General features: G+C 73.3%; 46 protein-coding genes. 21 read left to right on the top strand and 25 right to left on the bottom strand.

Going from position 1 to position 50,411, the window contains the following annotated elements:
* Both ACYVQV_RS16875 and ACYVQV_RS16870 read left to right on the top strand, forming a co-directional pair.
* The coding region (locus ACYVQV_RS16875; RefSeq protein ID WP_461024479.1) for a ricin-type beta-trefoil lectin domain protein at positions 1 to 202 on the top strand (202 nt) is incomplete at its 5' end.
* 155 nt (positions 203 to 357) lie between these two features.
* A complete protein-coding gene (locus ACYVQV_RS16870; protein WP_461024483.1) occupies positions 358 to 1,359 on the top strand; it encodes a sigma-70 family RNA polymerase sigma factor in 1,002 nt (333 codons plus the stop codon).
* A gap of 46 nt (positions 1,360 to 1,405) precedes the next feature.
* Here the strand turns inward: ACYVQV_RS16870 and ACYVQV_RS16865 are convergent, their stop codons facing one another.
* The gene (locus tag ACYVQV_RS16865; RefSeq protein ID WP_461024482.1) at positions 1,406 to 2,332 is read right to left on the bottom strand and encodes an NADP-dependent oxidoreductase; all 927 of its coding nucleotides are present in this window, start codon (positions 2,330 to 2,332) and stop codon (positions 1,406 to 1,408) included.
* 173 nt (positions 2,333 to 2,505) lie between these two features.
* Between ACYVQV_RS16865 and ACYVQV_RS16860 the strand changes: the two genes are divergently transcribed.
* Both ACYVQV_RS16860 and ACYVQV_RS16855 read left to right on the top strand, forming a co-directional pair.
* The gene (locus tag ACYVQV_RS16860) at positions 2,506 to 2,913 is read left to right on the top strand and encodes an ArsR/SmtB family transcription factor (protein WP_461024478.1); all 408 of its coding nucleotides are present in this window, start codon (positions 2,506 to 2,508) and stop codon (positions 2,911 to 2,913) included.
* Positions 2,910 to 3,560 (top strand): cation transporter, encoded by a 651-nt coding sequence (locus tag ACYVQV_RS16855; RefSeq protein ID WP_461024477.1) that lies wholly within the window; start codon positions 2,910 to 2,912, stop codon positions 3,558 to 3,560. Before ACYVQV_RS16860 ends, ACYVQV_RS16855 begins: the two co-directional genes overlap by 4 nt.
* Positions 3,561 to 3,682: 122 nt before the next feature.
* On the opposite strand, the gene ACYVQV_RS16850 is transcribed toward ACYVQV_RS16855, so the two are convergent.
* Positions 3,683 to 3,913, bottom strand: coding sequence for a hypothetical protein (locus ACYVQV_RS16850; RefSeq protein WP_461024476.1), 231 nt, complete (start codon positions 3,911 to 3,913; stop codon positions 3,683 to 3,685).
* Between the two features lie 80 nt (positions 3,914 to 3,993).
* On the opposite strand from ACYVQV_RS16850, the gene ACYVQV_RS16845 reads away from it, so the two are divergent.
* A complete protein-coding gene (locus ACYVQV_RS16845; RefSeq protein ID WP_461024475.1) occupies positions 3,994 to 4,551 on the top strand; it encodes a mycothiol transferase in 558 nt (185 codons plus the stop codon).
* 67 nt (positions 4,552 to 4,618) lie between these two features.
* Positions 4,619 to 5,374, top strand: a complete 756-nt coding sequence (locus tag ACYVQV_RS16840) for a hypothetical protein (protein ID WP_461024474.1) — start codon at positions 4,619 to 4,621, stop codon at positions 5,372 to 5,374.
* Between the two features lie 146 nt (positions 5,375 to 5,520).
* Here ACYVQV_RS16840 and ACYVQV_RS16835 read toward each other — a convergent pair whose 3' ends face one another.
* Positions 5,521 to 6,132 (bottom strand): FMN reductase, encoded by a 612-nt coding sequence (locus tag ACYVQV_RS16835; protein ID WP_461024473.1) that lies wholly within the window; start codon positions 6,130 to 6,132, stop codon positions 5,521 to 5,523.
* A complete protein-coding gene (locus tag ACYVQV_RS16830; RefSeq protein WP_461024472.1) occupies positions 6,129 to 7,274 on the bottom strand; it encodes an LLM class flavin-dependent oxidoreductase in 1,146 nt (381 codons plus the stop codon). Before ACYVQV_RS16830 ends, ACYVQV_RS16835 begins: the two co-directional genes overlap by 4 nt.
* Before the next feature lie 208 nt (positions 7,275 to 7,482).
* Between ACYVQV_RS16830 and ACYVQV_RS16825 the strand changes: the two genes are divergently transcribed.
* The 3 genes from ACYVQV_RS16825 to ACYVQV_RS16815 all read left to right on the top strand — a co-directional run bounded on the left by ACYVQV_RS16825 (position 7,483) and on the right by ACYVQV_RS16815 (position 9,584).
* Positions 7,483 to 7,851 carry a hypothetical protein gene (locus ACYVQV_RS16825; RefSeq protein ID WP_461024471.1) on the top strand — a complete coding sequence of 123 codons (369 nt, stop codon included), beginning with the start codon at positions 7,483 to 7,485 and terminating at the stop codon, positions 7,849 to 7,851.
* Between the two features lie 189 nt (positions 7,852 to 8,040).
* A complete protein-coding gene (locus ACYVQV_RS16820) occupies positions 8,041 to 8,895 on the top strand; it encodes a DUF817 domain-containing protein (RefSeq protein WP_461024481.1) in 855 nt (284 codons plus the stop codon).
* An 86-nt stretch (positions 8,896 to 8,981) separates the two neighbouring features.
* Positions 8,982 to 9,584 carry a hypothetical protein gene (locus ACYVQV_RS16815; protein WP_461024470.1) on the top strand — a complete coding sequence of 201 codons (603 nt, stop codon included), beginning with the start codon at positions 8,982 to 8,984 and terminating at the stop codon, positions 9,582 to 9,584.
* Positions 9,585 to 9,665: 81 nt separating this feature from the next.
* On the opposite strand, the gene ACYVQV_RS16810 is transcribed toward ACYVQV_RS16815, so the two are convergent.
* The gene (locus tag ACYVQV_RS16810) at positions 9,666 to 10,166 is read right to left on the bottom strand and encodes a DUF427 domain-containing protein (RefSeq protein WP_461024469.1); all 501 of its coding nucleotides are present in this window, start codon (positions 10,164 to 10,166) and stop codon (positions 9,666 to 9,668) included.
* Positions 10,167 to 10,231: 65 nt separating this feature from the next.
* Entirely contained in the window at positions 10,232 to 10,864 is a 633-nt protein-coding gene (locus tag ACYVQV_RS16805) for a hypothetical protein (RefSeq protein ID WP_461024468.1), read from the bottom strand.
* Positions 10,865 to 11,057: 193 nt separating this feature from the next.
* Here ACYVQV_RS16805 and ACYVQV_RS16800 point away from each other — a divergent pair, with 193 nt between their 5' ends.
* Positions 11,058 to 13,916: an EAL domain-containing protein gene (locus ACYVQV_RS16800; RefSeq protein ID WP_461024467.1), complete on the top strand. Its 2,859-nt coding sequence runs from the start codon at positions 11,058 to 11,060 to the stop codon at positions 13,914 to 13,916.
* Between the two features lie 102 nt (positions 13,917 to 14,018).
* Here ACYVQV_RS16800 and ACYVQV_RS16795 read toward each other — a convergent pair whose 3' ends face one another.
* The 3 genes from ACYVQV_RS16795 to ACYVQV_RS16785 form a co-directional block, all read right to left on the bottom strand.
* On the bottom strand, positions 14,019 to 15,887 hold the full coding sequence (locus ACYVQV_RS16795) for a hypothetical protein (RefSeq protein ID WP_461024466.1): 1,869 nt from the start codon (positions 15,885 to 15,887) through the stop codon (positions 14,019 to 14,021).
* A gap of 76 nt (positions 15,888 to 15,963) precedes the next feature.
* Complete coding sequence (locus tag ACYVQV_RS16790; protein ID WP_461024465.1) at positions 15,964 to 16,452, bottom strand: SRPBCC family protein; 489 nt, start codon at positions 16,450 to 16,452, stop codon at positions 15,964 to 15,966.
* Positions 16,449 to 16,811, bottom strand: a complete 363-nt coding sequence (locus ACYVQV_RS16785) for an ArsR/SmtB family transcription factor (protein WP_461024464.1) — start codon at positions 16,809 to 16,811, stop codon at positions 16,449 to 16,451. Before ACYVQV_RS16785 ends, ACYVQV_RS16790 begins: the two co-directional genes overlap by 4 nt.
* Positions 16,812 to 16,906: 95 nt before the next feature.
* Here ACYVQV_RS16785 and ACYVQV_RS16780 point away from each other — a divergent pair, with 95 nt between their 5' ends.
* The 6 genes from ACYVQV_RS16780 (at position 16,907) to ACYVQV_RS16755 (ending at position 21,958) form a co-directional block, all read left to right on the top strand.
* Complete coding sequence (locus ACYVQV_RS16780; protein ID WP_461024463.1) at positions 16,907 to 17,662, top strand: Type 1 glutamine amidotransferase-like domain-containing protein; 756 nt, start codon at positions 16,907 to 16,909, stop codon at positions 17,660 to 17,662.
* Between the two features lie 103 nt (positions 17,663 to 17,765).
* Positions 17,766 to 18,650, top strand: coding sequence for a metallophosphoesterase (locus ACYVQV_RS16775; protein ID WP_461024462.1), 885 nt, complete (start codon positions 17,766 to 17,768; stop codon positions 18,648 to 18,650).
* 58 nt (positions 18,651 to 18,708) lie between these two features.
* The gene (locus tag ACYVQV_RS16770; protein WP_461024461.1) at positions 18,709 to 19,383 is read left to right on the top strand and encodes an alpha-ketoglutarate-dependent dioxygenase AlkB family protein; all 675 of its coding nucleotides are present in this window, start codon (positions 18,709 to 18,711) and stop codon (positions 19,381 to 19,383) included.
* A 52-nt stretch (positions 19,384 to 19,435) separates the two neighbouring features.
* Complete coding sequence (locus ACYVQV_RS16765) at positions 19,436 to 19,609, top strand: hypothetical protein (RefSeq protein WP_461024460.1); 174 nt, start codon at positions 19,436 to 19,438, stop codon at positions 19,607 to 19,609.
* Between the two features lie 249 nt (positions 19,610 to 19,858).
* On the top strand, positions 19,859 to 20,296 hold the full coding sequence (locus tag ACYVQV_RS16760) for a DUF2231 domain-containing protein (RefSeq protein ID WP_461024459.1): 438 nt from the start codon (positions 19,859 to 19,861) through the stop codon (positions 20,294 to 20,296).
* A gap of 261 nt (positions 20,297 to 20,557) precedes the next feature.
* Positions 20,558 to 21,958, top strand: a complete 1,401-nt coding sequence (locus ACYVQV_RS16755; RefSeq protein ID WP_461024458.1) for an MFS transporter — start codon at positions 20,558 to 20,560, stop codon at positions 21,956 to 21,958.
* Positions 21,959 to 22,006: 48 nt separating this feature from the next.
* On the opposite strand, the gene ACYVQV_RS16750 is transcribed toward ACYVQV_RS16755, so the two are convergent.
* From ACYVQV_RS16750 to ACYVQV_RS16740, 3 genes are all read right to left on the bottom strand, one after another.
* Positions 22,007 to 23,326, bottom strand: coding sequence for an NAD(P)/FAD-dependent oxidoreductase (locus ACYVQV_RS16750; RefSeq protein ID WP_461024457.1), 1,320 nt, complete (start codon positions 23,324 to 23,326; stop codon positions 22,007 to 22,009).
* Positions 23,323 to 24,471: an NAD(P)-binding domain-containing protein gene (locus ACYVQV_RS16745; protein ID WP_461024456.1), complete on the bottom strand. Its 1,149-nt coding sequence runs from the start codon at positions 24,469 to 24,471 to the stop codon at positions 23,323 to 23,325. The genes ACYVQV_RS16750 and ACYVQV_RS16745 overlap by 4 nt, the downstream gene beginning before the upstream one ends.
* A 140-nt stretch (positions 24,472 to 24,611) precedes the next feature.
* Positions 24,612 to 27,068: a M14 family zinc carboxypeptidase gene (locus ACYVQV_RS16740; RefSeq protein WP_461024455.1), complete on the bottom strand. Its 2,457-nt coding sequence runs from the start codon at positions 27,066 to 27,068 to the stop codon at positions 24,612 to 24,614.
* 212 nt (positions 27,069 to 27,280) lie between these two features.
* Between ACYVQV_RS16740 and ACYVQV_RS16735 the strand changes: the two genes are divergently transcribed.
* Positions 27,281 to 28,438, top strand: a complete 1,158-nt coding sequence (locus ACYVQV_RS16735; protein ID WP_461024454.1) for a YncE family protein — start codon at positions 27,281 to 27,283, stop codon at positions 28,436 to 28,438.
* A gap of 33 nt (positions 28,439 to 28,471) precedes the next feature.
* Here the strand turns inward: ACYVQV_RS16735 and ACYVQV_RS16730 are convergent, their stop codons facing one another.
* The 4 genes from ACYVQV_RS16730 to ACYVQV_RS16715 form a co-directional block, all read right to left on the bottom strand.
* Complete coding sequence (locus tag ACYVQV_RS16730; protein ID WP_461024453.1) at positions 28,472 to 29,218, bottom strand: SRPBCC family protein; 747 nt, start codon at positions 29,216 to 29,218, stop codon at positions 28,472 to 28,474.
* Positions 29,202 to 29,849, bottom strand: a complete 648-nt coding sequence (locus tag ACYVQV_RS16725; RefSeq protein WP_461024452.1) for a helix-turn-helix domain-containing protein — start codon at positions 29,847 to 29,849, stop codon at positions 29,202 to 29,204. Before ACYVQV_RS16725 ends, ACYVQV_RS16730 begins: the two co-directional genes overlap by 17 nt.
* Positions 29,850 to 29,919: 70 nt before the next feature.
* Positions 29,920 to 31,143 carry an ATP-binding protein gene (locus tag ACYVQV_RS16720; protein ID WP_461024451.1) on the bottom strand — a complete coding sequence of 408 codons (1,224 nt, stop codon included), beginning with the start codon at positions 31,141 to 31,143 and terminating at the stop codon, positions 29,920 to 29,922.
* Positions 31,144 to 31,340: 197 nt separating this feature from the next.
* Positions 31,341 to 33,236 (bottom strand): sigma-70 family RNA polymerase sigma factor, encoded by a 1,896-nt coding sequence (locus ACYVQV_RS16715; protein WP_461024450.1) that lies wholly within the window; start codon positions 33,234 to 33,236, stop codon positions 31,341 to 31,343.
* Between the two features lie 287 nt (positions 33,237 to 33,523).
* Here ACYVQV_RS16715 and ACYVQV_RS16710 point away from each other — a divergent pair, with 287 nt between their 5' ends.
* Entirely contained in the window at positions 33,524 to 34,276 is a 753-nt protein-coding gene (locus tag ACYVQV_RS16710; RefSeq protein WP_461024449.1) for a hypothetical protein, read from the top strand.
* 72 nt (positions 34,277 to 34,348) lie between these two features.
* The gene (locus ACYVQV_RS16705) at positions 34,349 to 34,537 is read left to right on the top strand and encodes a hypothetical protein (RefSeq protein ID WP_461024448.1); all 189 of its coding nucleotides are present in this window, start codon (positions 34,349 to 34,351) and stop codon (positions 34,535 to 34,537) included.
* Positions 34,538 to 34,570: 33 nt separating this feature from the next.
* On the opposite strand, the gene ACYVQV_RS16700 is transcribed toward ACYVQV_RS16705, so the two are convergent.
* Positions 34,571 to 35,800: a cytochrome P450 gene (locus ACYVQV_RS16700; RefSeq protein ID WP_461024447.1), complete on the bottom strand. Its 1,230-nt coding sequence runs from the start codon at positions 35,798 to 35,800 to the stop codon at positions 34,571 to 34,573.
* A gap of 117 nt (positions 35,801 to 35,917) precedes the next feature.
* Here ACYVQV_RS16700 and ACYVQV_RS16695 point away from each other — a divergent pair, with 117 nt between their 5' ends.
* Positions 35,918 to 36,580, top strand: coding sequence for an SDR family oxidoreductase (locus ACYVQV_RS16695; protein WP_461024446.1), 663 nt, complete (start codon positions 35,918 to 35,920; stop codon positions 36,578 to 36,580).
* On the opposite strand, the gene ACYVQV_RS16690 is transcribed toward ACYVQV_RS16695, so the two are convergent.
* The 3 genes from ACYVQV_RS16690 to ACYVQV_RS16680 all read right to left on the bottom strand — a co-directional run bounded on the left by ACYVQV_RS16690 (position 36,570) and on the right by ACYVQV_RS16680 (position 39,494).
* Positions 36,570 to 37,829 (bottom strand): NupC/NupG family nucleoside CNT transporter, encoded by a 1,260-nt coding sequence (locus tag ACYVQV_RS16690; RefSeq protein WP_461024445.1) that lies wholly within the window; start codon positions 37,827 to 37,829, stop codon positions 36,570 to 36,572. The two genes, ACYVQV_RS16695 and ACYVQV_RS16690, sit on opposite strands and share 11 nt — an antisense overlap.
* 133 nt (positions 37,830 to 37,962) lie before the next feature.
* Positions 37,963 to 38,937, bottom strand: coding sequence for an acyltransferase domain-containing protein (locus ACYVQV_RS16685; RefSeq protein ID WP_461024444.1), 975 nt, complete (start codon positions 38,935 to 38,937; stop codon positions 37,963 to 37,965).
* A gap of 128 nt (positions 38,938 to 39,065) precedes the next feature.
* Entirely contained in the window at positions 39,066 to 39,494 is a 429-nt protein-coding gene (locus ACYVQV_RS16680; protein ID WP_461024443.1) for an OsmC family protein, read from the bottom strand.
* Positions 39,495 to 39,784: 290 nt separating this feature from the next.
* Between ACYVQV_RS16680 and ACYVQV_RS16675 the strand changes: the two genes are divergently transcribed.
* Positions 39,785 to 40,300: an SMI1/KNR4 family protein gene (locus ACYVQV_RS16675; RefSeq protein WP_461024442.1), complete on the top strand. Its 516-nt coding sequence runs from the start codon at positions 39,785 to 39,787 to the stop codon at positions 40,298 to 40,300.
* 444 nt (positions 40,301 to 40,744) lie between these two features.
* Here the strand turns inward: ACYVQV_RS16675 and ACYVQV_RS16670 are convergent, their stop codons facing one another.
* From ACYVQV_RS16670 to ACYVQV_RS16650, 5 genes are all read right to left on the bottom strand, one after another.
* Positions 40,745 to 42,049: a vanadium-dependent haloperoxidase gene (locus ACYVQV_RS16670; RefSeq protein ID WP_461024441.1), complete on the bottom strand. Its 1,305-nt coding sequence runs from the start codon at positions 42,047 to 42,049 to the stop codon at positions 40,745 to 40,747.
* Positions 42,046 to 42,573, bottom strand: a complete 528-nt coding sequence (locus tag ACYVQV_RS16665) for a hypothetical protein (RefSeq protein ID WP_461024440.1) — start codon at positions 42,571 to 42,573, stop codon at positions 42,046 to 42,048. Before ACYVQV_RS16665 ends, ACYVQV_RS16670 begins: the two co-directional genes overlap by 4 nt.
* 23 nt (positions 42,574 to 42,596) lie before the next feature.
* Positions 42,597 to 42,947, bottom strand: coding sequence for a helix-turn-helix transcriptional regulator (locus ACYVQV_RS16660; protein ID WP_461024439.1), 351 nt, complete (start codon positions 42,945 to 42,947; stop codon positions 42,597 to 42,599).
* A gap of 331 nt (positions 42,948 to 43,278) precedes the next feature.
* Positions 43,279 to 43,509, bottom strand: a complete 231-nt coding sequence (locus tag ACYVQV_RS16655; protein ID WP_461024438.1) for a hypothetical protein — start codon at positions 43,507 to 43,509, stop codon at positions 43,279 to 43,281.
* A 17-nt stretch (positions 43,510 to 43,526) separates the two neighbouring features.
* Positions 43,527 to 50,288 carry a PA14 domain-containing protein gene (locus ACYVQV_RS16650; protein ID WP_461024480.1) on the bottom strand — a complete coding sequence of 2,254 codons (6,762 nt, stop codon included), beginning with the start codon at positions 50,286 to 50,288 and terminating at the stop codon, positions 43,527 to 43,529.
* Between the last annotated feature and the right edge of the window lie 123 nt (positions 50,289 to 50,411).

The raw sequence follows: 50,411 nt of genomic DNA, 5'->3' as shown, positions 1-50,411 counted from the left end.
GAACGGGTCGAGCGTGCAGATCTGGGACTGCAACCCGGGGCAGTCGAACCAGACGTGGGTGCGGGTGGGGGACTCCTACCGCAACCCGGCGTCGGGGCGGTGCCTGGACAACCCAGGTGGGCGGGACGTGACCGGGCAGCGGATCCAGATCTGGGACTGCCACGGCCAGTCCCCGCAGCGCTGGTCCCTACCCGGGGCCTGAGCTCGGCGTCCTGACCCCGACCGACCGGCCGGCGCGGCGCCCCACCACCCGGGCGCCGCGCCGGGCGGACGCCGCCTCGCGACGAGTCTCGACAACCCCCTTGCGCCACGCCCGGGCACGGGGTCAGGGTGATCGTCGTGGCTGCCCCAACGGATGTGGCGACGCCGGCCGGGGGCCGGGTCGCGGACGCGCCGCTCGAGGCCTACGAGCGCCTCGAGCCGTTCCGGTCGGAGCTGACCGGCTACTGCTACCGCATGCTCGGCTCGGTGTTCGACGCCGAGGACGCCGTGCAGGACACGATGGTCCGGGCCTGGAAGGGCCTCGACCGGTTCGAGGGGCGGGCGCAGCTGCGGTCGTGGCTGTACCGGATCGCCACGAACGTGTGCCTCGACGTGCTCAACGGCCGCAAGCGTCGCGCCATGCCGATGGACATGTCGCCCGAGGCGTCGCCACCGGTCATGGCCTCCCTCGGTGAGCCCAAGCCCCCCGGCACGTGGGTCGAGCCCGCCCCGGACGGGGCGGTGCTGCCCGAGGTCAGCGACCCCGCGGACGTCGCGGTGGCCCGCGAGTCGGTGCGGCTCGCCTTCGTCACGGCCCTGCAGAACCTGCCGCCGCGCCAGCGCGCCGTCCTGATCCTGCGGGACGTGCTGCGCTGGAAGGCCGACGAGGTCGCCACGCTGCTCGACGCGTCCACCGCGTCGGTCAACAGCGCACTCCAGCGGGCCCGCGCCACCCTCGCCACGCGCGACCTCGGTGAGGCGACGGCGACGACCCTGTCGGACGAGGCGCGCGACCTCGCCGACCGGTACGTCACCGCGTTCGAGGCGTACGACATCGACGCGCTGGTCTCGCTGCTGCACGAGGACGCCACCCAGTGCATGCCGCCGTTCGCCCTGTGGCTCCAGGGGCCGCAGGACATCGCCGCCTGGCACCTCGGCCCCGGCGCGGAGTGCCGCGGGTCGCGGATGGTGCCGACGTCCGCGAACGGGATGCCCGCCTTCGGGCAGTACCGGCCCAGCGGTCCCGGCGGCCGGCACGAGCCGTGGGCGCTGCAGGTGCTCGACGTGCGCGGCGGACGGATCCACCGGCTGCACGCCTTCCTCGACACGCGCCTGTTCGGGGTGTTCGGCCTGCCGGAGCACCCGGACGACGTCTGACGGCCGACGCCTCACGCCGAGCGACGGGACGTCGTCCGCCGTCGGGTCAGCCCTCGGAGACGCGCACGGCGAGCTTGCCGGCGACGTGGCCCTCCTGGCTCAGCCGGAAGGCGTCGGCCAGCTCCTCGAGCGCGAACGTGCGCTCCACGGGCACCCGAAGGTGCTCGGCGTGCACCATCTGCGACAGCCGGGTGAGGTCCTCGGCGCTGGGCCGCACCCACATCCACTGCCCACCGGCCTCGAGCACGCCCGGGTCGGCGATCGAGGCGTGCCGGCCGCCCTTCGCGAGCACCGACGTGGTGACGTCCACGACCCCGCCCACGAAGTCCGCGACGACGCTCACGCCGCCGGGCGCCAGCTCGCGCACCCGCCCGGCCAGGTCGTCGCCGTACTCGACGGGTTCCGCCCCGAGCGCGCGCAGGCGGTCGTGGTGGCGCGGGGACGCCGTCCCGATCACCCGCGCACCCAGCTGGCGGGCGATCTGCACGCCGAGGGACCCCACACCGCCGGACGCGCCGTGCACGAGCACCGTGTCCCCGCGGTCGGTGTCGAGCCGGGTGAGCAGCTGGTAGGCGGTCAGTCCGGCGAGCGGCAGCCCCGCCGCCTCGTCCCAGGTCGCGGTGTAGGGCTTGGGGGCGAGCGCGCGGACCGGCACCGTGACGAACTCGGCGAACGTGCCGCCGTGGACGTAGTCCTTGCGCGCGTAGGCGATCACCTCGTCACCGGGTGACCACTCGGGGGTGTCGATCCCGACCTGCTCGACGACGCCTGCCACGTCCCAGCCGGGGACGACGGGGAACCGCACGTCCATCAGGGCGTCCAGCCCACCGGCCATGAGCTTCCAGTCGACCGGGTTGACCGAAGCCGACCGGACCCGGACCAGCACCTCGCCCGGTCCGACCTTGGGTACGGGCTGCTCGGTGAGCTCGAGGACCTCGGGACCGCCGTAGCGGTCGTACGTCATGGCGCGCATCGTCGTCGGGGTCTCGGGTGACTGGGATGAGGCGGCCACGGTGCCCTCCGTCCGGTCGTCGACGTGACGGCGTCAGCGCCGTCCCCTGCGGTCCGAGCCTCGCGCGGGAGGCGGTCGCCCGCCATCCGAGGACAGCGGTTGAACCCAGCGCCTGAACGTGCTTTCATCGCCATATGACGATGAATTTGGAGCCAGGGCCTGCGGCGCAGGGCGACCTGACCGCCGCGGCGTGCCTGCTCAACGGCTTCAGCGACCGCTCGCGGTTGGTGATCGTGCAGCACCTGCTGCTGGGGGAGCACCGCGTCGTCGACCTCACCCGGCACCTCGGGCTGGCGCAGTCGACGGTCAGCAAGCACCTGTCCTGCCTGCTCGACTGCGGCCTGGTCACGGTCCGGGCGCAGGGGCGCTCGTCGTTCTACGCGCTCGCCCACCCCGAGGCGACGCTCGAGCTGCTCGCCGCCACGGAGCGGCTGCTCGTCCTCACCGGGGACGCCGTCACGTTGTGCCCGACGTACGGCGCCGGCGCGTCCGTCGCCGCCGGGCCGGCGATCCGGCCCTCGTCGGACGAGGTCGCGTCGTGACGGCGGCGCACGTGCACACCGCGGACCTGCCCGCGGCGGAGAAGGCCCGGCTGGGACGCCGCGCCCGCCTGCTCGCCGCGGCGTCCGTCGCGTACAACGGTCTGGAGGCGGTCATCGCCATCGCCGCAGGTGCGGTGGCGGGTTCGGTCGCGCTCGTCGGCTTCGGCCTGGACTCGGTGGTGGAGGTCTCCAGCGGCCTCATCGTCCTGTGGCAGTTCCGCCACCACCTGCCTGAGACCCGGGAGCGCCAGGCCCAGCGTCTGATGGCGTTCGCGTTCGGCGCCCTCGCCGCCTACGTGACGGTCGAGTCGGTGCGCGCGCTCCTCACCGGTGCCGAACCCGACGCCTCACCGGTCGGCATCGGCCTCGCCGTCGCCTCGTTGATGATCATGCCGTTCCTGTCGTGGGCGCAGCGGCGGACCGGCCGGCAGCTCGGGTCCCGCGCGGTGGTCGCCGACGGCACCCAGACCCTGCTGTGCACGTACATGTCCGCGGTGCTGCTCGCCGGGCTCGTCCTCAACGCCACGCTCGGCTGGGGCTGGGCGGACGCCCTCGTCGGGCTCGTCATCGCGGCGGTCGCCGCCCGCGAGGCGGTCGAGGCGTGGCGCGGGGACACCTGCGGCTGCGCGTCCGCCCCGGTGCGCTGACGCGTTGACCCGGTGGCGCGCTGGCGCCTCGTGACCCGCGCACCCTCCGCGACCTACTGATCGTCAGACCGATCTGGGGGTGATCACCCCCATCCCGGTCTGACGATCAGTGGGTGCGGGGGTCAGTCGGTGGGGTCGGCACCGCGGTGGCGGCGGGCCAGGAGGTAGCCCGCGCCGAGGATCATCAGCAGACCCAGGCCCCGCAGCGACAGGGCGACCGCGACCTGCCAGCCCTCGCTGTCGGTGACCAGGTCGGGGGCGGGTGCGACCGCCGACAGCAGCAGGACCCCCGCGACGACCAGCAGGGCGATCCCCAGGAGCTCCAGCACCGACCAGCGTCCCCCGACCCGCATGGGGCGGAACCTACCGAGCCCGCCGAGGTCGACGCGCGAACCGGACGCCGATCGTCCGGAACCCGTCCTAGCGTGCCGTCATGGACGACACGACCACCTCCCTGGACACGACCGTCACCGAGCCCCCGCTGGACGCCGGCGAGGTCGACACGATCCTGTTCTCCCTCGACCGGTCGCGCGCCCAGTTCGCCTGGAAGGTCCGGGGTCTGGACGCCGACGCGCTGCGCCGGGCCTTCCCGCCGTCCACCATGACCCTCGGCGGGCTGGTCAAGCACCTGGCCCAGGTCGAGGACGAGTTCGCCGACCTGCGGCTGCGAGGGCGACGCCCGCCGGAGCGGTGGCGGGCCGTGCTCGACGACCCGGACTGGGCGTTCACCAGCGCGGCCGACGACGACCCCGCGGAGCTGTACGCCGGATGGCAGCAGGCCGCCGAGCGCTGCCGGGCCGTGTGGCGGGAGCTGCTGGCCGACGGCGGCGGTGACCGGCTGTCCGACTGGGAGCCCGAGCCCGGGATGCGCCCCAGCCTGCGCCGCCTGGCCGCGGACCTGAAGGAGGAGTACGCCCGGCACACCGGCCACGCGGACCTCTTCCGCGAGGCCGTCGACGGCCTGGTCGGCGAGGACCCGCCGCAGGACTGAGCCGAGCCGCTCCCTCTGCTACAACTGCCGGGCCGCGGGCGACCGGCCCGCCGACCCGGGGGGCCACGTGCGTCACCGTCCTGCTGTCCTGCGAGCCGCCGTCGTGCTGCTGGCGTCCACCGTGCTCACCGCCTGCGGGGGTGACGGGTCGACGTCCGCGGACGCCACCGAGCCGCCGGCCACGCAGGCGCAGGACGACGCGCAGGACGGCGGCGAGGACGACGGCGAGGCCGCCGACGGGTGCGGCTGGCGGCTGGTGAACCCGGAGGACCCGGTACCCGGCGACCTGTTCGCCCGGTGCACCGTGCAGGCGACCGCGACCGCAGGGTTCGCGCAGTACCACGTCGACAACGAGGACGACTCGGCGAGCGGACCGCTGCGCATGGGCGAGCAGCTCGACATGCACCTGACGAGCGACACCGGCATCGAGATCGTCGCGCTCGGCGACCGCGGGTGGCTGAACCCCGGGACGGGCTGGGTGGCCGCCGAGGGCAGTGGCGACCAGGCCATGATGGCGCAGGTGGTCGTCAGCCTCTACCGGGCGCTGACCGCCCCGGCCTTCCAGCAGGACTTCCTGGCGTCGTCGCCGGAGTGGGTGCGAGCCGACCACCTCGGCGCGCCCGCGGGCGCGGAGGGCGCGGTGGCCTACCGGGGGACGCCGAGCCTCGGTGACGTCGCACTCGACCCGTACGTGGTCTGGGTGCGGGACGACCACCTGCCGGTCCGGGTCGAGGCCACCGGTTCGTGGGGTGGGTACTCCGGCTCGACGGTCCAGACCTTCAGTGACTGGGGCGAGCCGGTCACCATCGAGCCGCCCGCCTGACCACCCGCCCCACCCGCCCCCCGTAGGGGGCTGCTCCGGTACCGCACTGATCGTCAGACCGGACTGGGGGTGATAGCCACCCAAACGGTCTGACGATCAGTGCCTTCGGGGGGTGGTGTGCCGGGGCTGCCCGGGGGGGGGTGGGGTCAGCGGCCGGCGAGCAGCTGGTCGAACGTCGTCGTGAGCTCGAAGGCGTCCCGGGGACCCTCCTTCGGCAGCCGGGCGACGACCGCCTCGGCCAGCTCGCCAGCGGCCCGGTCGACGCGCTCGGCCAGCCCGGCGGACCCGGTGCCGCCGAAGTCCTCCGTGGCGGCGAACACACCGGTGGGGACGACGGCCGCCCGCAGGTAGGCGAGCAGCGGCCGCAGGGCGTGGTCGACGACGAGCGAGTGCCGCGCCGTCCCGCCGGTGGCGGCGGCCAGCACCGGCGTGCCGCGCAGCGCTTCGCGGTCCAGGACGTCGAAGAACGACTTGAACAACCCGCTGTACGACGCGCTGAACACGGGGGTGACGACGACGACCCCGTCGGCGCCGGCGACGTCGTCCAGCGCGGCCTGCAGCGACTCGGACGCGAACCCGGTGAGCATCGCGTCGGCGAGGGCGTGGGCGTGGTCGCGCAGCTCGACGAGCCGGACGTCGACGGTCTCGCCGCGCCCCTCGAGGTCCCGCGCGACGGCGGCGGACAGCCGGTCGGCGAGCAGCCGGGTGGACGAGGGCGTTCCGAGTCCGGCGTGGACGACGGTGATGGTGCGGTTCATCGGGAGAGCACCTCCGCGGTGCGGCCGGTGACGTCGTCCACCGCGGTCGCGGTGGACGGGGCGGCCTGCCCGCCGCGGGCGGCGACGAGCGAGGCGTGGGTGGGGGCGTCCGGCACGTGCGCGGGGCGCCCGGACTCGAGCTCGGCGCGCAGCACCGGGACGACCTCGGTGCCGAGGATCTCGATCTGCTCCAGCACGGTCTCCAGCGGCAGGCCGGCGTGGTCGATGAGGAACAGCTGGCGCTGGTAGTGGCCGACGTGGTCCTTCATCGACGCGTACCGGTCGATGACCTGCTGCGGGCTGCCGACGGTCAGCGGCGTCTGCGCGGTGAACTCCTCCAGCGACGGGCCGTGCCCGTAGACGGGTGCGACGTCGAAGTAGGGGCGGAACTCGCGCACGGCGTCCTGCGACCGCGGGCGGATGAACGCCTGCCCGCCGAGGCCGACGACCGCCTGGTCGGCGCTGCCGTGGCCGTAGTGCTCGAACCGCTGCCGGTACAGCTGCACCATCCGCCGGGTGTGGTGGACCGGCCAGAAGATGTTGTTGTGGAAGAAGCCGTCGCCGTAGTAGGCGGCCTGCTCCGCGATCTCCGGGCTGCGGATCGACCCGTGCCACACGAAGGGCGGGACGCCGTCCAGCGGGCGGGGCGTGGACGTGAACGACTGCAGCGGCGTGCGGTGCTTGCCCTGCCAGGAGACGACGTCCTCGCGCCACAGCCGGTGCAGCAGCGCGTAGTTCTCCACGGCGAGCTCGATGCCGTCGCGGATGTCCTTGCCGAACCACGGGTAGACCGGGCCGGTGTTGCCGCGGCCCATCATCAGGTCGACCCGGCCGTCGGCGAGGTGCTGCAGCATCGCGTAGTCCTCGGCGATCTTCACCGGGTCGTTCGTGGTGATGAGCGTCGTCGCGGTGGACAGCACGATCCGGTCGGTGCGGGCGGCGATCCAGCCGAGCATCGTCGTGGGGGAGGACGGCACGAACGGCGGGTTGTGGTGCTCGCCCGTGGCGAAGACGTCGAGCCCGACCTCCTCGGCCTTGAGCGCGATGGCGAGCATCGCCTTGATCCGCTCGTTCTCGGAGGGCACGCGACCGGTGGTCGGGTCCGGCGTGACGTCGCCGACGGTGAAGACCCCGAACTGCATGACGGCTCCCTCGGTGCTGTGACGCCCGGCGGCTCCGGGGCATCTGCTTTCGCTTTCAACAATCCTAGGGTGCGGGTATTCCGCCGCACCCGTGCTCGTGACGATCTGAGCGCGTTCGCCCCAGAGACCCGGAACGTGACGCTAGGGTCCGTGCCCAGTGCCTGACCGGACCGGTCACGCACACGTCGTCAACCAGGGGGACACACCGATGAGGACGCTCCGCGCCACCGCAACCGTCGCCGTCGTCGCCGCGACGGTGCTCGCCACCGCCCCGACAGCGGCGGCGAAGAGCTTCACCGACCGGGTGCGGGGGGCGGTGATCTCCTACGACGACGGCGAGGACCGGTTCTGCGCCAAGCTCGTCTCGGACGCCGGCTACGACACGTTGAGCGTCCGGCTCTACCCCGTGGTCGCCGGCCGGGGGCCGGAGCACTACATCTCGCTGGTCCGCGGGGAGCGCAAGTGCCGGTCCCTCGCGACGGCGTACGAGGACTCCGCGTACCGGTACTCCGGGGTGCTCGGGAACATCCCCGTCGACCGCGGCGGCTACCGGCTCGGCGGCGAGTTCTACAGCTGAGGGCCCCGGCGCCACCCGCCCGGCCGCGTCGTCGCGCGCGGCCCGTGGAGGGTGTGGAGAGCGCGTGCACGCCTCGTGCGAGGTGGTCGTGGGGCCCCGTCTCGGGGGTGATTGACCCCTAGCGTCTGCCGGGTGCACCAGGTCAGGAGCGGCGCCAGCCCCCGCGACACCACCACCGGGCTGAGCCGGCTGCGCGCCGTCACCGGCCGCGTCGCCGGCCAGCTGTGGCGGTTCGGCGTCGTCGAGGCGACGAGCTGCCTGTTCGCCGCCCTGTTCTTCGTGGGCCTCGCGGCGTCCCGCGTCGTCCCGCTGCCGGTCCCGGCGTCCGACGCGCTGCTGGTGTGGTGCGTGGGCGTGACCCTCGTGCTGTGGTGGACCGGGTGGGAGAGCACCCGGGAGGTCGGCGTGATCGTCGCCTTCCACCTCGTCGGGCTCGCGCTCGAGCTGTACAAGGTGCGCGTCGGGTCGTGGTCGTACCCCACGGACGGCGTGCTGGCCGTCGGCGGCGTCCCCCTGTACAGCGGCTTCATGTACGCGGCGGTCGGCAGCTACGTGTGCCAGGCGTGGCGGCGCCTCGACCTGCGGTTCAGCGGCTACCGGCCCTGGCTGACCGCCGCCGTGGCCGCCGGCGTGTACGCCAACTTCTTCACCCACCACCACCTCCCGGACGCCCGGTACGCGCTCGCCGTCGCCCTGCTCGCCGTCACCTGGCGCGCCCGCGTCTGGTTCACCGTCGGGGACGCCCGCTACCGGATGCCGCTCGCCCTGTCGTTCGTGCTCATCGGCGGGTTCCTGTGGCTCGCCGAGAACGCCGCCACCTTCCTCGGTGCGTGGAGCTACCCGGACCAGGAGTCGGTGTGGCGCGCGGTCCACCCCGGCAAGGCGCTGGCGTGGAGCCTGCTCGTCGTCGTCAGCATCGTCATCGTCGCGGCGCTCAAGGCCGTCGAGGGGCGGCTGCACGTGCCGCGCGCCGTCCGGACGGGTGCGGCCGGGTCCTTGGGCCCTGGTGACGACGGGGCACCTGCCGTTGTCGTGGGACGGTGACGACCCACGCAGCCCGCACCACGCCGTCCCAGCCCGGCCGTCGGTCGCGGCTGGCCGCCCTCGCGCCGGTGGGGCAGGGTCGGTCCGTGAGCACCGAGGAGGCGGGGCTGCGTCCCCTGGAGGGCGCTCGCGGCGACGGGCCGTGGTTCCGCGGCCGTCCGCTCGCGGCGGTCGTCGTCGTCGCGGCGCTGTTCGCGGGTGTGCTCGGCCTGCGCTTCGCGATCGGGACGGCGGACGACGCGCTGGCGCTGCTCTACGCCCTGCCCATCGCCCTGGTCGCCGTCGCCTTCGGCTTCCGTGCCGGGGTCGCGGCCGGGGCGCTCGGGATCGCGCTCGTCGTGCTGTGGGTGCTCGTCGAGGGCGTGGAGCTCAGCGCCCTGGGCTGGGTGGCCCGCGCCGCGCCGCTGCTGCTGCTCGGCGGCCTGCTCGGTGACGCCACCGACCGGCTGCGCGCCTCGGAGACCCGCCGCCGCGCGCTGGAGGTCGCCGCCGAGCGGCACCGCGACGCCGTCGAGATCAACGACACGGTCGTGCAGGGGATGGCCGCCGCCAAGTGGGCGCTGGAGGCCGGTCAGCACGAGCGCGGCCTGCAGCTGCTGTCCGACACGATCACGCAGGCCCAGCAGCTCGTGTCCGAGCTGCTCCGCGAGGCCGACATGGGGCCGGGCGGCGGGCGCGGCCGCGCCTGACGCATCCCGCCGGCGCTCAGGCCGGCCGGTCTCCACGGCAGCACACCGCAGCGGCTCACCGCAGCGGCTCACCGCAGCGGCTCACCACAGCATCGAGGCCGGGGTGCTCCCCTTGAACGGGCCGACGACCCGGGACGTGATCCACCCGCCGTAGAAGCGGCCCGGCTGGGGCACGACGACCTCCCCGTCCACGGTGCACCGGTCCACGGCACCGGGCATCACCGCGACGTGGCCGCGCAGGGCCTCGAACCCCGCCGCCGGGTCGCGGTACGTCCAGACGGCCCGGCGGGCGACGACGTCCCCGGCGACCAGGTCGAGGTACGAGGCGCGGCCCTTGAACTCGCACCACGAGAAGCCGGAGGCCGGGCGCAGCGCGCCGTCGACCACGTCCTCCTCCGGCAGGTAGTAGGTCGGCGGGTGGCTCGTCTCCAGCACCCGCAGCGCCCGGGTCGTCCGGGCGACCACCTGGCCGCCGAGCACGACCTCCACCACCTCGTCGCTGGGCTCCACCCGCGGCGGGCGCGGGTAGTCCCACACCGACTCCTGGCCGGGACCGACGGGGTCGGGACGAGGGCGCCGCACGTCCCCGACGGTCGCATCACAGCGTCCGCGCCGCACCCCGGCTCCCTCGAGTGCCCCAGCCGGGCTCAGCCGTCCTCGGCGAACCAGCTGCCCTCGGGGAGCTGCGGAGGGGCCGGCTCGTAGCCGGCGTCGGACGGCGGCTCCCACGGCCACAGCTCGACCACCGACGCGGCGGCCTCGGCCAAGGGAGTGGCGTCCAGCTCCAGCACGGCCTCGTCGAGGCCGAGCGGCGGGCAGGCGACGACGACGCGCAGGAGGCCCGACGGCGGGACCGGTGACAGCCAGTACGTCGTGCGGGCGGTCCGCGCGTCCGAGTGGCCGCCGTCCTCGCGCAGCGTCAGGGCCCGCTCGCCGTCGACCACCGGACCGGGGCGCCACGCAGCGAGGCTCGACGCGCGTCGTCCGTCGGCCGTCTCGACCCCGACCAGCAGGCCGACGCGACCGGTCAGCGGGTCGCCCTGCAGGACCTCCCCGAGCAACGGCTGGGCGGTGTCCCGGCGGCCCCGCCGGTGCACGGTCACCGAGAACCGGACGCCGGTGCTGCTGACGTCGAACCCGGTCAGGACGACGGCGACCTCGGCCGTCCTCGACACGACGGCCGACACCGGCACGGTGGTCGGCACCTCGTTGTCCGGAGCGTCGAACCAGCGCACCTCCTCGACGTCGTCAGGGTCGCCGTCGGTGATGAACGCGCTCACCCGTGCACCGTCCCACGCGGGAGGGCTCCCGGCCAGGGGTCCGCCGTGCGGGTCCCCGACCGCTGGTCCACGGGACACGGGACGTCGCGATCTGCCACCCTGCGTCACACCGCGCGTGTGCTGGGGGTCACTCGTCCGGCCCATCCGGTCGAGCCCCCGGGTGGTCGATGCACGTACGAGGAGGTGGTGCGGCGTGGAAGCCCGCGAGACGTCCGGCGCGACCACGGCGCTGCTGCTGCGGTACGTGCGTGAGCACGGCGGCGACGACGCCGTGTCCGAGGTGCTGCGCCTGTCCGGCGTCCCGCACGCGCCCGCCGAGCTGGAGGACCTGTCGCGCTGGGTGTCGCACGACACCCGGCTGCGGCTGTTCGACGCCGCCGCGGAGGTGACGGGCGACCCGCAGGTCATGCGCCGCGTCGGTCAGGCTGCGCTCGAGCACGGTGTCAACCACTCGCTCGTCCTCGTCCTGCGCGCCCTGGGCTCCCCCCGGCACGTGTACCGGCAGCTCCCCCGGTTCGTCGCCAAGTACTCCACCACCAACGTCATGGAGACGCTGCACGTCGGGCCGACGTCCGCGACGGTGCGCTACCGGGCCCTGGACGAGCACCTGCCGTCGCGGCGCGACTGCGACTTCAGCCAGGGTCTGATCTCGGTGATCCCGCGCCTGTTCGGCCTGCCCGTCGCGCGGGTCCTGCACCCCACCTGCCAGGCGGACGGCCACACCTGGTGCACGTACGAGGTGCACTGGCAGCGCTCGTCCCGGCTGCCGTGGCGCCGTCCCCGCGGCGGCGGGGAGGACAAGCAGCTCGTCGCCCTGCGCGGCCAGCTCGAGGCCCTGCAGTCCGCCGCGTCGGACCTCGTCGACAGCGACAGCCTCGACGCCGTGCTCGAGCGGATCACCGAGCGCGCCGCGTCCGCCGTCGTCGCGCCCGCGTACCTGCTCGCCGTCCACTCCACGCGTGACGACGAGCCGCTCGTGCGCAGCGCCGGGCTCAGCCCCGAGCGGGAGGCCGAGCTGCTGCCCGCGCTGCTGCGCGGCGAGGACCTCGGCCCGCAGGCCGTGGTCGTCGACGTGGTCTCCGCCCGCCGCCACCACGGCTGGCTCGCGGCCCTCTACGAGGGTCAGGCCCGCGGCGGCGACGAGCACCCCCTGCTCGCCGCGTACGCCCGGCACGCCGCCGCCGCCCTCGACCTGCTGACCGCGCTGGAGGACTCCCGCCGGGACGAGCGGCGCGCCAGCGTCCTGCTCGGGCTGGCGCACCAGCTCGCCGGCACGGAGGACACCCGCGAGGTGGCCGAGCTCGTCTCCGCCGCGCTGCCGGCGATCACCGGCGCCCCCCGCAACACCGTCATGCTGTGGGACCCCAGCCGCGGCGAGCTGCGCGTGCTGGCCGCCACGGGCCAGCCGGACGCCGAGCACCAGGTGCTCATGCGCGCCACCATCCGGGCCAGCGAGACCCCCGAGCTCGTGCAGCTCCTCGGCCGCCGCGAGCCGATGGTGCTCTCCGAGCTGACCGCGAGCGAGCCGCTGCAGGCGATCTTCAGGGACGTCGGCGTCAGCGAGGTCGGCGTCGTCCCCCTCGTCTCCGGCGACCACCTGCTCGGCGTCGTCACCACCAGCTGGCCGGCCGGCCGGCCGGCCGCCGACGTCGAGGAGACCGTCGCCCGCCTGCAGGGCGTCGGGGACCTCGCGGCGACGGCCCTGCGCAACGCCCAGCTCCTCGGCACGGTCCGCCACCAGTCGGTGCACGACGCGCTGACCGGCCTGCCGAACCGCGTCCTGTTCACCGAGCGCCTGGACGCCGCCCTGCGCGTCTGCGACGAGGACGAGGGCGTCGCCGTCCTGTTCTGCGACCTCGACCGCTTCAAGCAGGTCAACGACGTGCTCGGGCACGCCGCCGGTGACGAGCTGCTGCGGCAGGTCTCCGCCCGCCTGCGCGGCGCCGTCCGGCCCAGCGACACCGTGGGCCGGCTCTCCGGCGACGAGTTCGCGGTCCTGCTCACCGGCGTCACCGACAGCGACCTGGCCGCCGACCTCGCCCGCCGGATCGTCGGCTGCTTCACCGAGCCGTTCCGCCTGGAGGGCAAGGAGAACCGGGTCACCGCGAGCGTGGGCGTCGCCGTCCACCACGGTCGCGACGGCCGCGGCGACCGGCTGCTGCGCGCCGCGGACGGCGCCATGTACGAGGCGAAGCAGCGCGGCCGCAACCAGATCGCCGTGGCCGGCGCCCAGAAGCAGCAGGGTGCGGCGCGACCGTCGCTGGAGGCGGAGCTGTCGCTCGCCGTCGAGCGCGGCGAGCTGCGGCTGTTCTTCCAGCCCGTCGTGCGGGTCCCGCTGGACCCGCAGACCGGGGTCCCGGCGCAGGCTCCCGTGGTCGTCGGCGCGGAGGCGCTGATCCGCTGGCAGCACCCCCGGCTCGGGCTGATCGGGCCCGCGGCGTTCCTGCCGCTGGCCGAGGAGTCCGGTCTCGTCGTCGACGTCGACCTGTGGACGATCGGGCAGGCGTGCCGGGCGCTCGCGACCTGGCAGCAGCCGCACGAGGCGCCGCTGCACGTCGCGGTGAACCTCGCCGCCGCCACGCTGCTCGACCCGCGGCTGCCGCAGACCATCCACACGGCGCTGACCGGCAGCGGCATCCAGCCCCAGCAGCTGCACCTGGAGGTCGTGGAGTCCCGGTCGCTGGCGAACCTGCCCGCGGTCATCGAGCACCTCGTCGAGCTGCGCCAGCTCGGGGTGCGGGTGTCCCTCGACGACTTCGGCACCGGGTACTCGACCCTCGCGTGGCTCAAGCAGCTGCCCGTCGACCAGATCAAGATCGACCGGTCCTTCGTCATGGACGTGCCGCAGGACGCGGCCGCGCTCGCGGTGGTCAAGGGCGTCCTGGCGCTGGCGTCCGAGCTGGGCCTGGAGGTCGTCGCCGAGGGGGTGGAGGAGTCCAGCCAGCTCGACGCGCTGCGCGACGCCGGCTGCCACCTCGTGCAGGGCTACCTGTTCGGCCGACCCGAACCCGACGTCCCGGCGATGGTGCAGCAGCACACCCCCCGCCCCTGACCCATTTGCTCACCCCGCCGGGGTTTGCTCACCAGGAGTGGCCGAAACGGCCGCGACACGCCCACCTCAGTGAGCAAAGCCGGCGTGTCGTGAGCAAGGGGGTCAGCGCTTGGCGAGGAAGTCGCGCAGGTTGGCGACGAGCAGGGCCAGCGCGGCGACGGCCAGCACGACCGCCACGCCCAGCCTCCAGTTGAGGACGAACGCCCCGACCAGGACGACGACCGGCACGATCGTGGCGACGACCGCCGTGCTGTTCGCGACGAAGCGGCGGGTGCGGCCGCGGGCGAGCGACTCCACGAACAGCACGCCGAGGATGAGGCCGAGCAGCACCGGGACCCACACGGTGCTCTCGATCAGGAAGACCGCGGCCATCCCCAGCAGCAGCACCGACACCGAGATCATCGACCACGCGTGCGCCAGCGCGCCGGGCGTCTTGGCGGGGTCGAGGTCCGGCAGCGGCCGGTGCCGCAGGTGCGCGTGCGGGTGCGGCGGGGGCAGCGGGTCGGTCAGGACGGCGTCGACGGCTTCGCGCTCGCGGCGCAGCTCCAGCAGCCGGGCGCGCTCCCGGGCGAGCTCCGCGGCCAGGACGTCGGCGGGCTCGTGGACGCCGTGCCGGCCCGTCGTGCGGTGCAGGGCCTGTGCCCCGGCGTGCGCGCGCCGCAGCCGCTCCCGGACGTCGTCCACCGCCGCCTCGAGCGCCGCCACCTGCTCGTCGACCTCGGGCAGCCGCTGGTGCAGGACGGCGCGCGCGGCCCGGGCCGTGGGCGGCTCGGCGTCCAGCGCGGCCCACCCGACCGGGTCCGTCCACGCCCGGCGCAGGTCACCGGCCCGCTCGTAGCGCGGGCCCGCGGGGGCGCGCTCGCCGCCGAGCGGGTCGGAGGTGTCCAGCCCCCACAGCCCGCGGTAGTCGCGGACCCACGGGGTGGTGTCGTCGACGAGCACGGGCGTCCACGGACGGTCCCCGCCCGGGCCGAGGGTCACGCCGTCCCCGCCCGGGCCGAGGGTCACGCCGTCCCCGCGCCGGTAGTCCACGTAGGGGATGCCGAGGGTCGAGGTGTGCCGCTTCGGCGTCCAAGGGGCCACCCGGCCGGCGACGGCGCGGAAGACGGCCTGGACCCGCTGCAGCCCGGGCGGCTGGACGGTGACGAGGTACTCGCCGGGCAGGTACGCGCCGGAGTGCGACCCGGCCCCGACGAACACGACGGGGTGATGGCCGACCCACGTCAGGTCCGGGTCGTCGGAGCGCCGGCGCAGGTCGGGACCGGTCTCGTCGTGCGAGGAGAACGCCACCCAGGCCGGCCGGGCCGGTGGGTCGCCGTGGTCGGGTGCCCACCCGGCGACGTCCTCCTCGGCGACGTAGACGGTGACCTGCTCCCAGTCGGCCTCGTGGTCGTTGACGCCGGTGAAGCTGGAGCGCCAGTCGTTCATCGCGTACAGGAACCAGTACTGCAGGGCGACGTACCCGCCGTCCCGGGTCACCCGGCCGTAGTACGGGTGGGTGTCGCGGTCGGGTAGCGCGAGGTAGCGGACGCCGGCTGCGGACGCCGTGCCGCCCGGCACCCGTCCCCGGAAGACCAGGGAGAGCCGGACGAGTGCGTCGACGACCCGGCCGAGCAGGCCGACGGCGGCGAACCGGGCGCTCGGACGGAACCGGGGCCGGGCGGGGTCGCGGCGCCACCGCAGGACCTCGCGGCGTGACAGCGGCTCGGAGACGAACCGCAGCGACAGCGACTCGGAGGCGTGCCGCCGTCCCAGCTCGGCGAGCCGGTCGGGGTCCAGGTCGCCGTCGAGCTCGACGGGTGCCGGCCGGCCGTGGGACGGCTCGATGCGCCACAGCGTGCACGCGCGTACGTAGGAGTCGACCGACATCGGGAGGAAGACCTCGCCCGCGGTGAACCGCAGCACCGGCTCGTAGGCGCGCAGCAGGGCGAGGTCGCGGTCGGCGCCGCGCTCGCGGGCGGGGGTCGTCACCGGTCGCAGCGTAGGCGAACGCCGCCGCCCGGGGGTCGAGGTCGGGCGGTGGCGTCCTGCGGGTGGACGGCGGCCGTCACCCCTCGGCGAGGACCTCGTCGAGCTGCTCGTAGCCCTCCGTGATCCCGGTCTCCATGCCGCTGGCGACGAACGCGTCCCGCGCCTCGAAGGAGTCCAGCAGCGACGTGCCGACGATCCGGGTGCGGCCACCGCCGAGGTCCTCGAGCACGAGCCGCTCGAGGGAGACGGAGTCCGGGAAGCCCTCGTAGGTGAAGGTCTGCACGACCGTCTCGTTCGGTCGGACCTCGTGGAAGCAGCCGCGGAAGGCGTACTCCTCGCCGGCGGCGTCCGTGTGGACGTACCGGTAGGAGCCGCCGGTGCGGCAGTCCCAGTGGTCGATGCTCATCGTGAGGTCGCGCGGACCCATCCAGCGGGCGACGAGGTCGGGCTCGACGTGCGCGCGGTACACCTTGTCGACGGGGGCGTCGAACTCGCGGGTGATCCTGACGAGCGGGACCTTCTCGTCCAGCTCGATGGTGGTCTCGGGGTGGGTGGTGGTGGTCATGGCTTCTCTCCCTCGGTCGGTCGGTCGGTTGCGGGTTCGTCAGGCAGGTCGCGCAGGACGTCGTCCAGGCGCTGGTAGCGCTCCTCCAGCTGCCGGCGGTAGCGCTCGATCCACTTCGTCATGAGGCTCAGCACCTCCGCCTCGAGGTGCGCGGGGCGTTCCTGGGCCCGCCGGGTCCTGCTCACCAGGCCGGCGTCCTCGAGCACCCGCAGGTGCTTGGAGACGGCCTGGACGCTGACGTCGTAGGAGCCGGCGAGCTCGGTGACGGTGGCGTCGCCGCTGGCGAGGCGGCTCACCATGTCCCGCCGGGTGGGGTCGGCGAGAGCGGCGAACGCCTTGGAGAGCGGGTCTGCGGCCACCGTGGTCCTTTCTCAACTACCTGGTTGAACAACCGTGCCCGCAGCACGGAGGTTTGTCAACCAGTTGGTTGACAACGAGCCTCTACGCTGCGGAGGTGACCACCACACTCGTCGGCGGCGGTGTCGACACCCTCTCGACCGCCGGGCTCCTGCGGCCCTTCGTCGACGAGGCAGCTGCCCGGGGCCGGGGTCACCTCGGTCGGGTCAGCACCCGCATCGGCGTCGTGCTCGTCGACGAGCACGGCAGCGCTGACCACTTCCTCCCGCACTACGCGCGCGCACTGCGCGACGCCTCGCCGGACGCGGAGCTCGCGGTCGTCCCCATTCCGCTGCGGGTCGGTAGCCCAGCCGACCCGGTTGTACTGGACGACGTCGACGGACTCGTCGTGGCCGGCGGCCCGACCCCGGCCTACTTGGACGGGCTGCTGCCCGTGGCGGCACGCCTCCGCGACCTCGTGGGGGACGGCCTGCCGTACCTCGGCCTGTCCGCCGGCGCGATGGTCGCCGCCCGAACCGCCCTCGTCGGTGGGTACCGGCTGGGTGGCACCGCAGTCTGCCCGCGCGAGTGGTCGGAGGGCCTGGACGAGGTCACCTGCCGGCCTGGCCTGGGCCTCGTCGACGTGACCGTCGACGTGCACACCGCGCAGGCGGGAACCCTCGGCCGGGCGACCGCGCTGGTGGCGAGCGGGGCGGTCCGCGCAGCCGTGGGGATCGACGAGGACACCTGCGTCCGCGTGGGGCGGCCCGGCGAGCCCCCGACGACCTGGCAGACCTCCGGCTCCGGCTCGCTGTGGCTGGTGGAGCGGTCCGGTGGAGGCAAGGCGGCGGTCCGCCGGCGGTCGGAACGCTGAGGTCGCACGTCCCCGTGGCGGCCTCTGTGCCAAGGGTCTTTCGGGGATGCGTGACCCCAGCCGCCGGGAGACGCTGCGACGAGGCACGGAGGCAGGAGGGTGCGTGGGCTCGGTGCTCAAGCGCGCGGCAGCGGTGCTCGCCGTCGTCCTGGCGTTGCTGCTCGTCTACGGCGTGCTCGTCGAGCCACGGGTCGTCCTCGACGAGCGTCGGTACACCCAGGAGGTCCCCGGGTTGGGTGACGAGTGGGAGGGCGCGGAGGTCGCCGTCCTGTCCGACCTGCAGGTGGGGATGTGGTTCGCGAACACCGGCATGGTCGAGCGGGCGGTGGACCGGGTGGCCGAGGCCGATCCGGACGTGGTGCTCCTCGGCGGCGACTTCCTGTACAGCAGCGACCCCGACCCCACGCGGCAGGCCGACACGGTGCTGGACCTGCTCGCCCCGGTCCTCGACGGCGACGCGCAGGTCGTCGCCGTGCTGGGCAACCACGACCACGCCGTCGGCGCGACCGAGGAGCTGACCGCCGCGCTGGAGGGGCGAGGCGTCCAGGTCCTGCAGAACGAGGCCGTCACCGTGGACCATCCGGCGCCTGGGGGCCCCTCGCAGCCGCTGCACGTCGTCGGCCTGGGTTCCGAGCGGGCGGGTCTGGCGGATGCCGAAGCGGCGCTGCGTGGCGTGCCGGACGCCGCGCCGCGGATCGTGCTCATGCACAACCCCACCAGCTTCCCCTCGCTCCCCGCCGGCAGCGCGCCCTTGGCCGTGGCGGGGCACACGCACTGCGGGCAGGTCGCCCTTCCCGGTGCGCCGGACTGGTCCTACCTCGGCCTCTCCGACGAGGAGGCCGTCGTCGCCGACGGCTTCGCGCCGCAGGGGTACGGCGCCGAGAGCAACACGCTGTTCGTCACCTGCGGTCTCGGGTTCAGTCTGCTGCCGATGCGGATCAACGCCCCGCCGCAGGTCGTCTTCTTCGAGCTCACCGCGAACGGCTGACGCCGGTCGCCCTGGCGCTGCACTAGAACACCCGTTCGAACACGCGTAGCCTGTGCCCATGAGCGTGACGCTGCAGGGTTCGCTGCTGGACGCCCTGGACGACGACGACACCGCTGGCGCGGCGGCGTCGAACCGCAGCGGGTCGGCCTGGTTCGGGCCGCTGGACGGCCGGCTCGAGCGCACCGTCCTCGCGCACGGCGCGTGGGTCGACGTCCTGCCCGGCTGGGTGCACGGCGCCGACGACCTGTTCGAGCGGTTGGCCACCGACGTCCCGTGGCGGGCGGAGCGGCGGCAGATGTACGAGCGGGAGGTCGACGTCCCCCGCCTCCTTTCGTTCTACGGCGAGCGCGACCCGCTGCCCGACCCGCTCCTGGACGCCGCCCGCGACGCCCTGTCGGCGCACTACCTGGCCGAGCTCGGCGAACCCTTCCGGACGGCGGGGCTGTGCTTCTACCGGGACGGCCGGGACTCCGTCGCCTGGCACGGCGACCGGATCGGCCGCAGTCGCAGCCAGGACACGATGGTCGCGATCGTCTCCCTCGGCGCACCGCGCAACCTGCTGCTGCGCCCGCGGGACGGCGGCGGTCCGACCCTTCGGTACGCGCTCGGCCACGGGGACCTGGTCGTGATGGGCGGGTCGTGCCAGCGGACCTGGGACCACGCCGTCCCCAAGACCGCGAGGCCCGTGGGTCCGCGGATCAGCGTCCAGTTCCGCCCTCGCGGGGTGCTCTGACCCCGTGCGTTTCAGTCCCGCCGCCGGGGGTAGGTGACCACGAGGAGGCGCCATGGCCAGCGGGCGGGAACGCCCCGACGACGAACGCACACCCGACGACGAGCACGAGCCTGCGGTCGAGCTACCGGGATCCGGCACGGGCCCGCGCGAGGACGACGAGACCGTCAGCGCCGACGACCTGACCGAGCTGAAGGACGAACCGACGCCCGTCGAACCGCCCGACTGAGAGAGCCAGCCGGTCCCTGACCGGTTCGTGGAGGGAGCACCCGTGCACGTGCACCGCACTCGACAGGTCAGCCGGGTCGCCCGGGCGGCGGCCCGGGCACCCCGGTCCGGCCGGCACGGCAGGTCCCCGTGGCTCACCCGCGTCGTCGACGCTGCGGTGCCGGGGCGTGACAGCCGACTGGACGACGGGACCAGCGCGGCGCAGCGACGGCTCCGAGCGGTCGCGAGCAGGACGGCAGCCGCCCAGGCGGTGACCGCGACGCTGCGGGGCAACGACTGGCTCGGCCACCCGCTGCACCCGGTGATCGTGATGGTGCCCGTCGGCGCCTGGAGCGTGACGGGCTGGTACGACCTGCGCGGTGCCATCTCCGGGCAGCCGGACCACGACCAGGTCGCCGACGCAGCCCTGCGCGTCGGCGTGCTCACTGCCCTCCCGGCCGCCGTCACGGGTCTGGTGCAGTTCCTCGACACGCGCGGCGCGAGTCGCCGCCAGACCGCCGTACACGCCGGCCTCAACTACCTGGCGCTCGCCCTGTACGTGGCGTCCCTGCGCGCCCGCCGTGCCGGCCGCCGCAGCGCGGGTCGCCGGCTCGCGACCGGCGCCCTCCTCGTCGTCGGGCTCAGCGGCTACCTGGGCGACGACCTCGCGTACCGCCACGGGGTCGGCGTCCACCGCTCGCGCGGCTGAGCTGCTCCTCACCCTGGCGCCCGGCAGGGCTTCAGCGTCCGGGGGCGCGGCGATGGTCACCGGGCTGCTCGTGGCGGCCGTCGGGGTGGTGGGGCTCGCCCGAGGCTCGCGCGACCACCCACCGGTCTGAAACCCCGGCGTGGGACGGCGCACGCCGAAACCGCGCGAACCGGACATGTCGCCGCAGCCCAGGGGAAGCGCCGCAGGACCGTGCCGCGGACACATCACGTGGGTGAAGGCCGGCTCCTAGCGTTCGTCGGCATGTCCACCAGCGCACCGGGCTCGACGGCGAGCCCCACCCCGAACCGGACGCCCATCCGCAAGGTCGTCGGCGCCAGCCTCGTCGGGACCACCGTCGAGTGGTACGACTTCTTCCTCTACGGCGTGGCCGCGAGCCTCGTCTTCGGTCAGGTGTTCTTCCCCGAGGGCGACGAGCTCACCGGCACCCTGCTGTCGTTCGCCACCTTCGCGGTCGGCTTCGTCGCCCGCCCGGTGGGCGGTGTGGTCTTCGGGCACTACGGCGACCGGCTCGGCCGCAAGAAGCTGCTCGTCCTCAGCCTGCTGATGATGGGTGTCGCGACGTTCGCGATCGGGCTGCTGCCGACGTACGCGCAGGTCGGTGGCCTCGCGCCCGTCCTGCTGACGTTGCTCCGCCTCGTCCAGGGCTTCGCGCTCGGCGGGGAGTGGGGCGGCGCCGTCCTCATCGTGTCCGAGCACGGCGACAAGAACCGGCGAGGGTTCTGGGCGTCCTGGCCGCAGGCCGGCGCCCCGGGCGGTCAGCTGCTCGCCAACGGCGTCCTCGCGCTGCTCGCGGCGTTCCAGTCCCAGGAGGCGTTCCTCGCCTGGGGCTGGCGGATCCCGTTCCTGCTCTCGGCGGTCCTCGTCCTCGTCGGGCTGTACGTGCGGCTGCAGGTCGAGGAGTCCCCGGTCTTCCGGGAGGCGCAGCGCCGGGTCGCCGAGCGGGAGGCCGCCACCGGGACCCGCGAGCAGCTGCCGATCCTGCAGGTGCTGCGCCGCTACCCGCGCGAGGTGCTTACGGCGATGGGCGCCCGCTTCGCGGAGAACGTCTCATACTACGTGTTCACCATCGTCATCACCACGTACCTCGTCACCCGCTACGACACGGACAGGTCGTTCGTCCTCAACGCCGTGCTCATCGGTGCGGTGGTGCACTTCGCCACCATCCCGATGTGGGGCGCGCTGTCCGACCGGGTGGGACGCCGGCCCGTCTACCTCGTCGGGGCCGTGGGCGTGGGCGTGTGGGGCTTCGTGTTCATCGCCCTGGTCGACACGCAGAGCTTCCCGCTGACCGTGCTCGCGGTCGTCGGTGGGCTGCTCTTCCACGGCGCGATGTACGGACCCCAGTCGGCGTTCTTCTCCGAGCTGTTCGGCACGAAGGTCCGCTACTCCGGCGTCTCCATCGGGTACCAGCTCTCCTCGATCCTGGCCGGCGGCCTGGCGCCGATCATCGCGACGGCCCTGCTCGCCCGGTACGGCAACGGGTGGGCCATCGCCACCTACCTCGCCGTGTGCGGCCTGATCAGCGTCGTCGCCGTGGCCACGTACTCGGAGACCCGCCACCGCGAGCTCGACGAGGACCACGCGCTCGACGTGATCGACGTCCGGGACAGCGTGACACGGCGCGACCCCGTCGCTCGGTGACGACCGCGAGCCCGCCAGTCGGCACGGGCGGTCGCGGGCCGCGGCTGGTCAGCCGCCGAGGGACTCCAGTGCCGCGGGCTGCCGCGGCCGGGGGAATCGGACGGCCGCGTCCACCGGGGCCGGCGCGGGTGGCTTCGTCCGCCGGACCGTCAGCCCCAGCACCCGTGCGGCCCGCCGCCGTGACGGCATGAACCGCAGGAGGAACACCAACCGCAGCAGCCAAGCGGCCCACCCGGTGAACGGCACCCCGTACAGCTCGACCACCGACCGGCCGCGGCCGAAGGACGCGGCCTGCCCCAGCCCGGGGTAGCGGAACACCCGCGGACGGCGCCCCGTCAGCGCGCGGGCGACGTTCGTCCCCGCGTGCGCCCCCGCCTTGATCGCCCACAGGGCGTTCGCGGGGACCGGGACGCCGGTCAGCGGGTGCCGCACCCGGGCCACGTCACCGGCCGCCCACACCCCGGGCGCCACGCGCAGGTCCGGTCCGGTGAGGAGCCGACCGCGCTCGTCGGTGGCCAGCACGTCCAGGCCGGGCACGGCGACGGGACGCTGCCCGACCATGCCGAGGACCGTCGCCGCAGGCACGACGGTGCCGTCGTCCAGGGCGGCGCCCGCAGCCGTGACCTCCACCAGCCGCCGGCCGGTCACCACCTCCACCCCGAGCCGGTCGAGCTCGGCCGCGCACCGGGTGGCCAGCCGGGGCTGCGTCGACGCCAGCCCCGGCACGACCACGTCCCCCGATTGCACGAGGACGACGCGCAGCCCGGCACCCGAGGCGCGACCGCGACCGGCGACGGCGGCGGCCATCTCCGCGCCGGCGAGGCCGCCCCCGGCCACCGCGACCGTGCGCGCCCACGCCGGTCCCGCGCCCGGACGGGCGCCGCGCAGCACCCGGTCCAGGTGGGCGGCGACCCGTCGGATGTCACCGGGTCCGCGCAACGTGAACCCGTGCTCAGCCAACCCAGGCACGGTGGCCAGGGGCTCCCGACCGCCGACCCCGACGACGAGCGCGTCGTACCCCAGCGTCTGCGTCCGTCCGTCGGCCACCCGCCGGCACGTGACGGTCCTGCCGGCGACGTCCACGTGCGTCGCGACCGCGTGCAGGACCCGCGCCCGCGGCATCACGGAGACCAGCGGGGTGCGGGTGACGTCCAGCGGCAGCTCGCCGGCGAGCACCTCGCCGGTGAACCCGTGGAAGGCGTGCGCGTCGTCGGCGCTGACCACCACGACCTCGACGTCGCCGGACACCGCTCGCCCGAGTGACCGGACGATCGACCGGTAGGCGTGCAGCGTCACGTACCCGCCGCCGAGCAGGACGACGCGGCCCGGCCCGCCGGGTGCCCCGTCCGGTTCCATGGCCGGGTTCACGGCCGCACCACCGCGCCCGCGAGGTGCGCGCGCACGGCCGGCTCCCGGACGTCCACGGTGCGCGGCGCCGGCACCGAGCGCAGCAGCCGCGTCGAGGCGGGCAGGTGCACGTGGTGGCCGAACGACGTCGTCGGCGCCGTCCAGAACCCCAGGTGGGAGTGCGCCTGCGCCAGCGCCCGCGTGTGGTCGACCTGCTCCAGCGTCGGCGCGCCGAGGCAGAAGTGCCCGCGGTGACCCGCCAGCGACAGCAGCATCGTCTCGGCCAGGCACGCGAACGTCCGGCCCCGCGGGAGCCCCACGTTCCCGCCGCGCAGCCGCAGCGTCGGCACCTCGACCAGCCCGCCGTCGACGACGAGGACGTCGGGGCGGGCCGCCACCAGGTCGGGGGAGGTCGCCCGCGGCTGCGTCGCGTCGAGGACGACGGCCCCCCGCCGCAGGTGCGCGGGTTCCAGGACCGCGTCGGCCGACGCGGTGAGCAGGACGACGACCGCGCAGTCCGCGGCCGCGGCGACGTCCGTCGACACCTCGGTGCGGACGGCCCCGCCGACCTCGCGCGCCAGGTCGCGCAGCCGCGGCGCGGACCGCGCCACCAGGACCAGCCGGTCCGCGTCGCCGCCGCGGGCAACCAGCCGAACCAGGGCGGTGCCGACGCTGCCGGTCGCACCGACGATCGCCACCGACCGGTCCGGCCGCGGCACGCCCCCGCGACCCGGCAGCGCGTCGTCCAGGAGCCGGCGCAGCTGGGTGTGGACCACGGCCGCGGTGTAGGCGTTGCCGTTCGTCACGCCGACGTCCGCGCGCCCGGCCAGCGTCGTGCCGCCGGCGGTGACGGGCGCGGTCAGCGCGCCCAGCCCGACGACGTCGACACCGTCGCGCACGGCGCGGTCCACCGCGGAGCCGATGCGGCGTCGTCCCTCGGTGGTGTCGGCGAGCAGGTGACGGGCGCCGAACGGGACGAGCAGGACGCTGCCCTCGGGGCGCTCGCGACCGGCCAGGTGCACCGTCGCCAGGCGCAGCGTCGGCACCGGCAGGCGGCGCAGGGCCGTGTCGTACACGCGCTCGGGCACCCGGCCCAGTGGCGACCACACGCGGCCCATGTCCTCGGCCAGACGTGCCCGGGGATGGGCCAGGAAGGCGAACGTCACGACGGGTCCCCTCTGCCGTCCGCGGCCCGGCGGCCACGGTCGGGGGTCAGGAGTGGCCCCGCCTGCCGGTGATACGCGGACGGCCGCCCGCCACCCGCACGGAGCGGGTGACGGGCGGCCGTCGCGTGGTGGTGGTGCTGCTAGCTGCGCGGCTTGCGCTGCGGGCGGCAGGCCGGTCCGACGTCCACGGCCTCGCCGCGGTCGACGACGACCTCTCGGACGCTGACGACGCGACCGGTGCGGGTCTCGCACGTCATGACCCACGCCTCCTTCTCGCCGATGACCATCGGGTCCGGACCGCGGAAGGTGACTCCCGCCGTCCAGTCGTCCGGGTTTGCCGGGTCGGTCTGGTCGTAGTTGAAGACGTACACCGTGTACTCGCCGGGCACGGGGTCGCGCAGGGTCGCGCGCTCCGGCTCGTCGCCGGTGGCGGCGCTGGCCACGACGTCCCCGTCGGAGTTGAGGACGTACATGTCCCAGTCCGCGGCGTCGGCGCTGCCCCAGTCGAGCTCCACCGTCGCGAAGGCGTTGTCGTAGCCCTCCTCGACCGTGAAGGTGGCGACCTCCTTGGGCCCGTCGAAGTCCAGGGCCTTGTTCTCCTCGGGGATGCCGTCGGGGTTGACCAGGGCGAGGGCGTCCTGCGCGGGGCCGGTGGGCTCGCGCCCGAACCGGCCGGCGACCACCGGGCGCGTCGACGGGTTGACGGCGAAGGAGAACTTCCCGCCGCGGGAGTCGAACGTCGCCTCGAGGGAGTCCTCGAACCGGATCGGCTCGCCCACGGTGCCGTCCGTCTGGACGACCGGCGACGTCTCGGTGGTGAACTCCTTGCTCACCGTGATGGTGTGCCCGGCCGGTGCGACACCGGTGATGCGCGAGTGGTACGCCGGGTCGGCGGTGGCCCGCAGGATCTCCCGGTACGCGGCGGAGTTGCCGCCCAGGCCGGCACCGGCGGCCGGCTCCAGGCCCATGTACTCGGCCACGACGGCCCGCTCATACGCGGGGTGGAAGCCCTCGTCACCGATCTCCGGGGTGAAGCCCAGACCACCCGCGGTCCAGAACGTCCAGTCCTCCGTGCCGCCGGTGGTGTCGTACAGCTCGTACGACGGGATGTTGGCGTACCCGTTGTGGGACGTCGCCGCGGCGCCGAGGGCCGCGTACATCGGCTCCTCGAGCGGGGGACGGGTCGCCGCCACACCCGGCGGGCGCAGCCACAGGTTGCTGTAGGTGTGGTTGGTGATCAGCGTGGTCACCGACCGGGTGCCGACGAGCTGCTTGACGTTGCGGGTCTCCGGCTCGGAGAACGGCCCGTCGCCGCGGTAGGTGTCGTTGGACCAGGTCGGGCTCGCGCCCGGACCGCCCCAGAAGCCGCCGTAGTTGCGGTTCAGGTCGGTGCCGCGCAGCCGGCCGGCGGGGTTGTCGGCGCAGGTGCCGACCCGGTACTGCTCCGGGGTGTACTCGGAGACGGAGCAGTTCTTGCGCTTCATGTCGTAGCTGAAGAGGCCGAACTCGTCGGTCGTCGGGGCCTCGCGGGAGATCGTGAACCCGTCCGGGTTGATCACGGGGACGACGACGACGCGCACCTCGTCGAGCAGCTCGGTGAGCTCGGGGTCGGTGCCGTAGCCGTTGATGAGCTCGTACGCCCACTCCATCGAGTGCTCGGCGGACGGCCACTCGCGGGCGTGGTGGGCGCCCATGTTCAGGTGGATCGGCTTGCCGTCGTTGACGCGGTGGACGTCGGTGGCGATCTCGATGCCGTGGACCATCCGGCCCTCGACGGTCGGCTCGGCCAGCGTCAGGGGCTTGACCATGTCGGGGTACTGCTCGGCCAGCGCCTTCATCTCGGCCTCGTAGTCGGCCAGGCGCCGGTACGTGGTCCGCCCGCTCGGCAGCGCCGACTCGTCGACGGCCGCGGAGAACGCGGCGTCCGCGGCCCGGTCCGCCCGCGACTGCGCCGCCATGTCGGCGACCTCGGTGTCCCACGTGAAGCCGTTGTCGCGCAGCAGCTGCGCGTCCTCCTCGCCGTGCAGGACGACGGCCACGGTCGTGGGCGTCGCGTGCTCGGTCAGGTCCAGCGGCAGCTGGGTGAGCCGGTCCTTGTCGGCGCGCTCCGGGGTGTGGACCTCGACCAGGGACGTCGTCTCCGGCTCGCCCTGGATCTCCAGGAACGTCAGGTCGACGAGGACGCTGCCGGCCTTGCCCGAGAGCAGGCAGCCCTGGACGGTGAGCTCGGTGCCGGCCTCGACGAACCCGGTGGCGACCTCCCGGCCACCGAACCCGGCGCTGGCGGCGACGGCCTCACCGGCGGGGTCGAGGACGGCCAGGTCCCAGTCGCCGGACCCGTCGACCTTGGCCTCGACGAGTCCGCTCACGGGTGCGGTGACGGTCCAGGAGTCGACGCCGGCGCCCTTCGCCGGGGCGGTGCAGTCCCGGTCCTTCGCGGCGCGGACGGTCAGGCGGTTGTCGTCGGCGGACGCCGGGACGGCGGCTGCCAGGCCGCCGGCGACGGCGACAGCCGCTCCGAGGGCGATGGTGGAGCGGAAGGCGGTGCGTGGGCGCGGGGATCGGCCCGCGTTGCCCGGGGACGTGCGTCTCGACATGGGTCACCCTCTCGGTCACGGCTGGGTGGCCGGGACGCTAGGGCCCGTGGCGCGCCGTCCACAAGAGGTCACGGGGGGCAGTTCGGGGTCGCCCGTCCGGGTGACTCCCCCGCGCGGGGTCGGGACCTTCGACTCTGAGGGTGGCCTCACGCGCGGCCGACAGTTCCTGGAGCCGGTCAGCACCCCACGCGGCCGGTCCGAGGAGGTCACCCGTGTCCGTGCCCCACCCGCGTCGCGTCGCCGCGGCGGTGCTGCTGGCCGTCGCCGTGACGACGTCCTGCGCTCCGTCGTCCGGTTGGTCCGGTTCGTCTGGTTCAACGGGTTTCGAGCGACGGGACGGTGTCGTCGACCCGGCGTCCGGGCCGGCCGTGGCGCCCACCGACGTCACCGGCGCGGTGTGGGTCGCCGACGAGGACGGGGACAGCCTCACCGTGCTGGACGCGGCGACGGGCGCGACCGTGACGACCGTGACCGGCGTGGAGGCACCGCACAACGTGCAGGCGTCCGCGGACGGGACGGCGGTCTGGGCGCTGTCCGGGGCCGGCAGGGTCATCCGCCTGGACGCCGGCGACGGCAGCCTGGTTCGTGGCAACGGGACGTCGGCGCACCCCGCGCACGTCGTGGAGCGGCCGGGCGGTCTGCTCGTCACGGCGTCGGGGGAGCCGAGCGTCGTCGCGTACGACGAGCGCGAGCGGCCGGTGTCCCGCACCGACCTGCCCGGCGCCCCGCACGGCCTGCGGGTCAGCGCCGACGGGACGACCGCGCTGGTCGCCAACACCGGCGCCGGGACGCTCGAGGTGCTCGACGTGGCCAGCGGCACGGTGCGCCGCAGCGTCCCGGTGGGTCCCGGTCCCGTGCAGACCGCCGTGTCGGACGACGGGTCCGTCGGCTGGGCGTCGGTCTCCGGGACGTCCGAGGTCGTCCGCGTGGACCTGCGCACCGGTGAGGTCACCCACCGCGCGACCGTCACCGCCGCCCCAGCGCAGGTGTACCTGACGAGCCGCGGCCACCTGCTCGTCGCGGACGAGGGCACGCAGGAGGCGCCGGGACGGGTGCTGAGCGTGCTGGACGCCGCCACGCTGGCGGCCGTCGCGCAGGTCCCGACGGGTGCAGGACCGCACGGCGTCGTCGCCGACCCCACCGGCCGGTGGGCTTGGGTGACCAACACCGACGACGCCACCGTCACCGTCGTCGACCTGACCGCGATGCGCGCCGTGGGCACCGTGGACGTCGGTGCCGGGCCGGGAGGGATCAGCCTGTCGACGACCACCGTCGGGGCGGGCGTCCCGGACACCGTCCGGCTCGACCTGCCCGGGGTGCACTCGCACGAGGACGACCACGGGGACGACGGCCACGGCGACGACCACTGACCTGCGTGGCCCGGCGGGCCGCGGGTCGCCGGCTCACCCGGTGACGGGCTGCTCCGGGGTCCGCACCGCGTCCCACCAGGCCGTCCAGCGGCGCTCGAGGTCGGCCGCGTCCGCGTCGTCCAGGCCGTAGCCGGTCAGCAGCACCATGCCGCCGGGCCGCGGCCGGTAGGAGGTGACCGGGGTGCCGGCGAGCACCAGGAGCCCGTCGCCGACCTGGTCGACGGTGAGGAACAGCTGATGGTCCGAGCGGTGCCAGACCGTGCCTGTCAGCGCGTCCCCCGGTGCGACGTCGGCGGCCCACCGGGCCCCGACGGGCAGGTCGGCGACGTCGTCGAGGCCGAGAGCGGCCAGGGGGCCGGCGCCCTCGAGGTCACCGGACAGGAAGAGAGTGCGCCGATCCGCCAACCCGTGCCGTTCGAGCCCGAACCGCAGCTGCTGGAGGAACGTCGTCCACCCCTCGGTGACGTCGTCGTAGTACGCGTCCCACTCGGGGTCCGTGCCGTGCGGGGCGCGGGTCACCGTGACCACCGTGCCGCCGCTGTCGGGCGTCAGGAGGAACCGGTCGCCCCCTTGGACGACGAGGACGTGCTGCTCGTCGTCGACCTCGTCCGGCTGGGCGTAGATGACCCTGATCTCCTCGTCCAGCCCGTCGAAGTGCCAGCCGTGCCACCGGCGCAGCAGGTCCGGGTCGCGAAGCGCCCGCCACACGGCGTCGGGGGGTGCCTCGACACGGACCTCGATCACGGGCAGGTCGTCGTTCCGGTCAGGTCGGTCGGTCATCGTCGGTCTCCTGTCGGGGGGCGGGGTGCGCGGTGGCGACGAGCCGGTACGGCCGGCCGTCGGGTGTGTGGAAGTCGCGGACGACGTCCGCCACCGCCGCGGCGATCGCCTCGCTGAACCGGTGGACGTCGGCGGGGGCGGCGAGCCGGACCTCCGTCTCGGCGGTGAAGGTGAGCAGCCGGCGACCGTCGCGCTCGGCGGCGTCCTGCATCCGGGCGACGTCGCGGACGGTGCGGGCGGCGACCTCGACGAGGTGGTCGGCGGAGTGCCGGTCCCCGCGGGCGGTGACCCGGGCCAGGTGCGCTGGGTGCTCCATGGCGCTGTCCGAGTGCGCGGGGGACTCGGCCGGCGACCGGCCGGACAGCACGTCCGGGTCGACGACGAAGGCCGTCGCGGTGGTGCGCAGCAGTCGCTCGGTGAACCCCCGCCGCCGCCGCTCCTCGACGAGCTCGACGAGCCCGGCGTCCTCCAGGACGCGCAGGTGGTACCCGAGCCGCTGGCGCGGCAGGTCCAGCTCGGCGGCGAGCTGCGCGGCGGACGCGGGGTCACGCAGTCGGGCGAGCAGCTGTCGCCGCAGCGGGGTCAGCGCCTGGCGCAGCCGCTCCGGCTCGTCCAGGAGGCGAGGGGGCACGCGACCACGGTGCGACTAGACAACGGAAACTGTCAATAGCGGCCGACGCGGGTTCGATCGACCAGGTGCGTCAGTTCTTCGACCGAGCCCGCTTCGAACGCTTCGGGGGCATCACGAGCTCAGGCATCGCCCGCAACATGAACTTGTCGAAGTGCGGCACGGTGAACGCGGCGTACCCGTGTTCCGGCGTGTAGAGCAACCCCATGTTGATCAACTGGGCGCGTGTCGGTCCCATCTGCGTCGACTTCCGCCCGATCACGGCCGCCACGTCCTGGGCCTTCTGCGGCTCAGGGCCCAGCTCGGCCATCGCGCGGAGGTAGATGCGCTCCATCTCGGTTGCTCGGTCCAGGCGCACGCGGAAGAACGACTCGTCAAGCTTCGTCTCGTAGGTGGGAAGGGCCAGGACGATGTCCTCGCGAGTGATCGTCGGGCCGTCGGCGACGTCCCACACCGCGTAGCCGAGCTCCTGAAGGAAGTAGGGGTAGCCGCCGGTGACCTCGATCGCCAGGTCCAAGGCCTCGTCGCTGTAGTCGGCGTCCTCGGCCCGAGCGGGCTCGACCAGGGCAGCGCGTGCGTCCTCTTCGTCGAGGTTGCCGATCCGGGGGAACTTGAACAGCCGCTCCGAGTAGGACTTGGCGTCCCCGGCCAGCTCGGCGATCTGCGGAAGGCCGGCACCCACCATCGTGATCGGAAGCTCTCGTTGAACTGTCTTGTGGAGCGCGGCGATCAGCGCTTCCAACTGCGTGGCCGAGAGGAACTGGACTTCGTCGAACAGCAGCACGAGGCCTCTGTTCGCGTCCTTCGCAGCCTCCCCGACCGCTACCAGGAGGTCGGTGAGGTCGGCTTGCAGATCGTGCTGGTCGGCGAAGCCCTGCGCGGCGTCGACGTCGATACCGCCTGTCAGGGTCCCGGTCGGATCGACTGAGACGCTGAACGACTTCAGCACGGCTGCAGCGCGCTGCATGCGGTCGCCCCACCGGGCCTTCGGTGACATCTCGAACAGCGAGGTGCGGATCGCGCTCACCATCTGCCGCCGGAACTGCTCGTCGTTGTGCTTGGACGCCTCACGCTCCACGACGACCCAGTTCAGCTCCAGCGCCTTGCGTCTGAACCGGCCGAGCAGCACGGTCTTGCCCACTCCGCGCAGGCCCGTGATGATCATGGACTGCTCCGTGCGCCCCACGTTCATCCGGCGCAGCAGGAGATCGAAGGTCCTGAGCTGCACGTCGCGGCCAAGGACTGCGGGAGGCTGCGCGCCGGCGTTGGGCGTATAGGGGTTGCGGATAGGATCCACAATCGAATTGTAGGAACTTTATGTTGGTTTATCAAGTAGCGCAAAAACTGCTAAAGGTCCTAACTGCGGTGCAGGCCCAGTCCCGCGACCTCGCTGACTGATGCGTCGCGCGGATCACCCGGCGGGGGCTGCTGGCGCCAGACGAGGACCTGCTCCGCGGCCGGGACCACCAGGACCCCAGAGCGCAACGACGTTGGTCACCCACCGCCTCGGCCCGCTGCCCGGTAGGCCACCCCGGCCTCCGTCGGGGTCGACGCGTCCCGGTAGAGGCCGTACGCCTGGCTGTCACCCACGGCGGGCAGGCCGAACCACGCGTACCGCTCGACGTACGGGCGCTCCTGCATGCCGCGGGTCGTCGCGTTGATGAACGCGGCGGCCTGCGCGCCGGTGGGGTACGTCGGCCCGGTGAAGTCGATCAGCCCGTACTCGGTGACCCACACCGGCAGCCCGTACCGCTCGTGCACGGCGTCGACGTAGGACAGGAAGTGCTCCGGCGCGTCGGCGCCGAAGTCCGACCCGTACCAGTGGACCGTCACGAAGTCGACGCGCAGCCCCCTGTCCCGGGCGCCGGTCATGAACCGGTCCAGCCACCCGCCGGGCACGTCCGCGCCGACCGCGACGGCGGGGCTGCCGAGCCTCATGCCCGTCGCCTCGAGCCGCGGCCACAGGTCCAGCGCCTCCTCGACGGACATCGCCGCCTGCCCGTCGAGGTCCGGCTCGTTGAAGCCGAGCAGCACCTCACCCTCGTCACGGGCGAGCGCGAGGTTCGCGTCGGTGACGGACTCGGCGCCCCAGATCATCGGCACGAACTCGACGTCCGCGGGGCCGGGAGTGCCGTCGTCCGACGGCGACCAGTTGTAGAACCAGCCTGCACCCACGTCGTCCAGCGCCCCGCGGGTCCCGTCGAACGACGGCCACGTCCCGACGCCCTTCTTCGGGGACGTGGACGGTGGGGTCTCCGCGGCCGGCTCGGTCTTCGCGGGCGGTGACGCCGTCAGGGGCGCGACTGACTGCGGTGCGGGCGCGTCGGGGGCCACGACCACGCGTGGCACAGGTGCGTGCGCCGCGACGACCGCCGCCGGACCCGGCCCGCCGCCCGCGAACGGTTCGACCGCGACGAGGCCGCCACCGGCGACCGCGCCGGTGAGCAGGACCGCCGCCAGCGCACGCCTCCCGGCGGAGGTGCCCACCGCGACCACGGCCTTCACGGCGCCCGCCGAGCCCCCACCACCCGCTTCCGCCGCAGCGCCCGCCCCGTGCGCGCCGACCTGCGCCGCCCCGGACCACGACCCCGCCGACGGGTCGCCGAGGTGCCGGACGGTGGCCGCCAGCAGGAGCGGGACCGGCACGAGCGCCGGGCCGCGCAGCAGCTCCTCGGGGGCGAGGAGCCCCGACCAAGCCGGTGCGCACCGGGCGCACCCGCGGGTGTGCCGGGCGATGCGCTTGCGCCACAGCGGGCTCGGCCGGCCGTCCCACCGGGCCGTGACGTCCTGCAGGACAGTGCACGGCGGCTCCGCCGCCAACGCCCGGACGACGGCGCGCGCCGTCTCGAGCTGCCCCTTCATCCGCTGGACCCGGACGGCGGCGTGCGGGCGCGTCACGCCGAGGGCGTCGACGACCTCGTCCCGACCGAGCTCACCGGCGACCTCCAGCCACCACAGCGACAGCACCTCGCGGTGGTCCGCGTCGAGCCACCGCGTCGCCTCGGCGGCCTCCTGCCGCTGGCCACCCAGCTCGAGCCGGGCGACGGACACGTCGGTGAAGTCCGGCTCCGGGGCCGCGACGTCTTCGGGCGACACGACGGTCGCGGGGGAGCGGCGCGCGGCCTGCCGCGTGCGGACCTGGCGGACGGTGATCGCCACCAGCCAGGACCGGAAGGCTGCCGGCTCGCGCAGCTCGCCCAGCCCGCGCAGGGTCCGCAGCATGGTCTCCTGCACGACGTCGTCGACGTCGGCCCGGCACGGCAGGGCGCGACCGACGATCGTGTAGACGAGCGGCAGGTGGTCCGCGACGAGGCGGTCGACGGCGTCCGGGTCCCCGGCGCGGGCGGCCAGCACCGTCGCCGTGTCCGTCGCTGACGGCGTCCGCGCCATCGTCACCGCCACCTCTCCGTCGGGTTCGCCCGTGTCCGTCGCGGTCGCCGGCCGACCACGGTGAGGGAGACCGCGGGACCGGCACCCGATAACGGAAACCTCGGTCGACCGGCGGTCACCGTAGCGACTGGGTGCTCGTCACGGGAGGCGTGGTGACGGTCGGGTCACGACGCCCGCAAACCGGGAACGCCGTGCTTACTCCAGGCGTCTCCCAGTGTGAGAGGCACTTCGACAGCAGTCATGTCGGCAGTCACGTCTAGGCTCGCGGTCGTCTCGGGAAGGGGGCGGTGGCCGTGCTGAAACTGGTCGTGAAGGTCGTGTCGGCGGTCCTCGCCACCGCGATCTCCGCCGCGCTCGCGCTGGAGGGTGCCGGTGTCTGGTCGGCGACCCGCGCCACCCTCGTCGGTCTCGTGGTCGGGGCGGCCGTCCTGGCCGCCGGCTCCACGTCGGCCGCGGCGGTCGGTGAGTGGCGCGCCCACCGGCTGGGCGCCCGCCGCGCGTCCGTCGACATGCTGCTCGACGCCACCCTGTGGAGCGTCGCGGACGCCACCGGACTGGACTACCGGGACCTCGGCGTCGCCGCCTACGCCGTCCGCCGCCCGTGGTGGGCGCCGTGGTCCACCCGCCTGCGCCGCGTGCACCGGGTCCGGGCGCGCCGGCGTCCCACCGCATCCAACGTCCGGTGGCGTCCGGGCAAGGGCGTCATCGGGGAGTGCGTGTGCCGCGGGCAGGTCGTCGCCCGCGACCTCGCCGCCGACTACGCCGCGATCTGGCCCTGCACCCGCGAGGAGTGGGAGACGGTCGTGACGCCCGAGATGCGCCAGGGGCTGACCTGGCGCGAGTTCCTGCAGACCCGGGACAAGTACGAGGTCGTCGTCGCGACCCCGGTGCTGGACTCCACGGGCGCGCACACCGTCGTCCGCGGGTGCGTGGCGCTCGACGGCCCCGCCGGCTCGTTGGACCGGCTCTTCCAGGACGACGTGCTCGGGGCGCTGGACACCGCCGCCCAGAGCCTGCTCAGGCTGCGTGGTCCGGGCTAGCATGGGGGTTCCCGTACGCACCGCCGGAGCGAGACCGCCCGGCGGGGCCGACAGGACCGGCGAGGAGGCGCGATGCCCGCGACGAGACTGACCCAGCTGCGCAGCTCCACCAGGACCCGACCCGCCGTGCGGTCCGCGACGTCGTCCGAGCAGCTCGAGCGGTCGCTGCGACGGCTCGGGGCCGACGAACGGACCGTCGCCCTCGTCGACGGGTCCCGCGCGAACGGGCACCCCGTGTCGCGCCGCCGCGACGACGCCTGAGCCCTCCACGGCCTCGGACGACGTCGCGCCGCGTCAGCGCCGGCGGACCCCGCTGACCACGAAGCCGCTCGCGGGCAGCGCCGGCACCCGGCGCAGGTCGACGGTCAGGTCCTGCGGCGGCACCGTCCAGCCGACGTCCGAGACCATCGCCCGCACCGCGCGACCCACCAGCGCGATCGTCACCCACTCACCGGGGCACCGGTGCCCCGTCGCGTGGTCCCCCGCCCCCTGGGGCACCAGGTCGTAGGCGTCGCCCTCACCGTCGGCGAAGCGTTCCGGACGGAACGCCGACGGGTCCGGGAAGGTCAGCGGGTGCCGGTCCGACCCGTACAGGTCGACCAGCAGCCGACGTCCTCGCGGGACGCGCACACCCTCCCAGGTGAAGGACTCCCGGGCGCGCGCCGCCGTCGCCGGGAAGAACGGCGCGGTGCGCCGCACCTCCTGGACGAACCACCGCAGCTCGTCGTCCCGCACGTCCCGCAGCCGCTCCCGCCACTGCGGGTGCAGGTGCAGCGCCAGCGCCGCGAACACGACGAACCGGGCGACGGCGACGGTCGGCCGCAGCACGTTGAGCAGCTCCACCGCGGCGGTGCGGGGGGCCAGGCGCCCGCCCCCGGCGTCCCGGTGCCCCACCACCACGTCCAGCGCGCTGCCGGGCTCGGGAGTGCGGCGCCCGGCGCGGACGTCCTCGACCAGCCCGGCGAGCCACACCTCGAGGCGCCGCCGCGCCAACCGTCCCCGCCAGTGCGGTGGCCCCACGGCCGCCGGCGACTCGATGAGCGCCAGCAGCTCCCGCGTGCGGCCGGGGACCTGGGAGGCGCCGACGGGCACGCCGGCCCAGTCGCACACCGCACCGCAGAGGACCTGCGCCACCTCGTCGTGCAGCACCACGCGGGCCTGCCCCTGCCAGCGGTGCACCGCCTGGTCCCAGTGCCGGTCGAAGGCCGTGAGCAGTCCGTCGAACCGGCCCGGCCCCAGGAGGTCGAGGAACATCGCCTTGCGGTGGTGGTGGTCCTCGTCGTCCAGGCCCTGGACGCCGCCGCGGCCGAGCAGAGTGGCCTTCACGCGCGGGGGGAACGCGCCGTCCCGGGTCACCTGGGGGTCGGAGTACACCAGGCGGGCGGCCCGCGGGCCGCGACCGAGGACGACGGGGACGCCGGCCACGCGCGTCGCCAGCACGTCGCGCCCGGCCTCGTCCAGGCGCCTGCCCGCGAAGCGGTAACCGTCACGCAGCAGTCGCAGGGCGTTCGGCAGGGGGGTCATGCCCTCCCACCCTGGTGCAGCAGCGGGCACCCTGCCACCGGGCTGCCGACCTGCGGCGCCACGCCCGACGGGAGAGGGTGGTGCGGGACCACCCCCACCACACCGAGGAGGTCACCCGTGGCACGCGTCTTCATCGTCGGAGGACACGGCAAGATCGGCAGGCTGCTGACCGAGCAGCTCGTCGCCGCAGGGGACACGCCCGTCGGCGTCGTCCGGCGCGAGGAGCAGTGCCAGACCCTGCGCGGCCTGGGCGGCGACGCCGTCCTGCTCGACATCGAGGCGGACGGCCCCGACGCGTTCGCCGCCGCCTTCGAGGGCGCGGACGCGGTCGTCTTCGCCGCGGGCGCCGGCCCGGACGGCAAGGTGGAGCGCAAGAAGACCGTGGACCTCGGCGGGAGCCTGCTGTCGGTGCAGGCGGCCGAGCGCGCCGGCGTCCGGCGGTTCGTCCAGGTGTCCGCGATCGGCGTCGACGAGCCCGTCCCGGACGACACCGAGGAGGTCTGGAAGGCCTACGTCGCCGCGAAGCGCGACGCGGACACGAACCTGCGCTCGTCGTCCCTGGACTGGACGATCGTGCGGCCGGGCGCGCTGACCGACGACCCGGGCACCGGCCGGGTGGAGCTCGCCGAGCGGGTGGAGCGCGGTTCGGTACCGCGCGCGGACGTCGCCGCCGTGGTCGCGGCGTGCCTGTGCGACCCGCGGACCGTGGGGCAGCAGTGGGAGCTGGTCTCCGGGGAGCACGGCATCGCCGAGGCCGTGGACGCCGCCCTCAGCCGATGAGGATCCCGGCGATCGCCGCGCTCATGAGGTTGGCCAGCGTCCCGCCGAGGACGGCGCGCAGCCCGAGCCGGGCGATGTCGCCGCGCCGTCCGGGCGCGATCCCGCCCAACCCGCCGAGCAGGATGGCCAGGGAACCCAGGTTCGCGAAGCCGGTGAGCGCGAACGTCACCACGGCCTGGGTCTTCTGCGAGTAGTCCTCCGCCTGGGGGGCGAAGTCGCTGAAGGCGACGAACTCGTTGAGGACGACCTTCTGGCCGAGGAAGCTCCCGGCGTCCACCGCCTCCCCCCATGGGACGCCGACGACGAACATCACCGGCGCGAAGACGTACCCGAGGAGCTGCTCGAACGTGACGTCGTCCTGGCCGACGAGGCCGCCGGCCGCACCGAGCAGCAGGTTGAGCAGGGCGATCAGCGAGATGAACGCCAGCAGCATCGCCCCGACGTTGAGGGCGAGCCGCAGGCCGTCGGCGGCGCCCTGCGCGGCCGCGTCGATGACGTTGCGGGGCTTGTCCTCCTCGACCACGTCGGGGCTGGTGTCGGTGCGGGTGGGGCGGGTCTCCTCGTCGGTGGCGTCCGAGGCGGTGTCGTCCTCCAGCGCCCCGGCGGGGACGAGGATCTTGGCCATGAGCAGGGCACCGGGGGCCGCCATGAAGCTCGCCGCGATGAGGTACGACAGCTCGGCGCCGAGCAGCGCGTACCCGACGAGCACGGACCCCGCCACGGTCGACAGGCCGCCGACCATCACGGCGAACAGCTCGGAGCGGGTGAGCCCCGGGACGTAGGGGCGGATGAGCAACGGCGCCTCGGTCTGGCCGACGAAGATGTTGGCGGCCGCGTTCGTCGACTCGACCTTCGTCGTCCCCAGCGCCTTCGCCAGGGCACCGCCGACGAGCTGGACGACCTTCTGCAGCAGGTTGAGGTGGTAGAGGACGGCGGTGAGCGAGGCGAAGAACACGATGACGGGCAGCACCTGGAAGGCGAAGACGGAGCCCTCCTCCGGCAGCACCGGCCCGAAGAGGAACTCGATGCCCGCCCGGGAGGAGTCGATGACCGCCTGCACGCCGCGGGACAGTCCTTCCAGCGCCGCGCGGCCGGCGGGCACGTAGAGGACGAGAACACCGAGCAGGACCTGCAGGGCCAGCGCGAGCGCGACGGTCCGCAGCCGGATCCGTCGCCGGTCGGCCGAGAACAGCACCGCGATCGCCAGGACGACGGCCATCCCGCCGACACCCCACAGCACGTCACCCACCGGGCAGCCTCCCGTCGTCGTCGACGTGCGCCACCCTCCCAGCCGCACCGTGCGTCGGCACGGCGAAGCGCACACGGGCCAGGTCGGCACCGCGACGGCGGCGGGTCGGCGCCGCGTCAGGGGGCGCGGTGGCTCAGCCGGGTCGGGGAAGCGCCGTCCAACCCTGGACGAGGTACCAGTGGTCACCGGCCTCGATCCGGTCCAGCACGGCCCGGCGCAGGACGGTGTCGCGGGGCAGGTCCCGCAGGTCGCTCAGTCCGCGCCGCCCGAACGTGAAGTACACGGCGTCGTCGTCGCCCACCGACGGCTCCCCGAAGGGGGTGAACCGCCGCTGGAACCGCACCACGTGCGACTCCGGTGGCAGGACCGTGGCCAGGTGCGGGTCCAGCAGCCAGCTCGTGCAGCGGGCGTACGCCGTCTCGGCGCCGAGGTGGGTGGTGAAGAACGGGACGGCGCGGGCGAGCGAGGCGTCGACGTCGCGGCTGCGGAGCGGGCCGGTGTCGGGGATGTGCACGGACAGCAGCCACGGCTGGGACCGCAGCGGCTCCGGCAGGGACGCGCCGCGCCGGCCGCCGGTGCGGACCCGCTGCAGGTCGAGCTGGAGGCGGCCGAGCTGGTGCAGGGAGCCCTGCCAGTGCGGCAGCAGGCGGTGCGGCGCCTCCAGCCCGAGCCGGCCGAACACCCGGCGGTGCTGGGCGACGTGCCGGCCCAGGTCGGCGAGCGTGTCGTGGGTGGCGGAGGCGTCGATGCCGCAGGTGCGGTGCCAGTCGCGGACGTCGTCCGCCGTCGCCACGAGGGCGAGCAGGGCCAGGACGCCGCGCTGCGCGGCAGCGTCCGGCGTGGTCCCGTCCGAGTCGGCCCCGTCCGCATCCGACTCGTCAGGGTCGGCGTGGTCGAACGGCGCCGCCCAGCGCCCGGCGCCGTCGTCCAGGAAGGCGCCGATGCGCTCCTGCAGACGGCCGACCACGCTGGTCAGCGTCGCGACGGCTTCCGGGTCGCCGAGTGCTCGCCGTGCCGCGGCGACGGCGTCAGCGGCGTCGGCCTCGGTGAAGCCGAGGACGGCCAGGCGCTCGGGCAGGTCGGTGCCCAACCGGTCCAGCGCGTCCATGGAACCTGACCCTAGGTGTCCGGGTGGTCACTGACGATGGGTGAACCGGTCGCGTCCGGGTGAACCTGTCGGTCACCCGGACGCGGCCCGTGCGGGTCGGTCACGCGTGGTGTCGCGCGGTGGGGTGGTCAGCCGTCGAACTCGATCTCCAGCTCGATCGGGGTGCCCCCCAGCGCCTTACTCACCGGGCAGTTCGTCTTGGCGTCCTCGGCGGCGGCCCGGAAGGTCGGCTCGTCGATGCCGGGGACGGACGCGCGCACGTGCAGCCGGATCCCGGTGATCCCGGTGCCGGGCTGGAAGGTCACGTGGGCCTTCGTGTCCACGGACGACGGCGGGGTGTTGTCGCCGGCCAGGGCGTGCGACAGCGCCATCGAGTAGCAGGTGGCATGCGCGGCGGCGAGCAGCTCCTCCGGCGAGGTGCGGCCGTTGGCCTCCTCGGCCCGCGACGGCCACGTGACCTCGTACGTGCCCAGACCGGAGGACTCCAGGGTCGTGCTGCCCGACCCCTCCATCAGCGAGCCCTCCCAGTGCGTGCTGGCGGTCCGGGTGGTGGCCATCGGCGTCTCCCTCGTGTCGCGTGCTGGGCCCGCCCGGTGGCGGGCTGGTCGGTGGGTCGTCGCCAGCGTAGGCACGGGCGGTGGGGGCCGCACCCGGCCAGAGGGGCTGTGCGGTGGCCCCGCACTGCATGGAGGTCCTCGTGCCTCTGTCCCCGTGACAACCTCTGGGCATGCGGACGGAGACCCACGCCGAGTACCTCAGCCTGCTGCTCCCTCGTTTCGAGAGGCGCAGCGCTGAGTTGGGTTGCCGGTGGGTGGCCCGGGCTCGTCCCGGTCTGGAGCGTCCCGTCGTGCAGGAGCGAGCGGCGCTACGAGGTGTCTGGCTGCCGGAGGAGGTCATCGCCTGGTACGCCTGGCACGACGGAGTGGACACCGGTGGGCTGGTGGACCCGAGCCTCGACATCCTGCCGGGTTTCGACTTCCCGTCCCTGGAGGACTGCCTGGATCTCTACACCACCGGCTGGCTGCCGTTTCGCGAGGAAACGGGAATGGGTGAGGTCATCGAGGGTGAACCGGGCTGGCCCAAGGAGCTCGTGCCCATCCTGGGCATCCGCGACCACTTCGCCATGTCCGTCGTGATGTACCGAGCGGGGCCGGTGGACGTCCCGGGTTCACGGGAGCCCGCAGAGCTCGTGCGCGGCGACGCCGCGACGTACTGCGGGCAGCAAAAGGTGCCGAGTCTGGTCGCGTTCATCGAGCTCTGGATGGGCTGGCTGAACGACGGCCTCGTTACCTATTCGGCTGACCGCTGGGATGTCGACATGGCACGCCGGCACCGAAGCACCTGGACGCTGGGGCTGCTCTAAACGCAGGATCCGTTTCGCCCCTTCGCGATAAGACGTCCCCGACGTCTCGGCTCGGCGATCGAAACCATGGGGCGAATGACATAACGTCAATCCTCGGCGGTGGGCTCCCGACCCCAAAGACGCACAAGACCAAGACCATCGTCTGGGCGGACCACCTCAGCCCAGACCACGTAGGCGCGAAGCTCACTGCTCTCATGAAGGCTCTCACTCTGGAGCAGATGAAGCATCGACGCGGGGTCCATTCGATACGTGTCTTGGTTCCACATGGAGCGCGGGCTGTCTCGCGACCACACATCGACCCGTAGGGCGTGGGCCGCCTCTTCCCATCGAGCATCTCGTGGGTCGATCGCTTGGGCACCAAAGTCACGCAGATCGGGCGGCGGCGAGGTCATGGTTGTGAGTCTGTCACGTCTCGGGTGCGTGCCGACTGCCTCGATCGAGTCGTCATGGCGCGATGAGTCGATCCAGCACGCGCGTCGCGACGTCCTCGCCTTGGGTGAAGCCGCCTCGACAGGCCGTGGGGAAGTGGATGCCTGCCAGTACTCGCGATTCAGAGGCCTCGGCTGCGGCCGAGGCGATCGTCGCGAAGGTCCGTGGCGCGATCGCTAGCGGCATCCCGGTTGCTCGGGGAACGTCCGTGAATGCGATCGACCTCCCTAGCATCCCCTCCAGCACAGTGGCCGCGGCTGCGGACATCGTCGAATGGCCGGACGTGTGCTCCGGGAAGGGGGGATCGGGCATCAGCGGCTCCCAGGTCCGGTCACCGAGAGCCTCGTGGATCACTTGCCGGGGGCGCGCGCACATCGTGTCGTACTTCGTTTTCCAGCAGGCAAGCGCGGCATCGTAGAGGGCGACGGCAGTGACTGCCGTGACGCGCGATGGCTCATCGCTATGGGTTTGAGCCAGTCGAGCCGCGATAAGAGCCCAGTGTCCGGCTGGAGTGCCCGTCGAGTCGCGGCCATCGGCCCAGAAGCGTGCCAGGGCTGACTCGTCCGGACTGAGGGATTCGCGCCGGGACCTGACCTCGTCGACCTCCTGCATGTATGTGCTGGAGGGGGAGAGGGAGAAGGGATTGGGGGAGCGGGCCGCAGTTTCTCCAGGAGTTGCGAGGACGAGTGGTCTTGCGACTTCCGAGATGTACGGGTCGATGGGTTGGTGAGTCACATCCTCGCTCTGAGGCACCCACCGACCGGGGCCGGGGGTGATGGTGAGGGGCGGACGAGCGACCCCGCTCGTGCCGTCGGTTCCTGCCCAGTGGGCGAGTGTCAGGCCAAGGTCCACCCCGTACTGGTGGCTCTCGTGCCAGTGCTCGGTGCCTTCGTCCTCGAGGAGCCATTGTTGGGTGACATTCCGCAGGACGGCCCAGCCGGCAGGGGTGGGTGGATGAAGCAGCGAGGGCATGAGGACCGACGCGCACGCGGCCGCAGCCGTGTCAGGCGCCACTGTCCGTGGCCGGCTGGGGAGTTGGGGGCTGCTCGTGAGCCGGTCCGTCAGCGGCTCGCCGGTCAGCGCTATGTGAGCGGCTATCGATGAGTAGGCGAGGAAGCGGGCCGCCAGTACTGGTGTCAGCCCATCGATGCCGGCAACGTCGTAGGCCAGCTCAACGTAGCGGCCGGCGTCGCGGGTCCCGATAGTGGCGGCTGGCTTGCATGCACTGGATGCTGCCGCGGTGCCGAGGATCAAGGCGCCCAGCCGCAGGCAGCTGCGCCGGTCGATGTTCAACGAGTGCGCCCGGTGGCTAGTGCTCACGCCTGCCAGGCGATGCTGGACGCTGAGAAGGGTGTGTTCGACGGACCCTTGTAGCCCCGAACGCAGGCGATGTACCAAGCCCCCGACACCCTCGTCGCTCCCGGCCTGCCGGTCTTCGGGATGTAGCGGGTTGCGAACGACCCCGACCCCAGGTTCAACGCGCCGCCGTTATCGGTCGAGCTGTTCGTCGCGACGCTGATACAGCCGTAGTCACGAGTCCAGCGGGATTCGCCGGCTCCGTACGCTGGCTGGCGTGAGCATCGGTAGAGGTTGCCGATCCAGGAGTTGAACCGCATCGTGTAGCCGACGTCGCACCGGAAGCGGATCTTGGCGATCACTCCGCCGGCACCGCTGGAGTAGTGCGGCCGGTCGACGGTCGCGTAGCAGCTGCCGGGCTCCAGGAGGAGCTTTGTGTCTTGACCGCCTGCTGCGGACTCGGGCGCTCCCTGCGCGGGGGCCGCGGCACTGGCGAGAGAGAGCGAGAGCGCGACGAGGGCGGTGAGCAGTGGGCGCTGTCGGGCCATCGTGACCTCCGGTGACGATCAGGTCACAGAAGAGTCGACGTCCGAGGTGAGTTCATGCATCGGGCATTCGCCCCATTTTCGGTGGAGGGCACCGGCAGCGTCGGCGGTGCGATCGCGGGAGGCCAGGCGGCCACAGTGATCTGACCCTGGTGGATCGCTCGAGCGAGAAGCTGGGCACGGGTGTTGGTGGCCGTCCGGCGCATCGCCGACTCGACCTGGTGGCGCACGGTGTGGCGCGATAGCTGGAGGTCATGGGCGATCTGCGAGTCGGTCTTGCCCTGTGCGAGCAGAACGATCACCACGAGTTCCGCAGTCGTTAGCAGCATCCCCATGCTTGGCCCCCCACCAAGATCCGACACGGCGCCGACCATCATGGACTGAGATGCGGCGATGGCCTATGGGGCGAATGACCCATGTGTCAGGGAGGGCGTTGACACCCACGGAGGGGCCGCAGGTTCGACTCCGCAGCCCGGGACGGGGTGTCCTGAGGCGGGGAAGACCCTTCAACCAGGCATGTGACATAAGGTCAATTATCGGCTCGCTTCTCGAGGTGGACATCACCGGTCGCCGGCTCCGCATCAACAACGAGCCTCCCGCTGCGCACGAGTGAGCGGCCGAGCCGCGGGCATGGGCCAGGCTGGGCGCGACCGGCACGGGCCTAGAGGGCCCGGCACGACCGATCCGTGACATAAGATCTTGGAGTCTTTACTCTGGATCCAATTGAATTGGCATTTTCTGGTCGGCCAACCACTCTCTCAGGTCAGTTTCGTTATCCACCCATAGGTCATAACGCACATCCTCCGGGCCACCCTTGATGTAGATATGCCAGGCCTTAGCGTCGGCTGGCTCTGGGTTGATATCAACAATGGCGCCTACATGCTCTCCCGCGGTGATCCGTCCCGTTCGGGGCGCTCTGTCGTAGATCCAGTTGCTCATGGGGCGGTCTCCCTTGCTCACCGCCGATGGTATACATGGTAGTTGTTTGTCCAGCGACCCTTCGCTGCGGCGCGGCTCTCGAAGTTGGACTGGTAGCTGCCGATCTTCGGCTTGTAGCTCGGTGGCCGCCACTGTCGGCGCCCGTCTCGGCTCATGCGCCCTCCGATTGACGTCTGACGTGACCCTCGGCCAACCCACATTCGACCGGCCAGGCGTGAGGTCGCACGTGTTGACCTAATTCCACCGCCCATACCGTTGACGGCGCGCGCTGCCTTGACGACCCTGTAGGCGCGGTAGGCCCATATCGCGGCACCAGCAGCCGGCACGGCTGCGCCCACGACGACCAGACCCACGTCGAGGTACGTCCGCCAGTGTTTCTTGAAGTGCTTCTTGACGCCCTTCCAGCTCCATTCGCCGTTGAGGTCGAGGTCGTTGATGGGGTCGGTGACGTAGGTGTAGTCGTTGTCGACGCCGCCTTCGACGGGGTCGACTTCGAGGAAGCGGCCGAGGGCGGGCACGTAGGGGCGGGCGCCCATCTGAACGGTGGCGATCGTGCTGGCGTGTTCGTAGGGGCGTTGGTGTTGGCCGAGCCAGCCGTTGTCCATGTCCCCGGTCAGGGTGTCCGGGGTGGCGTCGTCGGACGCGGTGGCGCCCAGGTGCCCGGGCTGGTTCGTGTTCAGGGTGTAGGGCTGACCGAACGGGTCGTAGGCGAACGGGATCGCCTGCTCGCGGGTCCCAGTCTGGTCAGCGGTGGCCACGACGTCGCCGTGGATGTTGGGGTAGGCCCAGAGGTCGTTGCCGGTGGCCTTGTCGGTGTGGGTGACCCCACCGGGCAGCCCGTAGACCCGTTCGAGGACGACGAGGTCACCGGTGAGGGTGATGTCGGAGGTGTCCCCGTCCCCGGTGTAGGCGTACCGGATGGTGACCGGAGCCTGTCCCCCGGCGGGGGTGTGGGTGCGGGAGACGATCCGGTCGGTCGCGTCCCGGGTGTAGGTCACGCTGGTGGTGCCGCCGTCAGGTTCGGTGACGGTGATGCCGAGGTTGCGGTCGGCCGAGTCGTAGGTCAGGACCTGGTTTGCCAGCCGGGTGGTGTTTCCCCGGGTGTCGTAGGCCAACGCCGCCGACCCTGAGGTCGCCAACGCCAGGTTGGTCCCGGAGACCGGGGACGCACCGGCCGGTGCGCCGGCGACGCCGGTGGCGATCAGCCGGTCCGCCGCGTCGTAGCAGTACCGGGTGGTGGTCGGGGTCGGGCCGCCGTCGGTGATCACGGTGGTCGCGACGCGGTTGCCGTTCTTGCCGGCGTTCGACACCGCCGTGGCCTGCGACGTCCCACAGTGGTCGATGGCCGTGGTGGAGATCTCGGTGGTGTAGTCGTAGGTCAGCTGGTGGCGCGGGATGCTGGCGGCGACGAGCCGCTGCGCCTTGTCGTAGGTGTACGCCGAGGCGTACGCGGTGGTGCCGTTGGTCAGGGTCGCGGTCAGCACCTTCCCGGCCCGTGAGCGGGTCACCGCATCGGACAGGCCGACCTGCCCGCCGGGGAACGACCAGGTCAGGCCGGTGGTCGCACCGGCACCGTCGCGGGTGATGCCGGTCAGGGCGGTGCCGTTGCCGGCGGGCCCGGCGGGGTAGGTCACCGAGACCAGCTCACCGGCGGCGTCGTAGACCGGGTCGGCCATCACCGCCCCGTTGCGGGTGATCTTCTCGACCCGCCCGGCCCGGTCGTACTCGGTGGTCACGGTCACCGGCACCCCCCCACCGGGGGTGGTGGTGGTCGAGGTGACCGCCCGCCCTGCGGCGTCGTACCCGGTGGTGGTGACCACACCCCACACGTCGACGTACCGGGTGACGCGGCCGAGCAGGTCCACCGTGGTGGTGATCGTCCCGGCCGGGTCACTGACCGAGGTCACCAGCGGGTTCGAGCCCACCGCGTGGTCGTAGGTCACCTCCCGCGCGGCGGTCGTCCCGGACTGCGGGTGGGACACCGACACGGCGCGGCCGCGGGCGTCGTATGCGCTGCAGGTCCACGGTGCGCCGTCGACGGTGGTGCTGTGGCTGGACGCGACCACCCGGCCGGTGGCGTCGTAGACGCTCCTGCGGGTCGCGGTGATCGACTCGCTGCTCTTGGGTGGGTGCACCTGGTGTAGGGCGCTGCCCTGGTGGGCAGTATCGACAGTTGTGGTGCAGGGGTTGTCCACCGTGGTGGTCTCGCCGTAGTAGCTGTACCGGGTGGAGAACCGGTCCACGTCGCTGCGGCCCGTGCCGGCGGGCAGGGTGCGGGTGGTGCGCCGGGCGAATCCGGCGCCGGGGGCCTCGTACCCGGTGGTGGTGGTCAGGTTCAGCCCGCCGGGGTCGACCGTGCTGGTGGTCGCCAGCCCCGTGTGCGGAGTCGCGTACCCGGTGGCGGTGACCAGCGCCACTGGCGCACCGGCGCCGGTGGTGTCGTGCTCGGTCGTGCTTGTCTGCAGCGAGTAGTCGGGGTCCAGGTGCCCCGTCGGAACCAGCCCCGAGCTGCCGTCCGGTGCGATCCAGTGCAGCTCGATCCCCGAGGCGCCGTCGTGGTCGTAGTACTCGATCCGGATCCGCTTGGACTGCTGGCCCGCCGCGACAACCACCGGCAGGTTCGATGAACGGCGAGGATTGCTCCACGCCGACCAGGCGTCGTGCAGCAGCACGTCGTCGACGAACACTCGCAGGCCGTCATCGGCCCAGGTGGCCAGATGGTAGGTCCCGGTGGTCGGGAAGGTGATCCGCCCGGTCAGCCGCGCGGACCATCCGTCGGCCTTGTCGCTCATCGCAGGGGTCGGCGCCCCGGACCAGGACGGGTTCAACCCCACCGTGCCCAGGCCCAGGGTGGTGTGCTCGAACGGCGCCCCGGTCAGGGTGGTGTTCTTGTAGAACGCGGTCGCCAGCCCGGTGACGCCCTCGTCGTACTTGGTCTCGGTGTGCGGCACCACGCAGCCCGCCGGCGGGGAAGCGTTCGGCTTCTCGTCGGTGAAGCATGAGGCCGGCGCGGGACCGTAAGAGTGTTGCGGCCGCTCGCGGGGGTCGTACACGGTGGAGCTGCGCCGCCCCGCGGCGTCCTGGGTCCACCGGGGCCGGTCGTCGTCGTGCCACGCGGCGGTGGTGGCCACGCCGGTGGCGTCGGTGTCGGTCAGCACCCGCAGCGCACCGTCGTAGGTGACCGTGCGCACCGGGGCGGTGCCCAGGCCGGCGTCGAGGACCTGGGTCTGCCCGGAGGAGTAGGTGTAGCTGCGCGCCAACCGCGCCACCCCACCGGCCGCGCCGTCGGGGTCGGCGGACTGGACCTGGGTCACCCGCGGAATGCTCGTGCCCACCGGCGTCTCGTAGGTGATCTTCGTCCAGGTCGCGTCGGTGGCCTGCTCGACGGTGCCGGTGCGGGCCGGGGAGGCCAGCCAGTCAGCGGCCAGCGGGTCACGGACCTTGTCCATCAGCCCACCGGTGTACCCGAAGTCGGTGATCTCCACCGCGTCCTTGGTCCAGGTGCCACCGGTCGAGCCGGGGTCCTCGATCCGGGCCAGGGTGCCCTGGGAGTACCACAGGTAGGTGCTGGTTCCGTCCCAGTACTGCACCCGGCACAGCATGTGCGCCGGCGGCTGGGTGTCGGCGCCCGCGGGGCGGGCCCGCCCGCCGTAGCAGCTGTCGCTGTCCCCGGTCGACCAGTGCAGCGTGATCGCCTGCAGGGTGCCGTCGGTGTTCTTGCGGGCCGGGTCCTCGATCCGGGTCAGCCGCTGCGGGCCGCTCCCGGTCGCGGCGTAGACGTAGCGCAGCGCGGCGGGCTTGCGGTCATCCAACGCCGCGGTGGCCGAGATCAGGCCGCCGTGGACGGCGAAGACGTAGGTCATCCCGTCGTCGTCGACCAGCGTGACCTGCCCGTTGGCGGCCACGGTCAGGATGCCTTCGGACCCTTCCGGCGGGGCGTACCCGCCGGCCGACTTCTTGGTGTAGGTGTGCTTGGCCCCCGAGGCGTCGGTCAGCACCACCGCCGCGTCGGTGACCGTGGCGGTGGCATACCCCGACGCGCCGTCCAGGTCCGCCGACAGGGTCCACCCGGCCGGCAGCGGGGCCGGGCCGGTCGGGGACAGCCACGCCGGGCTCAGCAGCGCCGCCTGGTTCTGCACCAGCCCGCTGGTGCTGCCCGCCGGGACCGCGGTGGTGATCCGCAGCGCCGCCTGCGCGTACGCCACGTCCGTGGCCTCGGAGAAGTCGACCTTGATCCGGTACGCCGTGCCCTTGGTCAGCGCCATCGACCGGTCGGTCTGCCAGTGCCAGGCGGTGTCACGCACCACCGGGTCGTCGAAGACCACCTTCTCCGTTGCCCCGTCGTACAGGGTGATCTTCATGCCGTCGTCGTGGGTGCCGGTGAACTGGTACGTCCCGGTCTCCGGGGCGGTGAAGTACCCCTCCCACCGGATCCCGAACCACTCGTGCGGAACCACCCCGGCCACCGGGCTGCCGCCCAGGCCCCAGTTCGCCGAGATCGTCGGCTCGGTGCGCACCAGCAGCGGCGCCCCGTCCGCGGCGTTGATGGTCTTGGAGTTGTCGACGTCGTCGTAGTAGGAGGCGGTCAGCCCGTTCGGGGTGGTCACCGCCTGGCTGTTGTAGGTGAACGTCAGCCCCGCCGACCCCGACGCGGTCGGGAAGCTCGGGGACCCAGCGGCCACGGTCAGGTTGCCGTTGGCCAGGTTCACCTGCACCGGGCCCAACCCGTCATAGGGCGCCGGGCCGCGGTCCCCGACGCGCCGGTCGTAGTGGTACTTGCCCACCGCGGTGGCGTAGATCGGCGTGCCGTGCGAGGCAGCCCGCCCGGTCCACACCTCCCGCACCCGCGCCGTCCACGTGTACGGGGTGCCGTCGACCAGCACCCCCGCCGGCACGGTGAACGACGTGGCCGTCCCCCACTGCGACTGCAGCACCACCCCGGACCTGCCGTCCCCACCGGTGGCGACCTGGAAGGAGTACTGCAACGGCTCACTGTCCGGGTCGCTCGTCGGGGAGATCGTGAACGTCGGCGTCGCGTTGGCCGACCGCTGGTCCAACGACCCCTGCAGCACCGGCGGCGCCGGCCGGTTGTTCACATCGATCCACAAGGTCGAGATCAGCTGCTTGAAGGTGTAGGACGGGATCTGCTCTGACCCCGCGACCCCGAACCACGCCCCGGCCGCGTTCATGTTCGACAGGTGCTGCAGGTAGTCCCGCAACGGACCGGACTGGATCGACCCGGTGTCGGTCAGGTCCCAGATCTCACCCAACGGCGGGCCGTTGACCGCACCGGCGTAGGAGAACGCGCTGGCGTGGAACATCCGCAGGTCATCAGGGTTGCTGGTGCCCTCCGACCCCGAGATCCGCGCGAAGTCGGCGTTGGCCGCCACGATCTCCCGGCCGCCGAGCACACCGTCCTCGTAGGGGTACTTGAACACCGTGCGCCAGTGCACGTTCTGGTTCGACTGCCTAGTGTTGCCGATCCGGATCTGGCACGCCGAGCACGAGTACCCATCGCTCTTGTACGAGTACGACCCGTGCGCCGGGCGCATCACCGTCGGGTCCACATGCACCGGGAACACCCGCCCCTCGTCGGCCAACCAGTCGGCGTCCACCGACACCTCGACCAACGGACCCGCGTTGTCCCCAGCACCGGTCACGGTGTTGCCGTCGGTCGGCTCGGTGTCGGCGAGCTGGACCTGCACGCCGGTGACCGACGCCGCCCGCTCCCCGTCCACCCCCGAGCTGTCCCACGCCTCACCCGACGGCAGCACGAACTGCACCACCCCGGCGGAGTCGACCAGCTCGACCAGGCTCTCCCCGGCCTCACCCACACCCGGACGGGCGCTCAACCCCTGGGTATCCAGGGCGAACACCCACCGCACCCGACCATCGCCGTCAGTAGCCGGCACCGCATCGGCGTCCTGGAGCACCAACGTGCCCTTCAGCTGCGAGGCGTACACCTCATACGTCAGATCCGTGCCCGGCAGAATCCCCGGGTACGCCACCGTCGATGCCGACTGCCCCGCGCGACCCGACGCCGGATCCACCTGCGTGGACACCTCGGCCGGCACCCCAGCCGCCCCCAACAGGTTCAACCTCACCGACTCACCCGACGGCGTCGACACCGACACCAGGTCCACCACCGGGTCCACCACAGCAACCGCACTATCGGCCGTGGCGGGGGGCACCGGCTCGGACGTCTTCGACCCGGAGGTCCTCGACCCTGACGACGTGGCGGACTCACCGGCCCGCGCGCCGCCACCCAGACCATCAGCATCCAGGTCAGTAGCGCCCGCAGCGGCCAGGTCGGCCGGGACCGCCTCCGAACGCGCCGCGAACGCCGGGGCCATCGGGTGGTCCCGGACCTCCAGCACCCCGTCCCCGTCACCATCGGCACCGACGGTCCGGTTCAACGACCGCCACCCGCCCCGCCCGTCAGGCACCGACAACGGCTCGGTCGACACCCGCACCGTCGACGTCCCGTTCGGGTTCGTGTACTCCTCGAAGTACTCCCCCCGCTCAGCCAGCTGGGAACGGCCTCGGGAGAACGCGGTCTCCGCAGGCGGTGCCTTCGCCACCAACGCCTGCTCGCCCAACCCACCGGCTGCCAGCCCGCCGCCACCCTGACCCGCGGCCCCCGGCGCCGGTGTCGAGGACGCCACCGGCAGATCCACCACCCTCACCGGCTTCTGCGCCGCTGCCGGGCGCGGGGGCTCGGCCACCGCCAGCTCACCGGTCGTCAGCACCACCGCCGACGCCACCCCCACCGCCACCACCGAGCGCAACGCCCGACGAGACGGCCATGTCCCGCGTCAAGTAGTTGGCAGGGTTCCGGTCGCTAGAAATGTCGGGGTGGTCGGGTCGGCCAGGCCCAGGTGCACCTCCTGGGGCCGGTTCCA

The sequence above is a fragment of the Thalassiella azotivora genome (assembly GCF_054781695.1).
Note: the sequence above shows the minus strand (reverse complement) of the source record. Positions and strands in the feature narration are given on the sequence as shown.

Excerpts from the sequence above, each read along its gene's own strand:
- ACYVQV_RS16700 (WP_461024447.1), bottom strand. The coding sequence starts at position 35,800 with ATGACCCCCCTGCCGAACGCCCTGCGACTGCTGCGTGACGGTTACCGC.
- ACYVQV_RS16685 (WP_461024444.1), bottom strand. The coding sequence starts at position 38,937 with ATGGACGCGCTGGACCGGTTGGGCACCGACCTGCCCGAGCGCCTGGCC.
- ACYVQV_RS16680 (WP_461024443.1), bottom strand. The coding sequence starts at position 39,494 with ATGGCCACCACCCGGACCGCCAGCACGCACTGGGAGGGCTCGCTGATG.
- ACYVQV_RS16850 (WP_461024476.1), bottom strand. The coding sequence starts at position 3,913 with ATGCGGGTCGGGGGACGCTGGTCGGTGCTGGAGCTCCTGGGGATCGCC.
- ACYVQV_RS16860 (WP_461024478.1), top strand. The coding sequence starts at position 2,506 with ATGACGATGAATTTGGAGCCAGGGCCTGCGGCGCAGGGCGACCTGACC.
- ACYVQV_RS16790 (WP_461024465.1), bottom strand. The coding sequence starts at position 16,452 with ATGACCACCACCACCCACCCCGAGACCACCATCGAGCTGGACGAGAAG.
- ACYVQV_RS16765 (WP_461024460.1), top strand. The coding sequence starts at position 19,436 with ATGGCCAGCGGGCGGGAACGCCCCGACGACGAACGCACACCCGACGAC.
- ACYVQV_RS16845 (WP_461024475.1), top strand. The coding sequence starts at position 3,994 with ATGGACGACACGACCACCTCCCTGGACACGACCGTCACCGAGCCCCCG.
- ACYVQV_RS16755 (WP_461024458.1), top strand. The coding sequence starts at position 20,558 with ATGTCCACCAGCGCACCGGGCTCGACGGCGAGCCCCACCCCGAACCGG.
- ACYVQV_RS16740 (WP_461024455.1), bottom strand. The coding sequence starts at position 27,068 with ATGTCGAGACGCACGTCCCCGGGCAACGCGGGCCGATCCCCGCGCCCA.
- ACYVQV_RS16835 (WP_461024473.1), bottom strand. The coding sequence starts at position 6,132 with ATGAACCGCACCATCACCGTCGTCCACGCCGGACTCGGAACGCCCTCG.
- ACYVQV_RS16655 (WP_461024438.1), bottom strand. The coding sequence starts at position 43,509 with ATGAGCAACTGGATCTACGACAGAGCGCCCCGAACGGGACGGATCACC.
- ACYVQV_RS16770 (WP_461024461.1), top strand. The coding sequence starts at position 18,709 with ATGAGCGTGACGCTGCAGGGTTCGCTGCTGGACGCCCTGGACGACGAC.
- ACYVQV_RS16865 (WP_461024482.1), bottom strand. The coding sequence starts at position 2,332 with ATGCGCGCCATGACGTACGACCGCTACGGCGGTCCCGAGGTCCTCGAG.
- ACYVQV_RS16730 (WP_461024453.1), bottom strand. The coding sequence starts at position 29,218 with ATGACCGACCGACCTGACCGGAACGACGACCTGCCCGTGATCGAGGTC.
- ACYVQV_RS16715 (WP_461024450.1), bottom strand. The coding sequence starts at position 33,236 with ATGGCGCGGACGCCGTCAGCGACGGACACGGCGACGGTGCTGGCCGCC.
- ACYVQV_RS16660 (WP_461024439.1), bottom strand. The coding sequence starts at position 42,947 with ATGATGGTCGGCGCCGTGTCGGATCTTGGTGGGGGGCCAAGCATGGGG.
- ACYVQV_RS16825 (WP_461024471.1), top strand. The coding sequence starts at position 7,483 with ATGAGGACGCTCCGCGCCACCGCAACCGTCGCCGTCGTCGCCGCGACG.
- ACYVQV_RS16705 (WP_461024448.1), top strand. The coding sequence starts at position 34,349 with ATGCCCGCGACGAGACTGACCCAGCTGCGCAGCTCCACCAGGACCCGA.
- ACYVQV_RS16665 (WP_461024440.1), bottom strand. The coding sequence starts at position 42,573 with ATGGCCCGACAGCGCCCACTGCTCACCGCCCTCGTCGCGCTCTCGCTC.
- ACYVQV_RS16830 (WP_461024472.1), bottom strand. The coding sequence starts at position 7,274 with ATGCAGTTCGGGGTCTTCACCGTCGGCGACGTCACGCCGGACCCGACC.